We start from the raw sequence: 57671 nt of genomic DNA, 5'->3' as shown, positions 1-57671 counted from the left end.
GGAACAGTGGGCTACGGCTTTGTGCTGAAAATGATGAATGGCACACTTCCTTTTGTTGATGCCATGAGTACAGTATTCTCTGTATTTGCTCAGATCATGTGCGTAAAGAGATATATGGAGCAGTGGGTTCTGTGGGTTGTAGTTGATGTTGTTACAGTAATCATGTGGGTTTACGCCTTTGCAACCGGAACAGGAGACATGGCTACAGTTTTCATGTGGAGTATTTATCTGATAAATGCCATAATTATGCTTGTTAAGTGGATTATGGATACCAGGGAAAAAGAGATTTCCGGAAAGGCCTGATATGTACAAAGTTGGAATGTATGGTGGAACCTTTAATCCTATGCACAATGGGCATTTGGAGTGCATTATAAGGGCTGCTTGTATGTGTGAGAAGCTTTATATTGTGCTGAGTATAGGAAATAACAGGGATGAGATTGACTATAGAGTTCGCTACAGATGGCTCTATCAGGCTACCAAACATATCGGAAATGTAGAGATTTTTACAATAACAGATGATTGCGATACCAAAGCGGAATACACTCTGGAAGCCGCTAAAGCGGATTCTGAATATGTCAAAAAGAGAATCGGAGAGCCCATTGATGTGGTGTTCTGCGGATCTGACTATGACGCAGAGAGCTTCTGGAATGTGAATTATCCTGAGAGCGAGTTCTATGTTTTTGACAGAAATGAGATCAGCTCCACAGAGATTCGAAGGGACCTCTATGGCCACTGGGACTGGCTTCCAACCTTTGTAAGACCATATTTTGTCAAAAAAGTTCTGCTCATAGGAGTTGAGAGTTCCGGCAAGTCAGTAATGACGGTGAATCTTGCAAACTTTTTTAACACCAACTATATAGAAGAGGCGGGAAGAGACTTATCCGAGAAATCCGGTACAGACGCTCTTATGCTGGATGAGGATTTTACTGAGATTCTTCTCACCCAGAAGCTTAATGAGCTTAAGGCAGTGGAGCAGAGCAATAAAGTGCTATTTTGCGATACAGACTGCCTTATAACACAGTTTTATCTTAGATTCCTTGAGGGAAACAAGGAGAATATCGAGCTTTCTGATGCTATAGATGCTGTAAACAGTTACGATCTGGTTCTTTTCCTGGCTCCTGATGTTAAATGGGTTCAGGACGGAGACAGAAGCGCAGAGATTAGAGATAATCGTGAGAAATACAGAGATATGATGGCGGATATCTATAGGTCTCACGGCAAGAATTTTGAGTACATTGAGGGTGATTATATCACCAAGTTTAATAAGTGCGTGGAGCTTGTAAACAAGTTGCTGGCTCCGACAGAGCAGTAATTATATGAGTCAGACCATGAAAACAGCCCCAACCCTGAGCCAGGATTGAGGCTGTCTTTTTACTTATTTAGTTAATTCCGTCGATTGTACCGTCTTTGTGTACAACCTCAAGCTTGCATCCCATTCCGAATGCTGCAACTGATCCGGCGATCAGTGCCCAAGGAGCTGCTGCAAGTCCGATGATTCCGCCTACGATGCCGATGTTAACAGGAACACTGAAAACAACTTCATCGCCTTTCTTGATCTGGATTCTGTCAACGTTGCCTTCTTCAACCTTTCTTTTAAGCTTATCGATGAGCTGCTTGATGTCATCGCTAATTTCCTTTGTATCCGGCTGAATAAGCTTTATTGCTGCATCAACGTCGCCGTCTGTTTTAACCAGCGCCTCTTTTGCAGTCTTGAAATCCACACCTGTCTCCTCCATAACTCTTTCTACTGCCTGTAATGTAATTTCCATTGTATTTGTCTCCTTTCTATAGACGTTATTCCTTTATCATTAGATATATGTTCACAACCACCAACGAAAGATATAAGTTGTAGTTGATGATATTATTCTATGATAGTCGATATAACGAATATATACTTATTGTAGAAAAAATAAGCAGACTATTCCGCAAATTTTGCAAAATAGTCTGCCTTTTTAGCGAATCAGGTCGCTTAACTTTTTGTTATAAAAGAAGTCGTGCTCAAGCTGGTAGAATTCTTCCCACATGGACAGGGTCCTGCAGGCGTCTTTTCTAGGGCATTCCTCAGCGTCGGGAGCCAGGCAGGCAACCGGAACAATGGGGCCTTCCATATGCTCAATTATCTCGCCCACGGAGTATTCTTCAGGAGACCTGGTGAGCTTATAGCCGCCGTGTTTGCCGCTGGCGCCGGTAATGAGCTTGGATTTAACCAGTTCTTTGGCTATTATCTCAAGGTATTTCTTGGATATTTCCTGTCTTTCTGCAATATCTTTAAGCGGAATGAATTCATCGGTATGCCTTTCGGCAAGATCTATCATTACTCTGAGTGCATATCTTCCTTTGGTAGAAAACATAGTATTTTAGGTCCTTTCATAGATAATTATAACGGTATAAGCAGAAGTTATCTACAGTGATAAGTATATCATATTATAAAACCTATTGACATAGTATGTAATAGGAAATATTATTATTTTCAACAACAACGAATAAAAAACGGGATGGTTAATACAAAATATACAGGAGGATGATGAAATGAGTAATTACAGATTTGAGACATTACAGTTACATGTGGGACAGGAACAGCCGGATCCGGCTACAGATGCTAGGGCAGTGCCGATTTACCAGACAACATCTTATGTATTCAGAAACAGCCAGCATGCGGCTGACAGATTTGGACTTGCCGATGCAGGTAACATATATGGAAGACTTACAAACTCAACACAGGACGTTTTCGAAAAGAGAATTGCAGCTCTTGAGGGCGGAAGCGCAGCCCTGGCAGTTGCATCAGGCGCAGCAGCAATTACTTATACAATTCAGGCTTTGGCAGCAAACGGTGGACATATCGTTGCTCAGAAGACTATCTATGGCGGAAGCTATAACCTCCTTGCACATACACTTCCACAGTATGGCATTACAACTACTTTTGTAGATGCACATAACCTTGCAGAGGTTGAGGGAGCAATCAAGGAGAACACAAGAGCCATCTATCTTGAGACTCTTGGAAATCCTAACAGTGATATTCCTGATATCGATGCTATTGCAGAGATTGCTCACAAGCACAGACTCCCACTGGTAATCGATAATACCTTTGGTACACCATATCTTATCAGACCAATCGAGCATGGTGCAGACATCGTTGTTCATTCAGCAACCAAGTTTATTGGTGGACACGGAACAACACTTGGCGGAATTATCGTAGAGGCTGGCAAGTTCAACTGGAAAGAGAGTGGCAAGTATCCTAACATTGCTGATCCTAATCCAAGCTATCACGGAGTATCTTTCTACGATGTCGTAGGACCTGCAGCATTTGTAACATATATAAGAGCAATCCTTCTTAGAGATACTGGAGCTACAATTTCTCCATTCAACGCATTCCTTTTGTTACAGGGTGTTGAGACCTTGTCACTTCGTCTCGACAGACATGCAGAGAACACCAAGAAGGTTGTAGAATTCCTCAAGAACCATCCTAAGGTTGAGAAGGTTAATCATCCATCGCTTGCAGATCATCCTGATCATGCATTATATGAGAAGTATTTCCCTAACGGAGGAGCTTCAATCTTTACCTTCGAGATTAAGGGAGGCAAAGAGGCAGCTTGGAAGTTTATTGATAATCTGGAGATATTTTCACTTCTTGCCAATGTTGCGGATGTTAAGAGCCTTGTAATCCATCCTGCTACAACAACTCATTCTCAGCTTAATGACAGTGAGCTTGCAGACCAGGGAATTACTCAGAGCACAATCAGACTTTCAATCGGAACAGAGCATATAGATGATATTATTGCAGACCTTGAAAAGGGATTTGCAGCAATCTGATAGGTTTAATGGTTATTAGATTTATCATAGGCGATCTGCTTGAAGAGATTGAAAAGACCGCTCTTAATGGCGTTATTGTCGTGATCTGCGCCGGTAATCTCATACCAGATGTGATCTGCGCCGTTTTGTTCTAACAGTTCATGGTACTGCTTGGGATAGGTTCCAACTACGGAATCCCTGGTTCCACAGCATATAATGAAGACGTTTGGAGTAACAGCGTCATCTGCGAATTTCATCTCGCTCTCCTGGAGCTGTCCGTCATGGGACATGAACTTGTCCTTGGTAGGAACTACGCCGGGAGCAGAAGAGATGGCACATACATATCCGAAAAGCTCAGGCCTCTTTAGAGTGATATAGATTGTTTCTCTGCCACCCATAGAAAAGCCTGCAAGGTAGGTGTTATCTCTTCCTGTGAGAACGCTGTAGGTGCTCTCGATATGAGGCATCAGGTCATTCACCAGGTCATTTATAAAGTTGTCGTAGGGCAGAACGCTTTCGCTATCAAAGCCCGGCTTCTGGTCTGGGTCTGATGTGGCGTACATATTTGGACATACCACGATGGTTTCCTCTATAAGGCCGTCAGCTGCCATATTTCCCACAATTTCTTTTATCTTATTACTAGAATCCTGTGAAAATGAGTATTCATCTCCGAATATGCCATGAAGAAGATAGAGAACAGGGTACTTTTTATCCTGACTATAATCTGCCGGAAGGAGGATACTGTAGCCTCTTTCCAGCTGGCAGGTTTCGGAGTAGTAGGTTCCGTGGGTGAATTCCCCGTAGGATACGTTATTTCTGGTGGCGTCGTAGGTTATAGGACAACGCTCGTCGATTTCGTTTGTTTCTGTGTTTTGAGCTGTCATTGCTTCTTCCCCCTGTGTATTGGATCCGCAGGCGCATACTGCTGCGGTCATTAAAGCTAGAATTATAGAAATTTTACTCTTTTTCATTATTTATCCTGCATCCTTAGTCTTGTAATGCTTGCAATTGCCGCATTTACGCGGTCAGATTCCATTATAATCAATGTGAGAGGGGCTTACAATCTCTCTTTTCTATTTATCTGATTGCAATCTATTACGGCGCTGCTGACAGCTATGTTGCTATGGCATTTACAAGGCTTGATGACATTATCGATTATGTCAAAGAGCATTCAGTTGTTCGCGACAGCGACACAGAGCTTGGCATTAGATAACTGAGCCCTTGCAAAAGTGGTTAGTGTATGCTAACATTTCATTCAGAAGAAAATAGTTAGCAAATGCTAACCCCTGGGGGCAAAATGAGCAGCGAACAGATAATTGAGACATTAAAAGAAAAGGGCATGCGAATTACCAAGCAGAGAGCACTGGTTGCGAGAGTTATCGCTGAAAATGACGGTGCTTCCTGCAAGGATATTTGCTGCATGGTAAGAACCAAGGATAGGACTATCGGAACTGCCACAGTGTACCGAATGATCAAATCCTTGGAGGATATTGGTGTCGTTGAGCGCATTGATATGATTAAAATCCAGGAATAAATGGGCCACGGGAGAGATTCCCAGGCCCTTTTTTCGATATAAAAATTTGAGGAGGGATGTTATGAAGGATTGTTTTCTGGAAATTAGGGAGCTTAAAAAGAGCTTTGGTGAAGGAGAGGCAAGGCAGGATGTCCTTAGGGGCATGAATTTTACGGTTAAGAAGGGCGAGTTCTGTGTACTGCTTGGACCATCAGGATCAGGTAAGTCTACGCTTCTGAATATCATCGGAGGAATTGACACACCGGATTCAGGGTACGTTAGCATTGACGGGGACAAGCTGGAGGAGATGAATGAGAGGGAGCTGACGCTTTATAGACGCAAGCATCTGGGCTATGTGTTCCAGATGTACAATCTCATCCCGAATCTCAATGTAAAAGAAAACATAGAGGTCGGGGCATATCTTTCCGACAAACCCCTGGATGTGGAAGAAGTTATAACAACCTTGGGGCTTCAGGACCACAAATACAAATATCCGAATCAGTTATCAGGAGGACAGCAGCAGAGAGTTTCTATTGGACGAGCTGTGGTCAAGAATCCTGATATTCTTATGTGCGACGAGCCTACAGGCGCGTTGGACTATAAGACGTCAAAAGAAATTCTGGCTCTTATAGAGGAGTGCAACAGTAAGTATGGAAGCACAGTCATAATGGTTACCCATAACGAAGCTATTAAATATATGGCGGATCACGTGATCAAGCTAAGGGATGGCGTAGTTCGTCACAATGATATGAATGAAAAGAAAATCTCAGCTGCAGAGCTCGAATGGTAAGGAGGAACGGTGATGAAAAATCCACTTATCAGGCGAATTCCAAGAGAGCTCAAGGCTGACTGGCACAAATATATTGTAATAATCATCTTCATGGTTATGATGATCGGCGTAATCTCCGGCATGTATGTAGGACATGACAGCATGTTATCCGCTGTTTACACGGGGAGAAAAGAGCTGAATCTTGAAGATGGTTCTTTTGAACTGTCCAAAAGAGCTTCCCAGAGCTTTATTGATGATATCAGCACAGGTGAGATGGCTGATGTAAGGCAATATTATATAGATAAAGGGAATAAGGAAGCTGACAAGGAAGTTGCGGAGGCTATCGAGGAAGCTTTTGCCGGCTTTCCAGATGAGGTAAGAGAAACAGAAGAGTACAAAAAAGCCGTAGAAGAGGCTTATGAAGAGGCACATAACACGGTTGTAGAAAAGGTCGACGAAGAATGGGGAGAAATTGTAGACAGATACAACCTAGACGAGGATTTTAAGCCTGTTGCTATCAGCGTTTATGAGAATTTCTACAGAGATGCGGCAGAAGACTATAATAACGACGGCACAGAAGATGCCACTGTAAGAGTCTTCAAAAGCGATTCCACGATCAACATGGCCTCTTTTAACAAGGGACGAGCACCGGAGAATGATACTGAGATTGCCATAGACAGGATGCATGCGGACAACGTAGGCATTAAAATTGGCGATTCTATCACAGTAGGCGGCAAGAAGTTTGAAGTGGTAGGTCTTTTATCATATGTTGATTACCTTACGCTTCACGAATCCAACACGGATCTAATGTTTGATGCCTTTGGATTTGATGTTGCCATGGTTACGCCGGAAGCATTCAATAAGCTCACAGCAAGGGTGCACTACAACTATGCTTACAAGTACGTGAATGAGCCCGAGGATAAGATACAGAAGGCGGATTATGCAAATGCGCTGTTAAAGGCATTGATTACTCAGACACTGGTTCATGACACGGAAATAGAGGATTTTCTTCCTGAGTACCTGAGGCAGGCCAGTAATTTTGCGCCTTCCGACATTGAACATGACTCGGCAGGAACAAGTATATTGTGCTACATCCTTATAGGAGTAATTGCTTTTATTTTTGCGATTACAATAAGCAACACTATTGATAAAGAATCAGCTGTTATTGGTACACTTAGGGCATCGGGATATAGTAAGAGAGAATTGGTTAATCATTATATGTCTATGCCTCTTATAGTGACGATTATAGGGGCAGTACTGGGAAATGTGCTGGGATATACAGCATTCAGAACAGTGGCTGTTAATTTGTATTACGAAAGCTATAGTCTGCCCACCTGTCATCTGGTGTGGAGCAATACTGCGCTGATCAAGACCACAATTATTCCGCTTGTTCTTATGTTTTGCATAAACTTGATCGTTATAGTCAGAAAGATGCAGCTGAGTCCTTTACGATTCCTTAGGCATGACCTTGTAAGGACCAGAAGGACCAAGGCCAGAAGGCTTCCAAGTTGGTCGTTTCTTAGAAGATTCAGACTTAGAATTCTTTTCCAGAATATGCCAAACTACGTAGTTCTTGCTGTTGGAGTGGTACTTATAGAGCTGATGCTTTGCTTTGCCTTTGGACTTCCTGATTCTCTATCACACTATTCAAAGTCTGCTCCGGATATGATGTTTGCAGAATACCAGTACATGCTAATGGATAGTAAGGATGAGGATGGAAATGTAATTAAGACCAGGGAAGAGACTGCAGAAACGTTCAGTTCCAAGAACTTATTGTATTTAAAAAATGCTGCTACATTGTTTTCAGGAATGGGAAGTGGTAAGGATGAGAGCGTAACAGTATATGGAATAGCCGATAATAGCGAATATGTCAAACTTGAAAGCGAAACCTCACCGGGAGAAGGTTATGTATCCAGCGCTTTTATGGCAAAATTTGGACTTAAAGTCGGGGATACTATAACTCTTCATGAAGAGTACGAGAATAAGTCCTATGATTTTACGGTTTTGGGAAGTGTAGATTACGATGGCGGAATAGCTCTATTTATGGGTAAAAAGAGCTTTGATGCTATGTTTGATAAAGAGGACGGTGACTTTTCGGGCTTCTTTTCCTGCAATGAAATTTCGGATGTTGATGAGCAGAGCATTGCAACAGTTATAACTGCGGAGGACATAACAAAGGTTACGGTCCAGCTTGATCATTCCATGGGCGGCTTTATGGATGTTTTTAAATATGCACTTGTAGTGTTGGCGGCAGCGCTAATTTACCTTTTAGCCAAAATTATTATCGAGAAAAATGAACAATCCATTTCTATGGTGAAGATTCTAGGCTTTATGAACACAGAGATTGGGTCTCTATATATTGTTCCTACGGCTATTATGGTGATAATCTTTGCTATAGCCGGCTTTGCGGCGGGGTACTATCTTATGATATGGATTTTCCAGTTATTTATGCTGCAGATGGATGGCTACTTTGTCTACTATATGAAGCCTATATCTATGGTACTGTCAGTTGTATATCTTTTAGTTGGATATGCCGTAGTTTCTGCCATTGACTACTTCAGGATAAAGAGAATTCCTATGGATGTGGCACTTAAAAATGTAGAATGAACACAAACCCTCGTTTCCTTGGAGAATAATCAAGGGACGAGGGTGATTTTATGCAGTTTATCGTAGAGTTAGGAAACAATTTAGAGTATAGTAGAATATATAGTGTTGGTGGGGATTTATTTATTGGGGGACTTCATGGAACAGACTAATCAGAAAATAATAGACCTGACGCAGAACATGAAAAAGAGGCTCATCGGGAAGGATGATGTAATACAAAAGGTGATTACATGCCTTCTGGCAGGGGGACATGTCCTTTTGGAGGATGTTCCCGGAGTTGGAAAAACTTCTTTGGCAAAAGCTCTTGCCGATTCCATTTCAGTATCATTTGCAAGAATACAGTGTACACCGGATACGACGCCGGCTGATATTACGGGACTTTCCATATATAGCCCTGCTAAGGAGAGCTTTCAGGTAATGCCTGGGCCGGCTCTCAACAACATAGTTTTGGCAGATGAGCTTAACAGAACATCTCCCAAGACTCAGTCTGCGCTTTTGGAGGTTATGGAGGAGCACAGGGTCACTATCGACGGGCAGGAATTTGCTGTTCCCGAGCCCTTTATGGTAATTGGAACCCAGAATCCCTCTGAGATGGCAGGAACTTATCCCCTTCCTGAGTCGCAGCTGGACAGATTTATGGTTAAGCTTTCTATTGGATATCCGGACACTTCGGCAGCACAGGACATGGCTAAGCGTTTTCTTGAGGGAGACCTTCATGATAAGACAACTCCTGTTCTGACAGGAGAAGACGTTATTTTCATGCAAAAAGAGGTTCAAAACGTTACGATTCATGAGAACTTGCGCTCTTATGCAGTGAATATAGTGGAAGCAACCAGGGCAAAAGCAGAGATTTCCTGCGGCGCTTCACCGAGAGCTCTTTTATCCATGCTAAGGTGCGCTCAGGCAATTGCCTACATAAATGGCCGAAACTACTGCGTTCCTGAGGATATTGCAGGTGCTGCAGCCATGACAATTCCCCACAGGCTGGTTCTTACCACTGAGGCGAGACTTAGCAGAGTTACCAAGGAAGATATGGTTAAAAAGATACTTGAACAAGTGAAGGTGCCATGAAAATAACGGTCTGCAAGCTACGACTAATCATATATCTGATAGTCCTGATCGCGAGCCTTGTGTTTGCCAGCTTTTACGGCGGACCGGTGGCGTTTGCCTGGCTTTACGCCGTGCTGCTATTGATTCCGGTATCAATTCTCTATATTTTTATCAACAACAGCTTCCTTAGAATTTATCAGGAAATAGAGGTACACAGGCTCACCAAGGGCGAAGAGCACAGGTACAGGGTTTCTATCGATAATGAGGGAATTCTGCCCATCCACAGGATGAAGCTATATCTGTACGCTGACAGGTGCGAGCTATATGAGATAGAAAATGGACAGGAGCTTTCCCTTGATATTCACGAGAAAAAAGAACTGTCTTCCGGCATTAACTGTAAGTACGCAGGGACTTACAATGTCGGAATTGAGAGTGTCTCTTTTACCGATCCCTTCGGGATTTATACAATAACAATAGATATTCAATATTCCTTTAGAGCCATTGTCAGTCCCAGAATTACTGACATGGCGGACAGGGTTTTGGACATAGAAAATCTGTTCAATAATACCGGGCTTAAGAGCCCAAGAATCTACGAGAATACTCCGGGAAGTGATAACAGGCCCTATCAGAGAGGAGATAGTCTAAGTTCCATCAACTGGAAAGTGTCTGCAAGGCTATCCGAGCTGGTTTCAAGGATTCCCGATCGCATGGAGAAACGGACAGTGACGATTCTTTTACAGGCGGTAAATGTCCCTGAGAGGGATCAGGATACTGAGTTTCTCAAAAAGAGGGATTTTTTCCTGGAATTCGCCGTGTCTGCGGCCTGGCACTTCGGTCAGCAGGGGATGCCGCTTAGGATCATATATCCCTCCGGGAAGATTACGGAGTCTACTGTGGATTCCTATGAAAGCTTTTTGGAGTTCTACAATGTAGTTGCTGACAGTATTTTTTATAGCTCTGATGAGAATTACAGGGAACTTCAGAGCATGGCTTTAAAAGCGGGAGAGAGCGTGTATGGACAGGACACTTGGATCATCATCAGAGAAGATCCAAAGCCGGGAGAGGATTACTACCTTATTTGCGGCTGAAATTCGCGTGCATCTTTTTGCGTTTGCTCTGACTGTTTTGGGACTTGAGATATTTCTTTTGATTAACGAGAATGCTATTGACCTTAAGAGAGAGTTTTTTTCTCTGATGGTTATGGCATTCTTTTTGTTTTTCTGCATTCTGGAGTATGTATTTGGACTATTTGCAAGTGGAAGAGCATCAGTATTGGTGACTCTGATTCCGGCAGTCATTTTGTTTTTCCTGTTAAAAGAGATAGAGACTTTGCCATATATTGAGATAGCTGTTTGTGTGGCGGTTCTAGGGAGGGTATTTTCATCGCTCCTTCCTGGAAGGGACAGCGTAATTACCTGGGGAAGCCTTATTTTGGACGCTGTAGCGATTATTCTGCGGATTCAATATCAAGTGTTATCTGGAGAAAACAGTACTGATAAGCTTTTATTTGTATGTCTTTCCGTCCTGACATTATCAACTATTCAAGAAATCTTGGATTGGAAAAAAAGCGGCCGCTTTCCGTTTTATTATTTTGTGATCGTCGGAATATTAGTAGCTGTCCTTCCGATGAAACAGGAGCCCATAGACTGGTCTTCAGCCATAGAAGCAGGCCACAGGCTTGTATCCGGGGTTAAGGGGGCCGCAGACAGCGCTTCTTACTATCTATCGTTTCTTATGGGTGATGATTTCTTTACTGCAGGCTATAGCTCTTTGAATGTAACCGGTGAAAAGGTTATGAGTTCTGACAGGGACCAGCTGATTTTAACAAGCTCTGAGAAACCTTACAGGATTTTCTATGACAAAGAGGTTGATTCCAACATGAAGATGCGAAGAAACATCTATCTTTCCGGAGGAAAGGGAGTTGATAAGGAAAGCCTTGCCAGACTTTTGAATTTCATGCATTCTCAGGAGGTTGATAGGGAGAAGGCAGCTCTTTTCTCTGAGATTTCCAAGGTGAATATTCAGTATGTGTACCTGGATACTCCGGATGAAATTGCACCAAATAACACAATTATCCTCACAAGCGGCGGTCAGAGAGTTGCAGAGGGTGTCAGTGATAAGAAGCATAAAAAGGGCTACAGTCTAAGTGCAAGCTATCTGGATATTGACTATGGAAGTCCATATTTGATCGAGCTCGTTGAGAGAGCTCAGGGAACCGGCGAAGAGGCGGTAATGCCATATGATGAAGCAAGTAGCTATATGCAGTCTTTGTATGGGATTGGGCTGGACAAAATTATGTCTAAGGAAGATTATGAGGAGTTTGCCAAATCCTTGTATGCGGCTCATGGGCCTTATGTTGATTATGATGGAGCCACGGACAGGATGACAGAGTTGGCTAAAGAGCTGACTCTTGGAGTTAACAGTGACTATGAAAAGTGCAGGATTATAGAAGAGTATTTAAGACAGTATTCCTATAACACCAAGGCCCTTGGTGGTCACGACCAGGATTCGGATATGAGTACGCCCAGGGGAATGGCGGATATTGCAGATAGATTTCTTTTTGAAACCCAGGAGGGGTACTGTGTTCATTTCACATCTTCCATGGTGATGCTTCTTAGACTATCAGGAATTCCGGCGAGAGCTTCTTATGGCTATAGGTATGCGTATCCATTTCAGCAGCAGGATTCCTACATTGTAAGCAGCAACTGTGCCCATGTATGGCCTGAAGCTTACCTTGAGGGAATAGGCTGGGTTCCATTCGAGCCAACAAGCGCCTTTATGACGGCGGCAGATTTTACCTGGCACAGGGCTATAAAGACTCCGGCAAAGGGGGATGGCATCGCAAATCCGGCGACTATGAGTACTCCTATTATTCCGGAAATACCTGAGCCGGAGGAGGTAGAAGTAGGATCTGAGGAAAATACAGAGGATAAGACAATTATTCAGGTGCTTAACGTAGTAGTTGCCGTTGTTCTTAGCGTTATTCTCCTTATTGGGCTTTTGGTCTTGGGTACTTTTGCCATCAGAGAGGTCAGATATAAGCATGCATCGCCTGCCAAAAAGCTTCAAATTGACGTGGAGATGATCAAGAAGATACTTCGTCAGCACTATGAAGGTGTATTTAATGATAGAGGTCTTTTGACGGATTATATTGATATTGCGCCAAACGAGTACAGAGCGGATGTTCAGAGGATTTTCGGTGCATATTACAGAAGCATATACGGTAACAGTGATGCTAAAGCCATAAGCCAAAGTGAAACTGAGATTGCCAGAGGTCTTCGGCAGACTCTAAAGAAATGCAAATAACAGTGCCTATTTTGCAACAGAATACATTTATTCCAATCGCGTTAAAACATACTATAATGATATAGTTGTAATAATTCATTATAGAAAGGCAGTTATTATGTTTGGATTAAGTGAAAGAAAAGAAGAAAGACTCTACAAGGAGGTATTGCAGAACGAAATTGTCTCTGACAGGACTTATAACATGTGTCTTGGAGGAGTGATAATTTACGGACTGATTGTAAATCTTATTATCTGTTCAAAGTTTACTAATCTGGCCCTTAGCATGAACCCCGGAGTCTTTTTAATTGGATATTTTATCTGTGTTTTTGCAGGTTCATACATTTCAGCAAAAAGCAATGATCCTATAGTGAGCTTTTTGGGATATAACCTGGTGGTTGTTCCAATCGGACTTGTGGTTTCAACAGCCGTTTATTATTATGGCGGACTTAGATCCAATGTAGTTCTTTTGGCAATGGTTTATACAGCCGGAATTACCATTGTAATGATCTGTTGCAGTATTCTGAAACCTGAGTTTTTCTCAAAGATTGGTGGAATGTTAGTATCTGGACTGACAGGGCTTCTTATTGTTGAAAGTGTTTTACTTATTTTGGGCATTGAACAGATGATCACATCCTTTATAGCAGCGCTGATCTTTTCTCTGTATATTGGCTATGATTATTGGAGAGCACAGCAGTATCCCAAGACAATTGATAATGCTGTAGACAGCGCACTGGATATTTATCTTGATATCATCAATCTTTTCCTCAGAATCCTTCGTATTCTCGGAAGCGGAAAGTCATCTTCCAAGAAGAATTCATTCTGAGTTAGTAGCATAAAGAAAGTAGTAGATCTGTAGTAATAACGAAAGGTAGGAACCTAAAATGCTGGAGATCAGGAACTATTCTAAATCATACAAAGAGGGCACCAAGGCTGCCGATAACGTTTCGCTGACAGTTGAGAGCGGAGATATTTTCGGATTTATCGGCCACAATGGTGCGGGCAAATCAACCACAATCCGCGCAGTTGTTGGTGTCTTGGATTTCACAGAGGGGGAAATCTTAATTGATGGGCATTCTGTCAAAGATGAACCCCTGGAATGCAAAAAAGTGACAGCTTATATTCCGGATAACCCGGATCTCTATGAGAATTTAACAGGTATTCAGTATCTGAATTTCATAGCAGATGTTTTTGATATAAGTGCCTCAGATCGTGAAGAACGGATCAAAAAGTATGCAGATTTATTTGAGATAACAGCTTCCCTTGGAGATCAGATCAGTTCCTATTCTCATGGAATGAAGCAGAAGGTGGCTATTATTTCAGCCCTTATTCACAACCCTAAGTTACTGGTTTTGGACGAGCCTTTTGTTGGTCTTGATCCTAAGGCTACTTTTACATTAAAAGAGATAATGCATGAAATGTGCGGCAATGGCACAGCAATCTTTTTCTCAACCCATGTCCTGGACGTTGCGGAAAAGCTTTGCAACAAGGTTGCCATTATCAAGCAGGGCAGAATTATTGCATCAGGAACCATGGAGGAACTCACAGAAGGTCATTCGTTAGAGGAGACATTCCTGGAGGCGGACAGCAATGAAGAATAATATACTTCTTCTCAAAACGCTCTTGTTATCTACGAGCCAGATCAATATTTATAAGCACTGCAATGACAAAAAGAAAAAACGCAAAGTCAGGGCTGCACTTATTGGTAAAGCATGTCTTTTTGCAATGCTGATCGGATACAGCTTCGCTGCCTGTGCAGGATATTGCGCAGCAGGACTTACAGATTCAATCCCTGTGTTATGTGCTCTTACCATAAGCATGCTTGCGCTTTTGTTTACATTCTTTAAGACAAACGGTTATCTCTTTAACTTCAAAGAGTACGACATGCTGATGGCACTGCCCTTTGAAGCAAAGACTGTGGCCGGATGCAAGTTTTTATACATGTACGTAAAGAGTTTGCCTTGGTATATGAGCATTTCTGTAGCTATGATGGCCGGATACGGCTTAAATGCTAAGCCTGCGGCTTATGTATATGTGATATGGCTTATATTGTCACTGTTTGTACCGATTATCCCAATGCTGATATCTGCTTTCTTTGGATTCCTTATAGCTAAGGTCAGCACAGGATTTAAAAAGACAAATCTTATTCAGACAGTTTTGACGTTTATCTTCGTGTTATTCTGCTTTTCTTTTAGATACATTGTGGAGATGATATTCAGGGAAGATAAGCTTCAGGATACTCTAGAGGCTGCTTCTGAGATGACAAACAGATTTGCAGATGTCTATTTTCTAGCAGGATGGTTTACTAAGGCAATAACAGAAAGTAGCTTAAGCTCGGCATTTCTTTTAATGGGAGTCAGCTTGGCTTTATTTGTGGCAATCTTTACTGTTGTTGGTAAATCCTATCGCAGCATCAATTCTGCGCTTAAATCTCATGCTGCCGCCAAGAATTACAAGATGACAGGCCAGAAGAAGCACAGCGTGGTATCTGCCATAGCTTACAAGGAGTTCAGGAGAATGGCAGGCTCAACAACATATATCACCAATGTGAGCATGGGAGAGCTTCTTGCAGTAATACTGGGAGTTTTCACTCTTATATTTGGCTTTGACAAAATTGTTGGTGTTGTCACTCAGAACGCGCCCTTTGATTACGCTATAGTTCATCCGGCAATTCCTTTTATTGTTTATTTCTGTATTGGAATGGTTGCTTCCACAGCCTGTTCACCATCTCTTGAGGGCAAGCAGTACTGGATCATGCAGAGTCTTCCAATTGAGAAAAAGACAATTTATCAGGGCAAAATGCTCTTTAACATGTATCTGACAGTGCCATTTATGGCTTTTGGAGTTCTGTGCCTTTGCATTTCAGCCCATGTACCGGTTGTTAATACTATTTTGTATTTGATCCTTGGCGTTGCCTTATGTGCATTTTCTACTACCTGGGGATGTGTATGTGGAATCAAACATATGAGACTGGACTGGGAGAACGAAGTAGAAGTAATCAAGCAGGGCTCAGCGGTTGCAATCTACATGCTTCCAAATATGTTCGTAGTTATGGCCCTGGTTGTTGGCGTAGTATTTCTTGGAATCGTTGTAGATCATAGGCTTTTGGCGATTATATTTATCGTGATTGTGGCAGCTCTTTCTTATATATGTTATATAAGAGCACTCGCCCTTGCTAAAAGGACATAAAACATAAAAGACTAGAGTCGGGGATAAAACATTATGACTACAAATGATGTATATACTGCTAAGGCGTGTTTTTGAGAAAAGTTATCAACTGTGCATATTTTAGAGCATATCAGATTGTGATAAGCTAAAGAAGCAAACAAATGTGGGAGGATTCTGCATTTGTTTGTTTTGCATTAAGACAAAAAAATATATAACAGGAGATGATTTTTATGAAAAACTGGAAACATTGTGTTTGGTTTTTGGGCGGAGTTCTTTTTGGAACAGCTGGTGTAAAAGTTCTTTCTAGTAAAGATGCAAAGAAGTGCTATACGCATACTACAGCTGCTGTACTCAGGGCAAAAGACTGTGTAATGGATACGGCAAATAAGGTACAGGAGAACTGCGATGATATTCTCGCAGAGGCAAAAGAAATTAATTCCGAGCGCAAGGCAAAGGAAGAGGCCGCAGTAGTTGGAGAATAACCAAATATGAAAATTGTCATTAAACATGAGATAAGTGGACGTATTCGCTTTTCCATGCCAAAAAGACGTTTTTCCTATGAAGAAGCAGATAGATTACAGTACTATCTGCTTTCTCTTGGTGGTGTGGAAAAGGCTACAGTCTATGAGAGAAGCGCTGATGCGGTAGTTGTTTATAAAGGCAATAGGGAAGAACTATTAGCCAAAATCTGCAGCTTTGATGCAGAGGCGGAAGATGTTAAGGCGCTTGTGCCTGAAAATACCGGAAGAGAACTTATGGCTTCTTACAAGGAGAAGCTTATAGGTAAGGTAATCCTTCATTATGGATGCAGGCTCTTTTTACCTTCACCCATTAGAAGGATAAAAGCCTGGATTATGGCTACGAAGTTTATTTACAGGGGACTTGTCAGTCTGTTTGAGCATAAAAAGCTTGAGGTATCAGTTCTCGATGCCACAGCTATAACAGTATCTCTTTTGACCGGGGATTATCAGACAGCTTCGTCGGTTATGTTCCTCCTGGGGGTTGGAGATCTTCTGGAGGAATGGACTCACAAAAAGTCTGTGGATGATCTGGCTAGAAGTATGGCTCTTAAATCAGATAAGGTCTGGCTTAAGAAAGACGGTGTTGAGGTACAGGTGCCGATAAGTCAGATTGTTCCCGGAGATAAGATTTCTGTGCGGGTTGGAAGTGTTATACCTCTTGATGGAACGGTTGTTTCAGGAGAGGCACTGGTCAATCAGGCGACGCTCACCGGAGAGGGCATACCTGTGGAAAAGAAAGAGGGGGCCTATGTCTATGCCGGAACAGTCATAGAGGAGGGCGATATTGTTCTTAAGGTTGAGAAGGCATCCGGAGCTACCAGATATGAGAAGATAATCAGAATGATTGAGGAGTCTGAGCAGCTTAAGTCAGGAGTTGAGTCAAGAGCGGAGCATCTGGCAGACAGACTGGTTCCATACACATTGGGCGGAACTATTCTTGCGTATCTGCTAACCAAGAATGTTACTAAGGCATTGTCTGTTCTTATGGTTGATTTTTCATGTGCGTTAAAGCTCTCCATGCCTGTGACTGTACTGTCAGCAATGCGTGAGTGCCAGGACAATCATCTTACAGTAAAGGGTGGAAAGTTCCTGGAAGCTATTGCTGATGCTGATACCATAGTTTTTGATAAGACTGGCACACTTACTATGGCTACGCCGAAGGTTGTGGATGTGATTACATTTTCAGGGAATGACAAGGATGAGATGCTACGAATTGCAGCCTGTCTTGAGGAGCACTATCCACACTCCATTGCTAATGCAGTTGTTGCCGAGGCGGCGGATAGAGGGCTTGAACACAATGAAATGCACAGTAAGGTGGAGTACGTGGTTGCCCATGGAATTGCTTCTGATATAGATGGTCAAAAGGTTGTTATTGGAAGCTGGCACTTCGTAATGGAAGATGAGCATTGCGTGATACCTGAAGGAGAGCAGGATAAACTCGATGCTATATCCAAACAGTATTCAAGGCTGTTCCTGGCAATAGGCGGCAAATTGTCAGCTGTGATATGTCTGGTGGATCCGTTAAGGCCTGAAGCACTGGATGTTGTCAAAAGGCTTCATGAAGTCGGATTTAACAATATTGTTATGATGACAGGCGATTCCAAGCATATTGCCAAGAGAGTTGCGAAAATCGTTGGCGTTGACTCATACTATGCTGAAGTTCTCCCTGAAGAAAAGGCAGGATTTGTCCGTCAGGAGAAAGAGAAAGGGCATACAGTCGTAATGATAGGGGACGGTATAAACGATTCTCCTGCACTTTCGGAAGCAGACTGTGGTATAGCCATAAGTGAGGGAGCGCAGCTTGCTCGTCAGATTGCAGATGTTATGATATCAGAGGAAGACCTGTATAGATTAATTACTTTAAAAGAGTTGAGCGATCTGTTAATGAAGAGGATCCATTTTAATTATCGTTTTGTTGTTGGATTTAATCTGGGGCTTATCGGTCTTGGACTGTTGGGAACTATAGCACCTGCAACAAGTGCTACTTTACATAACGGTTCCACGATAGCGCTGGGGCTTCATAGCATGACAAATCTGAAGAATGATACGGAATAATAATATAAAGAAGTCGGAAAATGTTTCACTTAGGGAACATCTTCCGACTTCTTTTATGAATTGTATTACAGGGATTGTGCTAGGTTTATGCCTGAGCAAGCTGCCTGCCTAAATCCTCACATTGTGAAATAGCATCATCATCCGGAGCATTGTTGGCAATCACGCCTTCACCGCCAATGATGGATGCGCCTGCGGCGGTGAGCCTGTCCTGCCAGTCCCTCATCCACTGACCGTCTCCCCAACCGTATGAGCCAAAGAGTGCTACTTTTTTACCACTGCACTTTGTCTCATAATCAGCTATGAAGGGCTCAACCGTGCCTTCTTCAAGGACTTCTGCGCCCATCGCCGGACAGCCAAAAGCAATCACTGATTCATTAGCAGCATCTGATGGGCTGAGGGAATCAAATGTAGTAACCTCGGCTTCAGCACCGGCACTTCTGATGCCACTTGCAACAGCATCTGCCATTGCCTGTGTATTTCCACTTCCACTCCAAAAAACAACCTTAACTTTATTCATACTGTTCTCATCCTTTCTGAGCATTTTTGTTTTTATGTACACAAAGCTCTTGAAAAAGAAGTTAGCATATGCTAACATTAATTTCAAGATGTGTATTTGATAATGTTTTTCATGATATTGAATATCTATCAAAGCCCGATTTATGCGGGCTTTGATTTTGGAATATAGTTAGCTATTGCTAACACAAAAGGAAAGGACAAAAAGCGATGGGGGACCAGATGCTGATCAGATTATGTTCACCAACATTGGCTGGGCTAAAGACAGGAAATCTTTTTACAGTGGATATAGATGACCGCGAGAAGTTTAACACCGAAGTAAGAGAATTCAACTGCAGACTTTCGGGAAAGGGAATCCGCATGATTCCGGTCAAGTATTCCGAAAGCCATGTACTCATTTACCTGTATAGGCCGGCATTTCTGAAAAGAGATCTTGCAAATGAAGAAGCCTGCAGGATTCTCAAGGAAAAGGGGTATTCATACAGAAATGCTGATCTGTGTGTTGCTGAGCTTGCCAGACATCTGGCGAAGGATAATTCCTTCCCGCATGAGATAGGTCTTTTCCTGGGATACCCAGTGGCAGATGTACTTGGGTTCATGAAAAGCCCCGAGGAAGGGGTGAAGTATACAGGATTTTGGAAGGTATATGGTGATAAGGATTCGGCACTTAGGACGTTTGATAAGTATAAGAAGTGTACGGAAATATACAGCAGGGCACACAGAAACGGAACATCGCTGGAACAGCTTACAGTGGTAAGCTAAAGACCATATGATTCATTTGGGGAAGAAAACAGGCCGTTAGCTGAAAGCCGGCATGATATAAAAAGTATATTTTGCCCCGGATATGTGATATCATAAAGACATGAAAGCAAAGGCGCTTACAAAAAGTTGGCGTGCTTTGCTTTTTTTTGTAGGAGGAACCAACTATGGCGGCATTTGAACGTGTACTGTCCGGGATTCCGGAGATGGACAAGGCTCTTGATAATATAAGGCTTGGTGACAATGTTGTTTTCAGAGTGTCTGACCTGTCGGAGTTTAAGCTGTTCGTAGATCCATACGTGGAACAGGCCAAAAAGGACAAGCGAAACATAATCTATTTCAGATTTGCCAGTCACGATCCCCTGGTTGAAGACTGTCCGGAGGTAAAGACCTATCAGGTTCCGCTGACTCATCGTTTTGAGACTTTCACCGTTGATATACACAATATCATTGAAAAAGAGGGAAAGGATGCCTTCTACGTTTTTGACTGCCTGTCTGAGCTGCAGATACGCTGGGCTACCGACCTTATGATGGGTAATTTCTTCAGGGTGACATGCCCGTTTCTATTTATTCTCGATACAGTTGCTTTCTTTCCGATAATACGAGGAAAGCACTCTTTTCACGCGGTTAACAAGATTCTAAATACAACACAGCTATTTCTTGATGTGTATTCCGATACAAAAAATGTATATGTTCGTCCGGAAAAGGTGTGGAACAGAGATTCCGAGACCATGTTCCTGCCCCATATTTACAAAAAGGAGGAAGGAACCTTCAGGCCAATCCTTGATGGAGTTCAGTCCAGCCGTTTTTACCAGCTTTTGGATAATTTCCAAAGACCCGGAGAGGATCAGTACATTGATTTCTGGGATAAATTTTATAACACGGCAAAAATGCAGTACAACAGCCGTATGGACATGACTGAGTCCTGCAATGTGATGTGCAATATCATGATGACCAGAGACGAGAAGATGAGGCTCATGGTAAAAAAGCATTTTAAACCGGAGGACTATTTTGCTGTAAGAAACCATATGATAGGCACAGGACTCATTGGAGGAAAGGCCTGCGGAATGCTTCTTGCAAGGGCTATCATCCGCAACATGAGCCCGGAGATAGATGAAGTACTGGAGCCTCACGATTCATTCTTTATGGGCTCTGATGTTTACTATACCTACATTGTAGATAATGAATTCTGGGATCTTCGAATTCGCCAGAGGACTGAGGAGGAGTATTTTTCCCTGGCGGATGAATTTGCATTAAAGCTCAAACAGGGCTCTTTTTCCGAAGAACTTAGGACGCAGTTTAAGCATATCCTTGAGTATTACGGACAGGATCCGTTTATTGTAAGGTCAAGTAGTATTCTGGAGGATGGCTTTGGAAATGCCTTTGCAGGTAAATATGAGTCAGTTTTCTGCGCAAACAGAGGCACTTTGGAAGAACGACTTGAGGAATTCGAAAACGCCATAAGAACAGTCTATGCCAGCACAATGAGTATGTCCGCTTTGGATTACAGAAAGAGACGCGGACTTGATAAAAGAGATGAACAGATGGCACTACTCATTCAGAGGGTTTCAGGTTCATATTACGGGCCATATTATATGCCTTGTGCTGCCGGGGTTGGCTATTCCTACAGCCCATATAAATTCCTGGCAGGCATTGACCCGAAAGCTGGAATGTTAAGGCTTGTAATGGGGCTTGGAACATCGGCGGTAGACAGGACTATGGGGTCTTATCCCAGGCTTGTAAGCCTTGATATGCCTGAGGCTACGTCAGCGGTTACAGTGGCAGAGAAACACCAATTTTCTCAAAGGGCGGTGGAAGCCATGGATGTCAGCGAACATGCGCTTAAACGCCTGGACCTTAGAGATATTGAGGGTAAGCTTCCCATGTATCTGATAAACACGCTTCTTGAGCACGATTATGAGGTTGAGGATTCGTTAAAAGAGCGTGGAATCTACCGGGATGTGAGATTTATATCCTGCAAGGGCCTGGTTAAAAAGAAAACCATTATGTCGCAGATGCAGCAGCTGATGCAGATTATTCAGGAGGAATATGAGCATCCGGTGGACATTGAGTTTACCCTGAACCTGTCGGAGAACGGGGAGTATTCCATAAACCTTTTGCAATGCAGGCCCCTTCAGGTCTTCAAGGATACAGCAGCTATAGAAGTTCCTGACAGCGTACCGGAAGATAGCATTCTTCTTGAAAGTGTAGACTCTTCCATGGGACTTTCAAGAAGTACACCGATTGATCTCATAGTCTATGTAGATCCAAAGGCCTATTACAATATGCCTTATGCGGATAAAACCAGGATTGCAAGGACAATAGGCAAGGTGAACTGGACCTATAGGGAACAGGGAAAGCACATGATGCTGATTGTCCCCGGACGTATCGGCACTTCATCCCCTGAACTTGGGGTACCCACTTCTTTTGCGGATATAAGCGAGTTTGAAGCTGTATGTGAGGTGGAAGAGAAGGAGGCCGGTTACAATCCTGAGCTTTCCTATGGAAGCCATATTTTCCAGGACCTTGTTGAGGCAGATATCCTCTATACAGCAGTCTTTGCCAATGAAAAGACTCTTCATTTTTCACCGGATAGGCTATCAGCCTTTAGAAACATCAGTGGGGATTTTGTAGATACAGACAGTGATGCAGACATTGTAAAAATCTATGATATGAAGGAGGCCGAGTGTACTCTTTTCTATGATCTTGAAAAGAATCACCTGTTATTGAAAAAATAAATGCCATCGTTAAAGGCTCATGTCCCGTGCTCAAATAATTTATACATTACATTCCGGAAAAAAGTTGGTATAATCAGCAAGGAGAATTTGTTTTTCGAGTAATATAAGGAGATTGACGTAAGTCTCATAACATATTATGCATTTTTCTACATTTAAAGAAATAAAACTTTCCCCGGTGCAGATCATTCCGGGGAGTTTTCTTTTGACTATAATTATTGGAACGTTTCTTTTGATGCTGCCTGTATGCTCGGCAACCGGCGAGGCAACGCCGTTTCTTACAGCCTTATTTACGGCGACAACCTCAGTTTGTGTTACAGGTCTTGTAGTGGTGGATACCTACATGCACTGGAGCTTTGTGGGACAGCTTATAATTCTGATTCTTGTGCAGATTGGCGGTCTGGGAATGATTGCTGTGGCATCTATGCTGATGATGCTGACTGGAAGGAAATTCTCACTTACCGACAGAATGCTTCTAAGAGATGCTTTCAATCTGAATTCTGAGTCAAGGCTTTTATCCTTTCTGGCAGCGGTTCTTAAGGGAACTTTTTTGGTGGAAGGAATCGGAGCGCTCCTGTATTCTATAGCATTTATTCCAGAATTTGGTGTCAAAAAAGGTCTGTGGAGTGCGATATTTAACGCGGTTTCTGCTTTTTGTAATGCGGGAATGGATGTTATCGGACCAAACAGTATGGCCAATTATAGGAATAATCCCCTTGTAATGGCAGTTACAATGCTTCTTATAGTTATGGGTGGTATTGGATTTGTAGTCTGGTTTGATGTAATCGACAAATCCAGAGAAGGTGTTAAAAAAGGTTTTTCTCCTCTGAAAGTTATAGGAAGGCTTTCTGAGCATGCCAAGCTAGTTCTGAGCTTTAGTTTGGCGCTGATATTGGGTGGAATGGTTCTGTTTATGATAACGGAGTACAACAATCCCGGCACTATCGGAGAAATGAGTATTGGCGGCAAACTGACAAACAGTTTGTTCCAGTCAATTACACTCAGAACAGCCGGATTTACTACATTCCCTCAGGAAAACTTAACTGTGGCATCCTGCCTTGTTTCCTATATTCTGATGTTTATCGGTGGATCCCCAATAGGAACCGCAGGCGGCGTCAAGACAGTGACTATGTTCCTTCTTATCATGAATCTTCGCACTTATGTAAGCCATCAGGACGAGAAGGTTATCTTTAAACGCAGAGTTTCGGAAGAATCCATGCGAAAAGCCTCCGCAGTAGTATTTGTGGGAGTAGTGGCTGTGTTTATTCTGACAATTATTTTATCTATTGTTAATCCGGTTCCCATGGAGGACGCACTATTCGAGATAGTAAGTGCCTGTGGAACAGTAGGTCTTTCAAGAGGACTGACTTCCTCACTTGGAACGGCGGGACAGATAGTAGTTATTATTTCAATGTATTTGGGAAGAATCGGCCCCATCTCGCTGGTGGCACTTTTCTCACGTAGCAAAGAACACAATAATTTGATCAATTATTCAGAAGGCATTTTTTATGTCGGATAAGAGGGTAAAAAGATATGACTAAGAAATCAATTGCTGTTTTAGGTCTTGGAAAATATGGACGAAGCCTGGCAGAAACTATGTATAGCCTCGGAGATGACGTTCTGGTTGTAGATAAGGATGAGCAGATCATAAAAGATATGTCATCAAAGGTAACTTCTGCAATTTGCGCAAATCTGGACAATGAGGACGAGGTTAATGCCCTGGGACTTCAGAACATGGACATTGTAATTACAAGTATGGGTGGAAACCTTGCAGCCAGCATTTTGTCAGTAGCTATTGCCAAGGAGAAGGGTGTTCCTGTAGTAATTGCCAAGGCTTCCTCCAACAGAATGAAGATGCTTCTTGAAAGAGTGGGAGCAGACAAGATCATCTGCCCTGAAGAAGAGGGCGGCGTGAGATCAGCCAGAATCCTTACTTCCCAGTATATTCATGACTATTTTGAAATTGATGATAACCTTTGCATGATTGAGCTTCAGCCTAGAAAAGCCTGGATCGGCAAGGATCTTATCGAACTTAATCTCAGAAAGAAATACAATATGAACGTTGCAGCAATTAAGACTGCAGGCGGTAACTGGGCCTACGTGGATCCTACAAGAAAACTTACAGAGGATAATTTCCTTATGATAATCATCGAAAAAGATGATTTGAACAAATGGAGATAAAAGACTCAACATATATTCCGTTGATATTGTATTAAGGATAGATGTGATTAAGTATTGAAAAGGGGTTTTTTTTACAAATGAAAAAGCATACGCTTATTGAGCTTGCGATTACAGCAGCTCTTTTGACAGGAAGTATTGTGGGATGCGGAAACGCTGCAGATTTCTTTTTTTGTCTTATGAACTGAGCTCTTGTTCGTGCAAATCCTGAATTTCTTCTATAGAGGAGAGCATCGGTTTTACATTTTTTCCTCTTACTTTTCTGTCTATATAGTTCTGAGTAATTTTCATTACGGTTCCGGAAAGAGCAATTACACCGATAAGGTTGGGAATTGCCATCATTCCGTTGAAGGTATCTGAAAGATCCCAAGCCAGGGAAAGATCCATGGTTGCTCCAATAAGGATAAATACAACAAATATTATCTGATATAGCTTCGTAGCTTTTGTACCAAAGAGATATTCGAAACCTTTTTTGCCGTACTGGCTCCAGCCAAGTACAGTGGAAAATGCGAAGAACAAAATGGCAATAGCGATAAACGCAGAACCGGCGCTTCCGTAAACTGTGGAGAAAGCTTCAGCAACAAGGGCTGTAGAAACGGCATCAGATATAACTTCACCGGTTTCAAGGTTTACAAGGCCGCTTGAAAGAACAGCAAAAGCAGTAAGTGTACATACAACGATGGTATCTGCGAATACTTCAAATATTCCCCACATTCCCTGAACTACAGGTTCTCTTACGTTAGATGCGGAGTGAACCATAACTGAAGAACCAAGACCTGCTTCGTTGGAGAAAACACCTCTTTTCATACCCCACTGAAGAGCATAAGCAACGCCGCTTCCCACGATACCGCCGCCAACAGCTCTCATACCGAAGGCACCCTTAAAGATTGAGACAAATACAGCGCCAACCTTATCAAAATTGATGATTACGATGACAATTGAGCAAATAAGATAAATGATAGCCATAAAAGGAACAAGTCTCTCTGTTACAGATGCAATTCTCTTAAGACCGCCGACAATTACAAGTCCCGCCAGCACCATAAGGATAACACCAGTTATTATATAAGGAACACCGAAAGCGGAATTCATATTAACAGCGATGGAATTGATCTGGCTCATGTTGCCGATACCAAAGGATGCAAGTACGCAGAAGATACTGAACATAACTGCCAAAAAAGCTCCGAGCTCAGCGCAGCCTTTTTTGGAACCAAGGCCGTCCTTGAGGTAGTACATAGCACCGCCGGACCATTCATTTTTCTCATTTCGTCTGCGGTAGTAAATACCAAGTACATTCTCTGAGAAGTTGGTCATCATTCCGAAAAATGCTACAACCCACATCCAGAAGATGGCTCCAGGACCGCCGGAGAGGATAGCCGCAGCCACACCTGCGATATTACCTGTTCCGATGGTGGCAGCAAGGGCTGTACAAAGGCTCTGGAACTGAGAAATCTGCATGTCATCCTTTTCTGTGTGAGCGGTTACGTGCTTATCTTTGAAAATACCGCCGATGGTGCTTTTAACCCAAAGCTTAAAGTGGGAAACCTGATAAAACTTGGTCAGCATAGTCATTAAAATTCCGGTTCCGACTAAAAGAATCAGCATGGGAAGGCCCCATACAAAACTGTTTACAGCGCCATTGACTTTTTCAACCGTTGCTAAAAAATTCCCCATAATCGTTCTCCTAAATACATGATATTAAAAGAAAAAGACGCACGAAATTACATTCGAAACGTCTTTGTTTTGGCTAGTATAACATATAACTTTGCTGCTGTAAAGTTATAAAGAGTTAATGAGACATAATATTTTTTATTTATCTAATACTTTCTCAAATTCTTTTTCCGGCATAGGCTTGTAGAAATAGTAGCCCTGAATGTAGTCACAGTCGTAATCTCTAAGGAATTTATACTGTTTCTCAGTCTCTACGCCTTCAGCTGTAACTTTGGCACCAATCATGTGGGCAAGTCCGATAGTGGTGATTATTATGGACTCTGCTTTCTCGTTAATGCCAATTTTACGTATAAAGCCCAGATCCAGCTTGATTATGTCGAAGTTGAAGTTTTCCAGCATGGAAAGAGAGCTCATTCCACTGCCGTAGTCATCAAGAAGGATCTTAATTCCCTGCTCCTGCATTTTATTAAGATAATCAAGGGCCTTGGACTCAAGGTCTGCGTAGGCAGACTCCGTAACCTCGAAACGGAACATGGATGGGTCAATATCAAGATCTTTTATCCTTTCAAAAATACTTTCTATAAAAGAAGAGTCGTAGAAATCAATTCTGGAGAGATTTATAGCGCAAGGAATTATCTTTTTTCCCAGGTAAGCACGTCTGGTAATAAGCTGCATTCCTCTGTCCACAACAAAATTATCCAGGATGGAAATCTTACCCTCTGATTCGATAATAGGCACGAAATCACTTGGAGGAACCATACCAAAGTCCTTGTGGCACCATCTGATGAGCATTTCTGCGCTGACTATTTCGCCGGTTTTGACATCAACAATCGGCTGATAATAAGGCTCAAACTCGTTGTCATCGATTCCTCTTTCAAAATCCGACAATAAAAACCTCTGACGTACATAAGTTTCCTTCATGGTGTCATCGTAATAGGCGTAAAGGACATTACCTTTTCCGTTCTTGAGGTTGTTCTCAGCCAGCTTGGCACCGGCTAGCAATTGGGTTATTTCTATTCTTGAGTGCGGGATGGAATAAATGCCGCACCTTATTTCGTAGTTAAACTCTTTGGATTCAACCTGAAATACCTGACTGCACAATGCCTTAAGATTTGATTTCTTAAGGTTATCGTCAGAAGTAATAAGGACGAAGTGGTCACTATCAAGTCGTCCCATAAGTACAGGTTTTAAATGCTTTCTGATGGCATCTCTTGTCTGGAAGATTACCATATCGCCGTTTCTGTCACCAAATAACTCGTTTACAACCTTGAAGCCTTTTACATTTGTATAAACGAGAGAGTAGTGGCCCTGCTCGGAAAACTCTGAAATGAAGAGAGTAGCTCTTTTCATAAAGCCAATTCTGGTGTATTCATCAGTCATCCAGTCATGATCCAGGGCTGTTGTTATATCAAAGAAAACAAAGAGCAGCCAGTCCGGATAGCCCGGGATCTTTCTTACTCTGACGTTCTTGGCTCTTTCGCCGTAGGGGGTGTCCACATGGACGGTTCTTACATAATTTCCCTTATTGTTAAGCTCATCAATAATAACAGGAATTGAAGAATTTTCGACGAAGGCATCCCGCTCATCAATACTGATTTTCTGCGAAAGCGTTAGACAAATGTCCTCATATCGTAGCCTGCTTCCCTCGAAAAGCTTGGAGAGTTCTTCGCTTAAGTGGTAAACTTCGCACACTTTATTTGTTATATTCACGGAAACAACCAGCTCGTAGCCATCTTCCATGAGAGTTTTGATGACGGGCTGCTCGTAAACACCCATGAAGGGGATAATATTTCCCTGTTTAAGGGGTGTGATGATGCCATCCTCTATTTTTTCCCCGACTCCTTTGAAGGTAGTCTTTCCGTTTTTTACCTTAAAGTAGCTGCTGTCCGAGATAAGGTAGAATTTGCTTCCGAAACTGTCTGGAATCACTATATCATTGATGAAATTCTGACCGGCGATTTCCACAGTCTTAAGAAAGTCGGCATGGGGGATAATTTCGATATTGGTAAGATCAAGACCATCTGAAAAGCGGACAAAGTTAGGGTCATTAACTTCGTCTTCGTTTTCCGGAGCAAGATAAACATTATAGGCGGCGTTCATAGAACCTGCGCTTAGACCTATGATTATTCCCTGGTAGGGTAAAAGAGCTTCCTTAAGCCCGATACGTTTCATGAAAGCCAGCTGAGTTGGGGCATGTCCCCCCGCGAGATAAATGACACTTGCCCAGGAGATAAGCGAAGACAGAGATTTCTTGCTTTTTTCATCCAGAAGGCGCACTTCATCTACTTTGAGCCCAGTGAACTCGAAGGCATCAAGAAGGCATTTCTTTTGATGATCGTTTTCAACTTTATTATCAGGATCACAGGGTACATACAGCAAATGTACAGTTTCAGGCCATTCCTGCTTGAGATCCTCAAAAAAACCATAGCACTCCCCGGGCGCTTTTTTCTCATAGCTTCCGATTTCCTGGTAAGGGATAAAACTACTGGTTAAATATAGAATCATATGCGCTTTCTCCTATGAAAAACCTGAGTGGAAAAGCTTTGCGACAAGAATATTATATCAATATACCGATAATTAAGTATAGGAATTTAAAGCCAAGTTTATGAAAAATTAAGAGGGCTGATAAATTGGCTTTTTATTTCGGCTGGGAGAAGGTATTATATAACGAGAAATGGAAAAAGTATTAAGGGGATAAAAATGATAACAGTAAAAGAATACACTGATCGAATTGTCAAAAATGTTGGTCAGGTGATCATTGGCAAAGATGACGCTATCAGGCAGATTGTGATCTGTTTTTTGGCAGGAGGACACGTACTTTTGGAGGATCTTCCCGGAACCGGTAAGACCATGCTCCTTCGTGCGTTTGCCAGAAGTATAGGCGGTGACTTTAAGCGAATTCAGTTCACACCGGATCTAATGCCATCAGACCTCACCGGCATTCATTTCTATAATCAAAAAGAAGGGGATTTCGTTTTCCGCAAGGGACCTGTTTTTTCTAATGTAGTTCTTGCAGATGAGATTAACAGAGCTACACCTCGTACTCAGTCAGCCTTGCTGGAGGCAATGGAGGAGCGCCAGATTTCTGTAGATGGCGAAACCTTCCCTCTTGAAGAACCCTTCATCGTAATGGGAACCCAGAATCCAATTGAATCTTACGGAACATTTCCACTTCCTGAAGCGCAGCTTGACCGCTTCTTTATGAAGCTTAGTTTGGGCTATATGGAAAGAGAGCAGGAAATCTCCATAATGGGCCGAAAAGACTCCAAGGATATCATAAGCGAACTTGAGAATGTAATCTCAGATGAGGATATTGCAGCAGTGCGCAGTGAAATAGAAGCTGTTTCCGTTTCTGAGGATGTTAAAGCCTACATTATGGATCTGGTTGAGGGAACACGTAAGTCAGCTCAGCTTGCCAGCGGTGTTTCTGCCAGAGGAACTCTTGCGCTCTATAAAGCAGCAAAAATCAGTGCTGCTATGGCAGGAAGAGACTATGTAATTCCGGAAGATGTCAAGAAAGAGGCTGTTTTTGTTTTGGCACATCGAGTTCTTGTTGCGCCGGGTAGTCACGTAGACCCTGTCAGAATCATTGAAAGGATCCTAGGAGAAACTAAGGTACCTCTGGAAAACGTATGAGATATCTGTTATTAGTAGGGCTGGTTGTGATAGTAGTATTGCTACAGTTTGTGATCTCGCCCAGGGCTTCAGCGCATTTGCTATATAGATATACGTACGATTCCAAGCTTGCCGAACCCGGAGAAAAGATTGCTTTTAGTGATAAGCTGATCAACAGCTGGTTTTTTCCAATTGTATATATACGTTTGCTTGAATGCATGCCTGAAGGGGCTGTGATCTTGGGGAAAAACAAAAATAAAGAGAGCCACAGTCTTTTTTTGCCTGCCCATAAGAGCTATCAGCATACTGTTTATTTTACTCTGCCAAAACGAGGTATTTATCGCGGGGGCAAGTATTATCTTGAGACAGGTGATTTTCTAGGCTTCAAATCCTGGATTGAATCGGGAGAGACAACAACTGACATTACTGTCATGCCAAGTACATGTAAGGACGAGTACGTGCTCAAGGTCCTTGGAGGGTATATTGGTGACATATCTGTCAGACGTTTTATAATGGAGGATCCGGTACTCACAATCGGATATCTTGACTATACCGGTCGTGAGCCCATGAAGAAGATTTCCTGGAAACATAGCGCCAAAGTAGGCAAGCTGATGGTAAAAAACAGCGATTACACAGTTGATGCCAATGCGGCAATTGTCCTGAACATGGCCTCCGGTAGTTCCAAAGAAAAGGAAAAGTGTCTGGAAATCGTAAGAACGGTGTGCGAGAAGCTTGAAGAGGAGAAAATATCCTATCAGTTCCTGTCAAATGGGGATGCCGGCAATTTGGATGAAGGCTATGGTAAGAAGCATTTTGATCAGATTATGACCAATTTGGGAAGATCTTCACTGGTCAGCTTCTTTTCTTTTGACGATCTTATTGACTGCTGTATTCGTGAAAGAAAGAGAAGTCGTAGTTACTTCATAATTAGCGCGCCGCTGACACCGGATAACAGGAAGGCCCTGATTAGACTTCAAAGGTTCAGTGAATATGAGCTATGCGTGCTGGAAGCGGAGGTGAATCAGAATGAAACTGATTAATTCGCTGAAAACAGTATGTGACTTTTTGTTATTATTTACCTTTGCTGCGCTTATTCCGTCTTTTGGTAAGTCGTGGGTGTTTATAGCAGCAGTACTGGCACTTTCGTTTGTATCGACCTATTTACTGCAGAGTATACCGTATGTAATGCCACTTAGAGTATTATGTGCTTTATTGCCGGCTTTGGGACTTCTGATCGCAAGGAATCTTGTGGAAATTATAATAACATCGGTTATTATATTGTTCTATTTACTGATAGTGGTTGAAGAAAAGATCGAGATGCACTATGACGACTACAAGTTTTGGTATGCAATTCCGGCTGTGCCGGTTATTGTCACAATTGTAGTCAGAGCGTTTTATTGGCCGGTAATATCTACATCTTCGGTGTGCGGACTTCTTTATCTTATATTGGGAGTACTGGTTCTACGCAGAAAGAGGATTGGAAGTAGAGCAACTGCCGAGATTAAAATGGTGAATCTGGCTGAAATGGCAGGAGTTCTTACTCTGGACGTGGTTGTATGCTTTATAATTCATACAGTGGTAATGGCTGCAAAAGACTACATCGTTTTGCTGTTTACGCCAATTGCTATGATTTTCCACTTTCCAGCCTATATTATCAGCGTTCTGAGTGATGAGCTTTATTTGTGGATGAGGCCTGATTATAAACATGAAGGCAATACAAAAGAGACGGCAGTGGAATTCGGGACAGGTGCGCATGATTCCGGCATTGTTCCGACTTTTAATGGCAAGACCGGAGATGAGTTGGCAGCCATGATAATTGGGGCGATTCTGGTCATTTCCGTAGTGATACTGCTTGTGTGGCTGCTCTATGGTTTTTGGAAAATGCTTCGTGATATGGGCACAGAAACTGCAGGAAAAGACGAGATAGAGGGAGGCCAAAAGGAGCAATTCCGCTTCAAACTAAGCAAGCGCAGGAAAAGAAAGCGCGGCTTTGCAGCGACAAATAACGAGAAGATCAGGTTGATATATACTGATTATCTGTTCTTTATGAAGGCCTGCGGAATCGATATCAAGCGTCAGTCAACTTCTGAGGAAGTCCTGGCCGATTCTCTTGAAATTGTGGATCGGGAAAAGGCTGAGCAGCTAAGAGACCTGTATCTTCGTGCCAGATACAATGATGCCGCCGAGCTCAGCGACGAAGAAGTACAAAAGGCGCAGAAACTCTATAACTACATTACAGAAAATGTTTCTAAAGCATAAGAAACAGCAAAAAAAGCTCCTATCCGGAATAGACCGAATGGGAGCTTTGATTTTTGCAAAGTTACTTTTTCTTTTTAAGAAGAGCAACGATTCCGCAGATTATTGCTGCGATACCTGCCAGACCTCCAACAATCGGAAGAACAGGAAGCTTATTATTTGAGTTTGAAACAGCGGCTCCCTTAACAAGTACCATTGATGAAATCGGATCAACTGTTATTGAACCGGAAACTGTTTCTATTGCCTCTGTGCCTGCCTGAGTCCCTTTGATACATACATTCCAGGTTCCTTCAGGGAGAGTAATAGTTGTAGCTGTGTTATTAGGGTTGAAAGCAAGGAAAATAGCTTCTGCAGGCTCGCCTTCAACGGCCTTGTCTGTGTTATCCATGCTAAAAGCAATGACATTTTTATCAAGGTTATCTACAGGAGTAACACGTGAAGCTACTTCATCAGCTGTAGTGAGCCTTAGCAGAGCATGCTCTTTTCTAAAGGAAATAAGTCCTTTGTAAAATTCGTAGTTTTCCTGGTATTTGACGTCATCAAGGGTTTCCCACTTAAGACAGTTAACTTCATCTCCGGAGCTATAGCTATTGGAATCGAAGGTTCCATCCTCTTTAACTTTGGTACGGAGAATTTCTTCGCCGGCTTGCATGAAAGGAACACCTTCAGCTGTCAGGTAGTAGGACGCAGCAAGATTACTCATTTTAATCCAGGATTCTTCATTCAGATCCTTTCTGGAAGTGGCGATTCTGTCATAGAGAGTGTTGTTGTCATGGCAGGACGCATACTGAATGATCTGGGATGGATTTTTGGACCAGGTTTCTGTAGCGAGGAAAGAAGCTGTCATAGCGCGCTCAGCATTGAGAGAACCTGATGCCCAACCGGTTTCTGCGGTATTAAATACGCTGCCCTTGAGTCCATCGCGGATATTGTCATTGAAATAGGCAAATCCCGGAGTCTTTTCGGAGGACTGCTGTGTTGCCAAAGTTACATTTTCTTTGGTGACGTCAGTGCTCATGCTCCAGCCCTCACCGTAGAAAATTACATCGGGGTGAGTTTTGTGAACCTCAGTGACAATCTCATTTATAGTGTCTATATCAATAAGCCCCACAAGGTCGAATCTAAAGCCATCAATGTGGTATTCGTCAGCCCAGTAACAAACGGAGTCAACGATATATTTTCTTACCATAGAACGCTCAGAAGCTGTGTCGTTGCCACAACCTGAACCATTTGAGTAAGTTCCGTCGGCATTAATTCTGGAAAAATAGCCGGGAACAAGGCGATTTACGCAAAAATCCTTTCCACTGTAGACATGGTTATAAACAACATCCATTACAACAGACAGGCCGTTATCGTGAAGGGCCTTAACCATTTCCTTGGCCTCTTTTACGCGAGCATTTCCGTCATGGGCATCTGTTGAATAGGAGCCCTCAGGAACGTTGTAGTTAACGGGATCGTAGCCCCAGTTAAAGCTATCTGAGCTTGAATTTTCATCAACAGAGCCGAAATCGTAGAAGGGAAGAAGATGAATGTGAGTAACACCAAGGTCCTTGAGATAGTCGATTCCTGTTGATCTGCCGCCTGAAGTCTTTGTACCTGTTTCAGTAAAAGCGATGTATTTGCCGGCATTTTGCATGTTTCCGTTTTCGTTAACGGAGAAATCACGGATATGAAGTTCGTAAATCACAGCATCATTGATTTTTTCGCCGCTGTGCGGGTTCTTGTCATCAGCCCAACCTTCGGGATTGGTTGATTCAAGGTCTATTACCATAGCTCTTTTGCCGTTTACGCCTGTTGTTCTGGCATATGGATCGCAGGCTTCTACGCTTAAACCATCGAGGATAGCAGTGTAGGTGTAATAGGTGCCTGCAAGATCTCCGGAAACCTCAGCTACCCAGGTTCCCTTCTCGTCAGTAGTCATTTCAACGGATTCCTTCAGATCTTTTTCCCAGGAATCACCTGATTCGTAGAGATTTACAGAAACTGCTTCTGCAGTAGGTGCCCACACGCGAAATACAGTTTTGTCCTTGGAATAGTTGGCTCCAAGGTCGTCCCCTTCATAGGTATATTTGTCTTCAAATTCCTGAGTAGAGTAGATGATAGGCATGTTTACGGTATATTCCTGACCATCGAAGCCTACGCGATAATTTCTGTTATATTCAAGCTCGGAAGCAATTGTAAGATCATAGAAATACTGGCTGTCTGAAGCTTTTTCTTTTAACGAAGCCTCAGTAACTTCCACATCCCCAAGTCTTCCTCTTACATAAAAAGAATCCATCAGTGATTCTGCGATTTCCCCAGTCAATTCAAGGGTTATGGTATTGTTGCCATCGTATGTTGCGTTCTTTAGTTTTGTTCCTGTCATAACATCATCCCCATATTCCTTTGTTGCGCCTTCTACGCCGGATTCTACGTAGGCATGGACTGTTCCTGAGACTACTTCGGATATATCTATGAACTGATCCTTATCAATATCCTTGTCCCAATCAGGGGTTCTGACTATGAAGCCGATCTTAGTGGCGCCGCTTGGTACAGCCATAGTTGCTACCATTTCCCCATTTTCTTCTTCAAGAGGGTAGCCGGCTCCTTCGCCGTTATCTGGCCAAAGCCACACATCCCAATTGGCGTAATCCGCATCCTCCCTGTGATAGTGAAGTTTAAGTGTAACTCCCTCGTCTGCCCTTGCGGTAAAAGACATCCATGGTCCGCATAATACGGATGTGACCAGTAGCATGGCTGTCATCACCAGCGCCAGGGCGCTTTTAATGCTTACTTTTTTCACTTTTAGTAACCTCCAATTATTTCGGAAAACGTTTTCCTATTATTTTACTCCTTTTTTGGGGAGTAGTAAACTGCTATCTTATATATAGAACTAATTTTAAAGAGGCAGATGGCGTTTGACGAAGATAAGATCATTGGAACCAGCAGTATGTCTTTTGTGGAGAAGCCATCATACTTTGGATGTTGGCTTAACTGGGGAGGAGAGAATACAATGAATCCATTAAAGACAAAAGGCTTAAATTCAAATCAAATAAAGCTTATAGCTATTGTTGCAATGACAATAGATCATGTAACATGGCTATTGTATCCGGGATGTCAGAAAATATGGTGGGTAATGCTGCTGCATGTTATAGGAAGGCTGACTGCTCCTATAATGTGGTTCTTCATTGCAGAAGGATTTCACTTTACACGAGATGTCAAAAAATATATTGGCAGGTTATTTGTTTTTGCGGTTATATCTCATTTTGCATATAACTTCGCAGGTGGGATACCGTTTATCCCCAATGGCTTTTTTAACATGACAAGTGTGATGTGGTCCCTTGCATGGTCTGTGGTCTTGATGGTTATTTTCACAACTGATCGCTTGCCACAATGGGCAAAAATCCTGCTTATAATTGTGATATGCTTTATAACATTTCCGTCAGACTGGTCAACCGTGGCTGCAATGTGCCCGGTATATCTGTATTTGAACCGTGGTGATTTCAAGAAACAATCCATTACTATGCTAATCTGGGTAGTCATTTACTCTGCAGTATACTTCATATTTATGGACAAGGTGTATGGAATTATCCAAATGGGAACTTTACTATCACTACTGGTTCTGAAGAACTATAATGGCAAAAGAGGCAGTTGGAAAGGAATGAAGTGGTTCTTCTACATTTACTATCCGGCCCATCTGTTCGTTATAGGATTATTAAGAGTAATGATGGGGAATGGAAGTATATTCCCTTAAAAGAAAAAAGCATTGGTGCTTTGTATACCAATGCTTTTTTGTCTTCCTTTCCGAGCATAGCGTCTGAAATGTACAAATGCTCTTGAAAAAGAAGTTAGCAAATGCTAACATTATTTTCAAGATAAGCATTTGATAATGTTTTTCATGATATTAAATATCTATAAAAAGAAAACGGAATCTTTAAACGTATGGCCTATGTATTGGTAATTGCAGGCAAGGATGAGAGGAAAATAGTGTAATGGCGGATAAGATTCAGGAAGCATATAAGACATCGAAAAGCATATATGATGACGTGCTGACTCAAGGAAGTTTCTTTAGCAAAATGTATATAAAGATTTTTTGGAGTGGAACTGATGATAATGAGGTGGCGCGGAAGGTTCTTTCATATATACCGAATGATTTCAAAGGAACAATTCTTGATGTACCGGTAGGAACAGCGGTGTTTACAGAAGAGAAATGGAAGTCCCTGACGAATGCTCAAATAACTTGCCTGGACTATAGCGTAGATATGATAGAGCAGGCCAGAAAGAGGCTTGAGGGCTGTTCAAATATAACCTGCATCCAGGGCGATGTAGGGAATCTGCCCATGGAAGGCAGCTCTTTTGACATTGTACTGTCTATGAATGGATTTCATGCATTCCCCGATAAGAAAAAAGCGTTCAGAGAAACATATAGAGTACTAAAGCCGGGTGGGAAATTTATTGCATGTTTTTATATTAAGGGGAAATCTAGGATTACAGATTGGCTTGTAAAGAACATACTTGCCAAGAAAGGCTGGTTTTCTCCGCCGTTTCCCACGGAAGATCAGCTTTTGAAAATCCTTAAGCATTTGTACAAGGACATTGACCTTCATGTTGATGGGGCAATGGTGTATTTCTGCTGTAAGAAATAGCATGGAGTGTGGATACAGAGCGAAATCGTGTTGTGATTATAGGTTAGCCATGGCTAACGATATAAAGGAGGATGTTATGAAAGCAGATTACAAGAATTGGGTACCAAAGGGAATGGTGATGGGGACACTGGCTGTGACATGTGTTTTGCTGGTGATAACTCTTATCTTGGGGATTTCATCAGTCCCGGGAAAAATATTTTTGGTACTGACAGTGTTGGCAGCGTTAGGAACATTGTGGACTTATATGATGTACAGGGCATTTTCCTATAACGGAACACGTCAGATGTCTAAGCAGATAATAGAAGGTGTTTCATCCTATGTAAAAATCCCGGATGGCGGTAAATGCCTCGATGTTGGATGTGGAAGCGGGGCTCTAAGTATTGCCTGTGCAAAGAAAAATCCAGGCGCTCAGATAATTGGTATAGACAGATGGGGTAAAGAGTATGCTTCATTCAGCAAGAGTCTCTGCGAAAGTAATTCTGTTGCTGAAGGTGTAAATAACACATCTTTTCAGCAGGGCGATGCCTGTAAGCTTGATTTTGCAGATGAGACTTTTGATGCAGTAACAAGCAACTATGTATATCACAACATACCAAGTAAGGACAGACAGGCGATTCTTCTTGAAACACTAAGGACCCTTAAGAAGGGCGGAACATTTGCTATTCACGATATTATGTCCAAGGCAAAATATGGAGATATGGAAAGCTTTGTAGAAAAGCTTAAAAATATGGGATACGAAGAAGTAAAACTTGTTGATACTACTAACGGTATGTTCATGAGCAAGTGGGAGTCCACCTGGATGGCTCTTACAGGTTCTGCGCTTCTTATGGGGAGGAAATGATTTATGGGACTTTTTAAAAACTTTGTAAGTCAGACAAGAAAGCCGGAAGGTTTCCTGGGACAGATGATGGTCAATGGCATGAACAGTGGGCACGCGAAGATGGCCGACTGGGGAATGGCACATTTAAAAACTATTGCACCGAAAGAAATTCTTGAAGTTGGATGCGGTGGTGGAAGAAATGCACATGAGCTGTTACAGAAGTATCCATCTTCTAAGGTTACGGCGATTGATTATTCAGATGTTTCGGTTGCAAAAGCAGCAGCTTACAACACAGACATGATACAGAAGGGACGCTGCAAGGTTCAGCAGGGCGACGTCTCTAATCTGAACATGAATGAGCAGTATGATCTTGCAACAGCTTTTGAAACCATTTATTTCTGGCCGGGACTTGAGAAATGCTTTTCAGAGGTAAACAAGGCACTTAAGCCTGGTGGAATCTTCATGATTGTAAATGAGTCTGATGGAACTGATAAGGCGAGTTTCCAGTTTGAGAGCATCATTGATGGCATGAAGTGTCATACAGTAGAAGAAATCGAAGGGGCTCTGAAAGAAGCGGGTTTTTCAAAGGTTAAGTCAGATCATCATGAGAGTAAACCGTGGATTACAGTCATTGCAAAGAAATAAGGAGTATATGGCGCGGCTATGATGAAGTATAAAGGAACTTATCTGAAGCTCTTTTCGATAATGCTTAAGAAGTACCTGAAGGAACAATATGGATCTGAAGTAACAAAGAAAGCTCTTAAAGAATCAAAGGCAATATATAAAGAAATGCTTGAAAAGGTGGATGATATTGGGGCAGATAATCCCATGGCGAATAATATCTATTCCTGCTTTGTGTTTCTGGCCATATGGAAAGCTGCTGAGGGAGCAATCGATGTCGAAAGCCTCAGGACTGTGATAAAGAGATTCATGAAGAGCCCGATGGTCAGCAAAATCATGGGCAGAGCAGATTTGAACAGGCCGGAAGATCTTCAGAAAGCAAAAGACAAATTTCATGCCATGCAGGACTGGGCAGATGCGCATCCACAGTATAAAGATAAGACCTGGGATTTTAATTTTGATGATACTAAGCATAAAGACGGTAGCTATTATCATTTCACCCGGTGTCCTTTAGAGAAATTTGCCAGGGAAAATGGATATCTGGAAGTACTGCCTGTGTGCTGTGAAATAGATTATCTTTCTACAGAAGCTTCTCACGGGGTGTTGCATAGAGATTATACTTTGGCCACCGGAGGCCATATCTGTGATTACTGGATCGTACCTGATAAGATAGCGAATCCTCAGTAAAGTTGGAGGATAAGGGATGGACAGAAAGATAAAAGCCTATAAAAAGATATATCGAAAGGCCATTGAAAAAACTGGACTTAATAATGTCGATGACAGAGTTGAAGCATACGCTGTCCGACTTTCTAAGATGTATGCCTCTGATGATTTCAGGAAACACAATGTTTATCCATCAACAAGTACGCTTCATGTATATGCGGTAATTGCAATGTGTCTGGAACTAAAGCAATTTGGCTTTTCTGACACAGATATCATGGATTATATAAACGCTGGTTTTGAAGCAAGAAGGACATTTTTCAATGTGATAATTGCAATAATCAACGCACTTCCGAACAGTTTTGATATTGCCAGAAAGTGGAATATCGGCGACCATGAAAAACGAATGACTGATGGCAGCATAACCTATGATTATTTCAATGTCACCAGAGACAAGGTAGAATATAGAATTTCAAAGTGTATGTATGTCGAAATGTTTGAAACCTATGGGATAAGACCGCTTTGTAAAATATTCTGCAATACAGATACAAGAGCCTATTCGGGACTTACACGGCATGTAGAGTTTATCAGACATTCGGATTTATCAGATGGGCCTGCATGTCATGATGAGGTGATCAGAAAATGTTAAAGAACTACATGAAGGAAGGGCAGAAACTCCCTCTCTTTGGAGTCGGGCCATATATTGTTTATGGAATTGCTATGGTCAATGTAATAGGAATTATCTTGTTTGGCTATGTGCTTAAGATAGGAATTCTGTATGATTCATGGATACTTATTTTCCGAGTGGTTGGTACATTACTCATAATAATGGGAATCGGTGTATGGTATATAGGAGCTGTCCGGTCAGATATGGATGATTCTATAACAGAGAACAGGCTTCAGACCAATGGCATTTATTCATGGGTACGGAACCCGATGTACAGCGGATGGTGGTTTGCGCTATCTGGGATTACTCTTATGTGGCATAATGCATGGCTGCTTCTTTTTCCGATTGTTGACTGGATTATTATGACAGTTGCACTTATAAAAACGGAAGAGAAGTGGCTTTTGGATTTATATGGTGAGGAGTACGCTGAGTATAAGAAAAACGTAAACAGATGCATCCCGTGGAAACCTGGCATTGGGATATATAGAACGGAGATATCCACAGCTAAGTGGATGATATATGATTTGCCGGGGAATGCAGGCTGGATAATATGGATCGTTTGTACAGTAAAATGTTTGAGGCAAGAGGCGAATATGTATGCCGTACTTTCTGTCATAGTAGCAATTTTCATGATGATTGGCGTGTTGGAACTAATTAGTGAGAGGGCGGCAGGGCTTAACCGCATCCTTACAGCGACAAGGCTGCACAGGGGCTTTGGAGCATTGTCGCTGGGCGGACTAGTTGGAATCCCTATTTCAATATATGGAATCCTTTCAAATACCGATTATGGATTATCCCTATGGATGCTGACAGGAGCAGTATTATGTGCTCTGTTTGCAGGGCTCATCTTTGTGACCTTTAAAAGAGAGGAATGATATGAGAATACTTGTATATGGAGCAGGAGTACTAGGGGGTAATCTTGCAAACAGCCTGTACAGACAGGGAAAAGATGTCACACTCCTTGCCCGTGGAAAATGGTATGAAGAGATAAAACGAAATGGCCTCAGTATACATCACTATTTTGGCAGGAAGACCAATGTGAAGATACCTGTGATTAATGGGTTGAGATCGGATGATAGATACGACGTTATATTCGTGGTGGTCAGATATACCCAGATAGATAGTGTTGTTCAACCTCTTAAAGATAATGCTTCCAGAAACATTGTATTTGTTGGGAACAATCTTAAGACAGACGAACTCACAAAAGCACTATCGAAGAAGTCAGTTCTTTTTGCATTTGCAATGTCTGCAGGGCATAGGGAAAAAGACTATATCAGATCAGTGTCACTGAATAAGATAACAGTTGGAAATACTAAGGGGACTTCCTCGCAGGAGAATTTTATAAGAAATGTATTCTCCGGAACAAACTTCAAAGTAGTCTATGAATCAAATATGACAGACTGGCTTATATGCCATGCAGCATCAGTAATACCAATAGCTTTTGCCTGTTATTATACAAATGGTGATATAAAAAAGCTTAGGCGCGACAAAGTCTATGTCAACAGGATCATGGACGCAACTATTGCGGCTTATACAGTACTGGAAGACAATGGGCATGAAATTATGCCTGATTCCGACAAAGACTTTAGGAATCCAAAGTTCAAAAAGAAATACCTTCCGTTCTATCAATTCATTTTCGCAACGAAGCTTGGAAAACTCTGCACTTCAGACCATGCGATGAATGCAGTCGATGAGATGAGTGCGCTCAACAGGGATTTCAAGGCATACATCGGGCAATACGGCGATATTCCAAAGCAGTGGACAGACCTTGAGAGGGATACTAACGGATATCTGATATGTAGGAATGATAGGAAAAATGACAATACATGAATTTGGAAAAGATAATGATAAGGTCATAGTGTTGCTACATCCGTCCGTGGTTATGTGGGATTACTTCGAGTATGTGATTCCGCTTTTGGAAAAGAAATACCATCTGATAATTCCTGCACTTCCGGGGTATGACCCTGACAACAAGAGCGATTTCACAAGTGTTGAAGAGATCTCAGCAGAACTGGAAGAATGGCTGAACCTGAACGGACTGAGCAATGTGACGTGTCTTTACGGCTGCTCCATGGGTGGAAGCATTGTAGTCAGGATGCTTGCAGGCAACAAAGTGACAATACAGAGTGCAGTAATCGATGGCGGTATTACTCCATATCAGCTTCCTTGGATCGTTACAAGATTGATAGCAATAAAGGATTTTTTGTTGATATACACAGGAAAACTTGGTGGAACAAAGCTGTTGGAAAAAGCATTTTCTACTGATAATCTTTCAGAGGGAGATGTGCAGTACGCAGCAAAGGTCTTAAAAATGATCAGTGCAAGAACAATCTGGAGGACATTTGAATCATGTAACAATTATTCCATGCCCGAGAATGTCCATACTGACTGCAGGTATATAGAGTACTGGGGTGCTGAAAAAGAAGTTAAGGATCGTCGGTGGGATGTGACGTATATAAGGCAGCACTTTCCACAGACGGTTTTCAGAAAGATAAAGGATGTAGGGCACGGAGGTCTTGCTCCGTTTAATCCGGAAAAGTTTGTGAGGGGGATTGAAAAGGCTATATGGAAAAGTATGATATCACAAGACCGGTAATCCTTAAAAAGGGTGTATATAAGCTCAATGATGAAGCAAATTTCAATTATCAGCTGAACCGTGTTATCAACTGGGATGGTGGCAGACTGGAGGATGTCCAAAAAGTTTCCGGCAAGATCCACAACAGTGACGATTGGAAAAGAGAACTTATCTTGCTCGGCGACGAAGCCATGAAAGAGGGCAGGACAGATAATGCCATTGCCTATTATCGAATGAGCGAGTTCTTCATGTATGACGGTGATCCTGATAAGAGAAAGTACTATGAGAAGGCAACCAAGCTCTTTTACGAGTACTACGCAGTTTTCTTCGAGGGAGAGAACCCAAGGATTGAAAGATATGATGTTCCCTATGAGAATGTGAAGCTGCCGGTGATGCATGTGGTGCCTGATGGAGCAAGCAAGGGCACAATCCTCATCCATGGCGGCAATGACAGCTATTTTGAGGAATTTCTTTTTACAGTTCTTTATATGCAGGAGCAGGGCTTTGAAGTCTACATGTTTGAAGGACCGGGACAGGGCGGAGTAATGCGTATTCAGGGAAAGCATTTCACCCATGAATGGGAGAAACCTGTTAAGGTAATCCTGGATTATTTCAAGCTTTCTGATGTGACTATCATAGGCATATCTCTCGGAGGTTATCTTGCCCCAAGAGCAGCGGCTTTTGACAAACGCATAACTAAAGTGGTTGCCTGGTCCATATTCCCATGCTTTCAGGATATTCTTGTGAGTATGCAACCACAGGGTACGCAGAGAGCATTCCATATCCTCATGAAGCTACATGCCCGTCCACTTCTTAATCTGGTATTTGGCAAAAAAGCTAAGAAATCTCCCATAATCGACTGGGGAATCAAGCATGGATGCTATGCCTATGAGGCAAAGGATGCATATAGTTATGCCAAGAAGCTGAAGCTATATGACATTGCACCCGTCGCAGATCAGATTACGCAGGATATGCTGATTCTTGGGGCCAGTGGAGACCATTTCATTGATTACCACCTTATCGGAAAAGAGATCAACATGCTAAGGAATGTCAGAAGCCTTACATTTCGCCTGTTTACTGACAAGGAAGAAGCGGAAAATCATTGTAATGTGGGTAATGGGAAATTGGCTATAGATGAAATACTTAGTTGGATTACACGTATTGGGAGTAAGGAATGATTGTTACAGCTGTCGCAGTGGGAACCAGGGGAGATGTAAATCCTCTGGCAGAGCTTGGCGAGGAAATGACAAAAAGGGGACATGAGTTCCGGATACTGACATCGGAGGCTTTCCGACCGCTCATAGAAAGTAAAGGCGTGACCTTCTTAAGGCTTGATACGGATGCAGATCATGTCATGAAATATATGGTTACAGACTATAAGACTAGCCTTGATTTTGTTAATGGGCTATTTAAGCTTAAGAAGGAAAATCCGAGATTTATGGAGCAGACCATTGATGCTATAAAAGGCTCTGACCTTGTAATGTATGGTACGTGCTCAGCTTTTGCAAGACATGCGGCTGAGTATCTTGGAATCAAATGTGCAAGATATTTTTACAGTCCGATGGATCCGACCAGACAATACTCGCTTTATACTGATGATTTTAATTCGGACAAAGTGCTTAAAAGCTATGATGGACTATCGGATGGGATGAGCCTCATGACAATTGTCGCCCTAAATAAATGGAGAAAAAGTGTAGGTCTTCCAAAGTGGAAGAAAAGCAGCAGATATACGGAGCTGGGAGGAAGAAAAGTACTTACTTTTTACCCCACAAGTCCTCTCCTTATGCCAATGGATCCTACATGGGGAGACTATATACATGTGACAGGGTATTGGTATCATCCGGGAGAGAGTATAAAAGAATTTGAAGAATCCGAGGAATTGACGGACTTTTTGACAGCGGGTGAGAAACCGATATTTGTAGCTTTTGGAAAGGCAGAGTCACCTGAACTTGCGAGACTACAGCTGCTGACATTAGATGCTTTAAAAAAGACCGGAATTCGTGCTGTCGTGCAGGCATACCAGATACCGAAAAAAGACAAGATAAATACTGACAAGCTGTTTTTTATAGATAATGTCCCATATGCTTATATCTTCGGAAAGGTGAGAGCAGTAGTGCATCATGGTGGAAACACTACGAATGGTCTGGGGCTTAGGGCAGGGCTTCCAACACTGGTGATAGCACTGGCTCTTGATCAGCATTTCTATGGCAGGGTGGATCACAAGCTTGGATGTGGACCAAAACCTTTATACATCAGAAAGAAGTTATGTACAGCCACAGAAATCGCAGATTCTCTTAGAGACCTGGTCAGTGGAAATTACGATGTTACGGTGCAGACAATTTCTGAGCTGATAATGAAAGAAAATGGCATAGAAGAGGCTGTTAAAGCAATAGAGGACTATGTTTCAGAGGGGTAAATGAGTATGCTTTTAACTGTTTTTCTTACAATTGTTTTCTGTGCTGCGATAACGCTGATGATGTTTTCTGTGGTGGCATTTATACAGAATGAAAAGTTCTTTTCTTCAGCGCCAAAGGAAGCACAGGCGGTGCTTCGTCATAGAGACAAGGAACTTTTCTATGGGGCGAGGATAATTGGATGGACACTTATGATATTCAGCCTTCTGATGATACTTGGTGTTGGAGTGATTTCAATCTGGGATGGCTTCAGGAGTGGGTTCACGTTTGGGCAGTTCTTCTTCAGATTTGTTTTCATATTCACCGTATACAAGATTTACGATATGGTCTGTTTTGATTACTTCCTTCTCATGAAATTCCGTTTCTTTCAGTTTTATTATCCAGAGGTGGAAAATGTATATAGAAATAGGAAGTATGGATATAACATCAAGAGCCAGCTGCTGAAACTTCTTGTGATTTTCCCGGCAGCGTCAGCTCTTGCGGCCTGGATATGTTCATTGGTTTGAGAAAAATGGGAGAGTTTGAACAATGCAATTTGAGGAATTGGGAAATATGGCCGGGAAGAAACTAATGTTGTTGCCTGGAACATGCTGTGACTGGCAGACGAATTTTAGAACGGTTATCGACAGCTTATCTGAAAAGTATCATCTTATATGTGTGAACTACGATGGATTCGATGATGTTTTTCCGGACATGATAACTGTTACTGAGAAAATTGAGAAGTATATAAAACCATAAAAGATGCAGATCAGATACTTGTCATATCTGATGGAAAGATAGTAGAGCGAGGGGATCACAAAGCCCTGATGGATATGAATGGGGAGTATGCACATATGGTTGAATTGCAGGCTTCATGAGAAGATTTATCAATATATCATTTTTTTAATTAGCGTTGATTTTTTATATGTATAATAGTTAGCGGTAACTAACTAAAATGCTTAGCCATATGGCGGAAGGAGAGAAAAAGTATGGATGGAGTAATGACTCAGAGAAAAACGAATGAAAAACTTGGAGGAAAGGACCTGATAAATATAGGTATTTATGCAGCTATTTTCCTTGTGATAATGACTGCTATCTCAATGCTTGGATTTATTCCAATCATGATGCCGATGTTATCTGTCCTGTGCCCTCTTATTGGAGGTATTACCATGATGCTCTTTTATACAAAGGTTAAGAAGTTCGGAATGATAACCATTATGACGATTATTATCGGAGCATTTTTGTGGGTTACGGGAATGGGATATTACCCGTTTTTCTTTGGAATTGTATGTGGACTAGTTGCAGATCTTGTTGCGAAGAGCGGACAATACTCTAGCAAAAAGAAGACGGTCTTAAGTTATGGAATTATGTGCATAACTATATTTGGATGTTTCCTGCCCTTATACCTTGATATTAATGGATATTTTTCCACAAGGACATCTTTTGGAAGTGACTATGTTGAGGCTATGACAAGAATATTCAGACCCTGGACAGCTCCTATAATCTTAGCTTGTTCTTTTGTTTTCGGAGTACTTGGAGCACTCCTTGGAATGCATTTCCTTAAGAAACATTTTGAGAAAGCCGGTATTGTTTAATGGAAGGTGCGGCATATAATCCCGGAAAACTTGATCGCGGACTTATCATGGATCCAAGGACAAAACTGGCGCTTCTTGTTACAGTAACGACATTCGCACTGGGAGGCGCCGGAGGAAGAAGATGTGAGATGCTTGTGCCAATACTTTGTATGGTGCCGTTTCTTCTGCTTCTTACTGCAAAGAGATTTAAGACATCGATAATCGGAATGATACTGCTCTGGGGATCCAGTATGCTTCTGACCTTTGCAAATACGCGAGGTATGGGAGGCTTTCTATACTATATTATCCTTGGGTCCTGCGGTGTGCTTGGTAGGTTCCTGCCATGCATAATGATGGGACGTTATCTGATGGAGTCAACAACAGTGAGCGAATTTACAGCTGCAATGAAAAAACTCCACGTAAGCGATAATATCATCATCCCATTGTCCGTTATGTTCCGCTTTTTTCCTACAGTTTTAGATGAAGCGGATTCGATAAGCTCTGCTATGAAAATGCGCGGAATACGCATTGGTGGAAAACATGCTTCCAAGATTATAGAGTACAGAATGGTTCCGCTTATGACATGCTGTGTAAACATTGGAGAGGAACTGTCAGCAGCAGCTCTTACAAGAGGTCTCGGAGGAGAAGTGAAAAGAACCAATATATGCAGGATAGGATTTCGGCTGCAGGATTACGCAGCATTGGCATTATGCCTTATTCCCTGGATATTACTGATTATGGATGTGGTGAAATGATTGAGTTTAAAAATGTAAGTTTCAGTTATGCAAGGACTGATGAAGCGTCGGTAAAAGATATCTCCCTGAAGATTAACAAGGGCGAGACAGTTCTTTTATGCGGAGAATCCGGCTGTGGCAAGACAACGCTGATCAGGATGATCAATGGTCTTATTCCACATTTCTACGAAGGACAAATGAGAGGGAACATATACGTGGATGGAACTGATATCACACAGACGCAGCTTTATGAAACAGCCAAAATTGTGGGATCTGTGTTCCAGAACCCCAGGAGTCAGTTTTTTTGTGTGGATAGTACAAGTGAGCTGGCTTTTGGACCTGAAAACATGGGACTTCCAGAAGATGAGATCCGTGCGCGTATTGACAGTACCGTAGATTCCATGAAGATAAGGGCGTTGATGGACAGAAGCATATTTGAAATGTCAGGTGGTGAAAAACAGAAGATAGCCTGTGCTTCTGTAGATACGCTAAATCCTCAGGTTTGTGTGTTGGATGAGCCTTCGTCAAACTTAAGTCTTGAGGCTATTGAAGACCTTAAGAATACTCTCCTTGGCTGGAAAGAAGAAGGAAGGACTATTGTGGTTGCTGAACACAGACTGTACTGGCTTAAGGATATTTGTGACAGGGTTATCTGCCTTAAAGAGGGGCGGATTATTTTTGATATTCCAATGAGAGAATTTAAGAATCTGTCGGAAGAAGATTTAAGGTGTCATGGTCTTAGGGCTGTAAATGAGAACCTTACGATGATTCCGGTCAAAACAGAGAGTATAAATACCGAGACAATAACCTTCGAGAAGCTTATCTACAATTACAGGAACTGTGATGCACTTAACATAAAAAACCTTGAAATACCCCGGAATGAAATAATTGCGGTAGTTGGACCTAATGGTGCTGGTAAATCAACTTTTTCAAAATGTATATGCGGACTGATGAGGGGGTTCAAAGGTAATGCTGTTATCGGCGGAAAGAAGTTAAAGGGCAGAAATCTCCTAAAGAGCGCATACATGGTCATGCAGGATGTGAATCATCAACTGTTCTGTGAGACAGTTATGGATGAAGTTACTCTTGGGATGAATGAAGAAAACGAAGATAGGGTTCTTGAAATTCTTGATAAGCTCGGACTTAAGGAGTTGTCGAACAGACATCCCATGAGCCTGTCAGGCGGACAAAAACAGAGGGTTGCAGTTGCAAGTGCACTGCTTTCTGATAAGGATATCATCCTGTTTGATGAGCCTACAAGTGGGCTTGATTTCTATAATATGGAGCGGGTGGCTGAGCTGATATGGTCACTGCGTGGTCAGAAGACAGTGTTTGTTGTTACCCATGACCCGGATCTTGTCAGGAGATGTGCTACGGTGGTTCTACGGTTAGAGAACGGTCATGTTGTAAATACTAATTCAGGCGGAGAGATGAAAGACTATGAAAGAGAAAAAGAAAAGTGTTATTGCACAGCTGTTTGAATACGCAGGCAATCATAAGTATTTTACTATATGCTCATGGATACTGGCTGCCATAAGCGCTCTTGTGGCGCTTGTGCCATTCTATTACATATGGTGCATTATTAAGGAAGTTGTGGAAGTAAGACCGGATTTTAGTAAGGCTACCCACATAGTATCTCATGGTTGGAGTGCTGTGGGTATGAGCCTTTTGGCCATGTTTATATATATTGCAGCTCTTATGTGTTCGCATATCGCAGCATTCAGGGTTCAGGCCAACATGAGAACTGCTATGATGGAGCATGTAATGAAGCTTCCTATGGGGTATATAGAATCTGAGGGAAGCGGAAAGATAAGAAAGATAGTTGCAGAGTCCAGTGCAGCTACGGAGACATTTCTGGCCCACAGTCTTCCGGATAAGGCGGTGAGCTATGCAACTCCAGTGGGACTAATCGCCATGCTCCTTATCTTTGACTGGAAGATAGGTCTTATCTGCCTCATTCCAGCTGTCATCGCATTTCTTGCCATGGGCGGTATGATGGGTGAAAAGATGCAGAATGACATGAAAGAGTATCAGAATGCCCTTGATGAGATGTCAGCTGAGGCTGTTGAATATGTCAGGGGAATACCTGTCGTAAAAACTTTTGGGCAGTCCGTCTTCTCTTTTAAGAGATTCAAGGAAGCTATAGATAAATACGAAAAATGGACTATAACTTACACCATAGGAATGAGAATACCTATGATAGGTTTCACTACAGCTGCTAACGGTGTATTTGCTGCACTTGTAGCCTGTGGACTCATTTTTACCAGAGGAGGCGTTTCAGATACATTCCTTTATAACATCCTTTTTTACATCATCATAACTCCGATACTGACGGTCACACTCATGAAGGTCGCTTATGCTGGTGAGAGCCAGATGGTGGTAAAGGATGCTCTTGAGAGAATGTATACCCTTTTGGAGGTGAAGCCTCTTAAGGAGACCGTAAGTCCACAGATTCCCAAGGATAGCGGTATCAGCATAGAGGACATTACCTTCACCTATGATGAGAAAAAGGCTAATGCCATCGATGGCATTACGCTGGATATAAAGCCGGGTGAACATGTGGCATTTGTGGGACCTTCCGGAGGCGGAAAGACAACACTCGCATCACTTGTTGCGAGGTTCTGGGATGTTAAAGAGGGCAGTATCAGGATTGGCGGCGTTAACGTAAAAGATATCGCTTCATCTGAGCTTATGAAGCAGGTGTCCTACGTTTTCCAGGATAGCAGACTCCTTAAGATGTCTATACTTGATAATGTCAGAATGGGGAGACCTGATGCTACGGAGGCGGAAGTAATACAGGCACTTAAGGATGCAATGTGCTGGGATATAATCGAAAAGCTTCCAGAGGGTATAAATACTATGATCGGAAGTAAGGGCACATATGTATCTGGTGGCGAAGCACAGCGTATTTCCATAGCAAGGGCGTTCCTTAAAAATGCGCCGATACTTATACTTGATGAGGCCACAGCTTTTGCGGATCCGGACAATGAGATAATGGTTCAGCAGGCCTTTGCTAACCTGTCAAAAGATAAAACAGTGATCATGATCGCCCATCGCCTGTCAACAGTAGTAAATGCAGATAAGATATGTGTTCTTACAGATGGAAAGGTGGCAGAATCCGGAAAGCATGAAGAACTTCTTGCAAAGAACGGAATTTACGGTCATATGTGGAACGAGTATCAGAAATCAGTAAACTGGAAGGTGGGTAAAGGCGCATGAGTATAGTAGAAAGGTTACAGCATAAATACGCCCTTTCAGAGCAGGGCGCTAAGGATATGATAAAAGCGTTTGCAGCATGTACATTTGCAAACCTGGCACAGATGATGCCTGTGGGAATTCTTTTTATGATGACAGGAGATCTGCTAAATGGGCAGCTGCCGAAGAGCCATGTGGTTATATTTATTGGTGGAAGTATTATTTGTCTTGCGCTTATAGCAATCACTGAGTATTTCCAGTATAATGCTACGTTTTTCTCAACCTATGTTGAAAGCGGTGTAAGAAGGCGTTCTCTTGCAGAAAAATTAAGAAGGATACCTCTTTCATTTTTTGGGAAAAAAGACCTGGCAGATCTGACCAATACCATCATGGCGGACTGCGCAATGCTGGAGACAGCATCATCACACTGGCTCCCGGAGCTTGTTGGAGCTTTTATTTCTACAACGCTTGTAGTAATAAGTCTGTTTTTCTTTGATGCAAGAATGGCAATAGCTGCAGTCTGGGTGCTTCCTGTAGCATTTATAATCGTGTTTTTCTCAAGAAATGTGATGCATGCTGTAAACAGGAGAGGTAGCAGATATAAGGTGGCATGTCTTGACGGCATCCAGGAAGCACTGGAAACAGTACGAGACCTTAAGGCATATAATGCACAGGATACCTACATGGAAGGACTCAATAAGAAGATCAAAGCTGTCGAGTCCCACAATATTTTCTCAGAGTTTTTAAATGCAGCATTTGTCTGCAGTGCCCAGATGATCCTTAAATTTGGGATAGGAACTGTTGCAATTGCTGGCTCAGCCCTCCTTATAAAGAATGAAATAAGTATTGTCACATTTTTTATGTACCTTCTTGTTGTTTCAAGAATGTATGAGCCTTTGCAGATAGCACTTCAGAATTTCTCTGCGCTTATAGCAACAGATACTCAGTGTGAGAGAATGGATGAAATCCTTTCACATGGCGAACAGACGGGAGCAGATATCCTTTCAAACAAAAACTATGACATTGAGTTTAAGAACGTGCGGTTTTCATATGAGGATGGGGAAACAGTATTAGACGATGTGAGCTTTGTGGCAAAACAGGGGGAGGTCACAGCGATTATCGGACCTTCCGGCGGGGGAAAGACTACGGTATCAAGGTTGTCTGCAAGGTTCTGGGATATTAATAGCGGACTAATAACTGTTGGTGGAATGGATATATCAAAAATAGATCCTGAGACGCTTTTGTCCATGTATTCAATTGTGTTCCAGGATGTAACTCTTTTTAACAATACTGTTCTTGAGAATATCAGAATTGGCAGAAAAGAGGCTACAGACGAGGAAGTCCGGGCTGCGGCCAAACTTGCCCACTGCGATGAGTTTATCGATAAGCTGCCTGATGGTTACAATACACTCATAGGCGAAAACGGTTCGGAGCTGTCAGGCGGTGAACGGCAGAGAATATCCATCGCCAGAGCATTCCTAAAGGATGCACCGATTATTCTTATGGATGAGGCTACAGCATCCCTGGATGTAAATAATGAATCCCTGATCCAGGAGGCAATCAGTGACCTGATAAAGGATAAAACGGTTCTGATAATTGCGCATCGCATGCGCACTGTCGATGGTGCTGACAAGATAGTTGTTCTTAAGAATGGTACTGTTGCTGAGTCAGGAAATCCTTCTGAGCTAAAGGTAAAAGATGGAATCTATAATCACATGATATCAGTTCAGATGCAGTCAGAGAATTGGAAGATGGCATAACAGCTGGAGGGAAGCAGGCAACATTCATTACGCGGAAAACTCTTTGCTATCTTGAGAAATGTGGAGGAGCTATGAGCATTAAATATGAGATCCTTAAGCGGGTAGTAAAAGCCGCAGGTCTAAAGAAGATGTGGGATGGAAAAACTGCTGAGGAGATTGTTGCAGCAAAGAAAAAGGAAAATGCTAAGAACCATATTCCTGAGCTTAAAGATTCTGAGTTTGATATAGACCGGATCAAGGTTATGGGTTTTACAGTAATCAGGATGAAGCATAAGATCAAAGAACCTCACGCTAATCTCTTTATCATCGGTGGCGGAATGGTAATGGCACCAAGACCTGACGCTGTCAAGAAAGCACTCCGTTTTGCCAAGGAAACAGGAGTGGATGTGTACGTGCCTTACTATCCCCTTTGCACGGATTATCCCCTTACCAAAGCATATGCAATGATCCATGAGACATATAAAGAGATGCTAAAGGACTATGACGCTGGGAACATCTCGGTTCTAGGTACATCATCAGGCGGTAATCTTGCGCTGGGAATGGTTCCATACATCAATGACGGGCATGATGATACACCGATGCCTGGCTATATTCTTGCCATTTCACCCGGAACCTGCGTTGAAACAGATGAAGAGTGGGAGCGGATGCTGAAGCTTAATAAAAAAGATGTGGCAATTCCGGCAAGCTATATGAGAACCGCTGTGGATATCATGAGACATGGCGATTTGTCAGTTCCTGAATACATGATATGGCTTCAAAAGGCCGATTTTACCAATTGTCCGCAAGTGACTTTTGTTTATGGCTCCGAAGAAACGTTGTATGCCTGCGCTCCATCTTTCGAAAAAGTCATGCAAAAATATGGAGTGGATTATGAGATGATCGTAGGCGAAGGCATGTTCCACTGCTATCCGGCATTCCCAATAGTGAAAGAGGCCAAGGAAGGCTGGGATAAGATGGTGGATTTAATCAGAAATACTACAAAACAGGGAAGTATAAAAAATGCAATTTGAAGAAATTGGGAATATGTCAGGAAAGACGCTTATGCTGCTTCCCGGGACATGCTGTGACTGGCAGACAAACTTTGGAACAGTAATCGATAGGTTATCAGAGAAATATCATCTTATATGCGTGAACTATGATGGGTTTGATGGAAGTGATGGTATCTTTCCTGATATGATTACGGTAACAGAGAAAATCGAGAAATATATCTGTGAGAAGCATAATGGCAGGCTTGATGGAGCTATTGGATCTTCTCTTGGTTCAAGTTTTGTGGGTCAGCTTGTTATGAGAAAGAACGTGCATATAGATCATGCTATTTTTGGCAGTCCTGACCTTGATCAGAGCGGGCCGGTATCAGCAAAACTCCAGTCAATGCTTGTTGTGCCTCTTTTAACAAGCTTTACAGGCAGTGAAAAGAAACGGAATAAATCCAAAGAAAAGCTGAAAAAAATCTTTGAAATGGATGATGAAAATGCTGAGAAATTCATGAACTGTTTTTCCAAGTTTAATCCCCGGTCCATAAAGAATGAGTATTACACAGACCTCCTGACCCATCTTAGGGATGATATCAATGTTGAACATACAAGAGCTCATTTTATCTATGCCAACAAAATGGGTGAGAAGTATCTTGAACGCTATAAGAAGTATTTCCATGATCCTGACATCAGAGAGTTCAACATGCAGCATGAGCAGTGGCTGTTCGGCGGGAAAGAATACGCAGAACCTGTGCTGAAAGCTATAGATGAATTTATGGTAATGACAGTTTGAGGGTAATATGGGGGTGACTATGGTTCTAATATTAGAGTGCATTGTGGTTTGCTTTATACTATTTCTCCCCTGTGTAGTTGTTATAGCAAATGGAACAGAACAGGGAGCTTTTTTATATGAAAAAGATGTACAGGATCGCGTCGTAGAGATGGGACTTATAACAAAGGCACAGATCGATAAGAACTGTAAATTATTCAAGATAGGCACACTTACAGTGATGATTGCTTTTGTGCTGTGGTCAGTTTATGGCATCAATGGAGCAAGAGGATTTATAGTGCCATTTCTCCAAATATATGCTATGACAATGGCAGAAGGACTATTCGACAGATTCTTTATTGATTGGTATTGGGTGGAGCATACAAAAGCCTGGACGATTCCGGGAACCGAAGATCTATGGCCTTACATCCCCAAAAAGACGAAGATTGTGAAGTGGCTGATTACGATTGTAGGCAATCCTATTATTGCAGCTGTACTGGCAGGGATTATGATGGTCGTATTATGAGGGAGGGAAGCAGGTAACATGGTTTGGTATGTATTGGTAATTGAAGCGATAGTATTTGCAGTATTATTTACAACAATTCTTTTTGTGTCTTTTCATGGGGAAAAAATGTACAGTCCGGCATGTATCCATAATTACCCGCCTGATATTCAAGAAGAATACTTCAAAACACATGAAAGAGTGGATGTTTCATATAAATCAAAAAAGGTAGTACTGGCGAAGTCCTGTGGAATAATCATGTTTACAGTTATTCTTACCATATGCGCGAAGCTTGCCGGGGCAGTTACATTTTGGCAGGGATTCGCGATCGCTTTTGGACTCATGGTATGGATTGGAGCCTATGACACACTCTTTCTGGACTGGGTGCTATTTGCAAATATGAAAATGTTCAGGCTGGAAGGGACAGAGCACATGGACAAGGCTTACCATCAGAAGTGGTTTCATTTAAAAGGTGCTATATTCCCGGGGCTTGTGTTTGCACTAATTCCGGCAGCGCTTGTAGGACTGTTCATAAGTTTGATGAGGTGAGTATGTAAAGAGCTTTGAGTAAGTGGTAAGTCAGGAACAGAGCATGAAACATGTGGGTACAAGAACGCTTGGGGAAAAGAGCTTTATGATAAGGCGCGGGAACTTGGTACTCCGGAAGCTGTTCAGATGATCTGCTGCATGGATAAAGAATACATGAACGGCTTCAGGGGAGTTGATTATAAACGGACTAAATCGGTGGCTGAAGGTGATGACTGTTGTGACTACAGGCTCACAAAGTCATTGTAAGGGGGAGAAAATGAAGAATCTTACATCAAGACAGAAGATCATGTTCGGGGTATATTCGATGATATTGGCGATTATAGGAGATTATCTCCTTGGCTACGGTACATTTAGTACGTCCAGTTCACCGGATGCCTATATGGGAGTTGAATGGAGCGTAGCTCCTGACTGGAGATATGCAGTATCGTCCATTCTCGGATTTGCTTGCGCAACCCTGTTTGCTGTGGCTGCTGTTGAACTTCTTAGGGTTATGGAAAAGAAATATCACCTTAATGATTCTAAGCTGTTTGGCCTTTTCAAGATTGCAAACTGGAGCGGAATACTTTATTTTGCTTTCATCCACATAGGTATATGCATGCTCCCTGTTGTGTTTAATGCAGGAATGGCTGCTACAGGCGATGTGAAAACTTCTGCTGATATGGTGTTCAGAGTATTGAAAAGTATTGCAGTTCCCATGGGCATCGGATTTGTAGTATGCGATGTTTTCGTTACAATTGCCTGGATCGGAATGGTGTTTAAGCAAATGATTCCTGTGAAAAAGGCTGCATTTATTTGTTGCCCGGTGATTACCTCAATATTAGGGCAGCTCATGAATTACATTTCTGAAGGTCTAGATTCCGGTTTCGAGTCTTTTGGATGGCTGCTCATGTATCTGGTCTGTGCGTTAAGCCTGGTAGACAAGGATGAGAGGGAATGGATATAAGAAGTAATGGCAGAAACTAAAGGATATGCATCAACATGCTTTGTGACAGCTTCGAACATGGATATCTTCTTGCGGAGCTTCATTCTCCGTTCCTTGAAAAGAATGGTAGCCATCACGATGCTGTGAAACATACTAATGCTTCTTTCGGCTGGGGAACAAAGTCAGGCCGTGAATATCTGGATCTTGAACCAAGGATGAGCCTTGTGTCTGAGACGAATTATAACGAAGAAATGAAGAAGTACTCAATACGCGGAAAACTCTTTGCCATTGTGGGCAAGAATATCAACAACAGGCTTGCTGTATTTAAATGGTAAAGCATTAAGGGCGGAATGTATGGATAAGTTTAATGACATCGCAATGCTATTACTGCTGCTTGGATCAGTATAGGGAATTTGTGGATGTTCGTTGGACTTTTGGTTATGGCGAAGAAAGTTAAGGATGGCGGCAGGTTTTGAAGGGGGAAATGAGATGTATATCAACGAGTATGGAAATCCTAATAATCCAAAGAATATAAGGGGACTTATTTGTGGAATCATCGGATGCCTATGCTATGGAAGCGGAGATTGGCTTATGATGTATGGTGATCCTTCATACTCGGGGAAGCTTTTTTGGCTTACATCGGGAACGTCCCAGATTCCTCAGTGGAGATATATGCTGGCTATGGCTCTTGCATTTCCAGGAATAGTTTTCTACGGCATAGCGCTGTTTGCGGTACAGGAGTATATCAAGGATGAAAAGCATAAAAGGATTTATCATTACCTGAATGCCTTTGGGCTTACACCTTGGATTGCACTTCACCTGGTCTATGTGGTGATATTGAGTTTGTTTGCATGGCTTAATAATAATGGCTTTACGCAGGATGCAATCACGATATGCGAAGCACTTTTTGGAAGCTTCTCATGGATTATCCTGGTAAGTGAAGTATTGATGTTGCCAGTGTTTATGTTTTGGTTTTTTCTTCAGATTACAGGAAAGACAGTGTTTAAGAAGGGCATGGCATTTACAAATGTGCTCGTTATATTTGGTATTTTAAAGACTATAGCTTCACTTATGCCAATAAGCGCGTTTAGACTGGGATTTACGAACGGGCTTATGAGTGAGAGTATGATCATCTGGTTTGCGTTGGTGTTTTTGGGAATTGGCCTGTAAATGCGAATATTGCTCGGGTTATGGCTATCACTTTGATGATTAAATTTCCATAACTATCATTATTAGAATAGTTATGGAAATAATGTGGACAAGAAACTTTCAAAATCTGTGCATCCGCCACTTACTGGATTATGGAAAAAAAGTGAATGATAAAGGCGGATTTCACAATCGACTAACAGGTCAAATGCACCTGAAACCTTTTACACTAAAAGAATGTGAGGAATATCTCCAGGCAAAGAAAATACTGCTAAACAGGCATCAGATTATAAATATCGTGCGAGAAAACCCCTTCCGATGAAGTCGGTTGTGGGATGAATCGCACTAGCTTTTCTTTCTGTATTTAGTCACGAAAATTACATGGTATGTGAGTTTGTATACGGAATGTGAGCCTCTTCTGTACTCGCTCAGGATATCTGATTCCAGCATCGATTTCTGCATAAATTTACTCCTTATCCAAAAAGAACATATGTTTGTACTTTTCTGAAAAGTGTGCTATAATACTAACTATAGAATACTGCTAGAATACTGCTAAGGAATTTACACCGTGTACAGAACAAGGCAATACAGGATAAACCAAAACCACATACTCTATGACTATTGCAGGGATATCTGCAGATCATCAGCCGTTCTGTACAACAGGGCAAATTTCATCTTAAGGCAGTATTCGTCTGCAGTAGATTCAATGG

At 42.2% G+C, this 57671-nt stretch carries 53 protein-coding genes and 2 pseudogenes (1 of these 55 running past the window's edge); 48 read left to right on the top strand and 7 right to left on the bottom strand.

Going from position 1 to position 57671, the window contains the following annotated elements; genetic code table 11:
• On the top strand, positions 1-303 hold the 3' portion of the coding sequence (pnuC, locus tag G613_RS0113635) for a nicotinamide riboside transporter PnuC (protein ID WP_029233146.1). 408 nt of this gene lie to the left of the window's left edge; only the last 303 of its 711 coding nucleotides appear in the window; the start codon falls outside the window, past its left edge; it ends in the stop codon at positions 301-303.
• A gap of 1 nt (position 304) precedes the next feature.
• Positions 305-1312 (top strand): AAA family ATPase, encoded by a 1008-nt coding sequence (locus G613_RS0113630; RefSeq protein ID WP_029233145.1) that lies wholly within the window; start codon positions 305-307, stop codon positions 1310-1312.
• A 67-nt stretch (positions 1313-1379) separates the two neighbouring features.
• On the opposite strand, the gene G613_RS0113625 is transcribed toward G613_RS0113630, so the two are convergent.
• Positions 1380-1769 carry a DUF4342 domain-containing protein gene (locus tag G613_RS0113625; RefSeq protein ID WP_029233144.1) on the bottom strand — a complete coding sequence of 130 codons (390 nt, stop codon included), beginning with the start codon at positions 1767-1769 and terminating at the stop codon, positions 1380-1382.
• Between the two features lie 183 nt (positions 1770-1952).
• Positions 1953-2351: an RrF2 family transcriptional regulator gene (locus G613_RS0113620; RefSeq protein ID WP_029233143.1), complete on the bottom strand. Its 399-nt coding sequence runs from the start codon at positions 2349-2351 to the stop codon at positions 1953-1955.
• Positions 2352-2529: 178 nt separating this feature from the next.
• On the opposite strand from G613_RS0113620, the gene G613_RS0113615 reads away from it, so the two are divergent.
• Positions 2530-3810, top strand: a complete 1281-nt coding sequence (locus tag G613_RS0113615; RefSeq protein ID WP_029233142.1) for an O-acetylhomoserine aminocarboxypropyltransferase/cysteine synthase family protein — start codon at positions 2530-2532, stop codon at positions 3808-3810.
• Positions 3811-3815: 5 nt separating this feature from the next.
• Here G613_RS0113615 and G613_RS0113610 read toward each other — a convergent pair whose 3' ends face one another.
• Positions 3816-4760, bottom strand: a complete 945-nt coding sequence (locus G613_RS0113610; protein ID WP_029233141.1) for an alpha/beta hydrolase — start codon at positions 4758-4760, stop codon at positions 3816-3818.
• 113 nt (positions 4761-4873) lie between these two features.
• Between G613_RS0113610 and G613_RS20150 the strand changes: the two are divergent.
• From G613_RS20150 to G613_RS0113555, 12 genes and pseudogenes are all read left to right on the top strand, one after another.
• Positions 4874-5002: pseudogene (locus G613_RS20150) on the top strand (glycoside hydrolase family 130 protein); the annotation flags it as partial.
• Between the two features lie 84 nt (positions 5003-5086).
• Complete coding sequence (locus G613_RS0113605; RefSeq protein WP_029233140.1) at positions 5087-5323, top strand: Fur family transcriptional regulator; 237 nt, start codon at positions 5087-5089, stop codon at positions 5321-5323.
• A 61-nt stretch (positions 5324-5384) separates the two neighbouring features.
• Positions 5385-6092: an ABC transporter ATP-binding protein gene (locus tag G613_RS0113600; protein WP_029233139.1), complete on the top strand. Its 708-nt coding sequence runs from the start codon at positions 5385-5387 to the stop codon at positions 6090-6092.
• Between the two features lie 12 nt (positions 6093-6104).
• Positions 6105-8678 carry an ABC transporter permease gene (locus tag G613_RS0113595; RefSeq protein ID WP_029233138.1) on the top strand — a complete coding sequence of 858 codons (2574 nt, stop codon included), beginning with the start codon at positions 6105-6107 and terminating at the stop codon, positions 8676-8678.
• A gap of 135 nt (positions 8679-8813) precedes the next feature.
• The gene (locus G613_RS0113590; RefSeq protein ID WP_029233137.1) at positions 8814-9746 is read left to right on the top strand and encodes an AAA family ATPase; all 933 of its coding nucleotides are present in this window, start codon (positions 8814-8816) and stop codon (positions 9744-9746) included.
• Positions 9743-10813 carry a DUF58 domain-containing protein gene (locus G613_RS0113585; RefSeq protein WP_029233136.1) on the top strand — a complete coding sequence of 357 codons (1071 nt, stop codon included), beginning with the start codon at positions 9743-9745 and terminating at the stop codon, positions 10811-10813. The genes G613_RS0113590 and G613_RS0113585 overlap by 4 nt, the downstream gene beginning before the upstream one ends.
• Positions 10740-13031, top strand: a complete 2292-nt coding sequence (locus G613_RS0113580; RefSeq protein ID WP_029233135.1) for a transglutaminase-like domain-containing protein — start codon at positions 10740-10742, stop codon at positions 13029-13031. The genes G613_RS0113585 and G613_RS0113580 overlap by 74 nt, the downstream gene beginning before the upstream one ends.
• 97 nt (positions 13032-13128) lie before the next feature.
• A complete protein-coding gene (locus tag G613_RS0113575) occupies positions 13129-13833 on the top strand; it encodes a Bax inhibitor-1 family protein (protein WP_029233134.1) in 705 nt (234 codons plus the stop codon).
• A 58-nt stretch (positions 13834-13891) separates the two neighbouring features.
• Complete coding sequence (locus tag G613_RS0113570) at positions 13892-14608, top strand: ABC transporter ATP-binding protein (RefSeq protein ID WP_029233133.1); 717 nt, start codon at positions 13892-13894, stop codon at positions 14606-14608.
• Positions 14598-16196: a putative ABC transporter permease subunit gene (locus tag G613_RS0113565; RefSeq protein WP_029233132.1), complete on the top strand. Its 1599-nt coding sequence runs from the start codon at positions 14598-14600 to the stop codon at positions 16194-16196. The genes G613_RS0113570 and G613_RS0113565 overlap by 11 nt, the downstream gene beginning before the upstream one ends.
• Positions 16197-16396: 200 nt before the next feature.
• Positions 16397-16657: a DUF6110 family protein gene (locus G613_RS0113560; protein WP_029233131.1), complete on the top strand. Its 261-nt coding sequence runs from the start codon at positions 16397-16399 to the stop codon at positions 16655-16657.
• 6 nt (positions 16658-16663) lie between these two features.
• A complete protein-coding gene (locus G613_RS0113555) occupies positions 16664-18751 on the top strand; it encodes a heavy metal translocating P-type ATPase (RefSeq protein WP_029233130.1) in 2088 nt (695 codons plus the stop codon).
• An 85-nt stretch (positions 18752-18836) separates the two neighbouring features.
• On the opposite strand, the gene G613_RS0113550 is transcribed toward G613_RS0113555, so the two are convergent.
• On the bottom strand, positions 18837-19268 hold the full coding sequence (locus tag G613_RS0113550; protein ID WP_029233129.1) for a flavodoxin: 432 nt from the start codon (positions 19266-19268) through the stop codon (positions 18837-18839).
• Positions 19269-19486: 218 nt separating this feature from the next.
• Between G613_RS0113550 and G613_RS0113545 the strand changes: the two genes are divergently transcribed.
• The 4 genes from G613_RS0113545 (at position 19487) to G613_RS0113530 (ending at position 24939) form a co-directional block, all read left to right on the top strand.
• Positions 19487-20026: a DUF3793 family protein gene (locus tag G613_RS0113545; RefSeq protein ID WP_242826154.1), complete on the top strand. Its 540-nt coding sequence runs from the start codon at positions 19487-19489 to the stop codon at positions 20024-20026.
• Positions 20027-20190: 164 nt separating this feature from the next.
• A complete protein-coding gene (locus tag G613_RS0113540; protein ID WP_029233127.1) occupies positions 20191-22761 on the top strand; it encodes a PEP/pyruvate-binding domain-containing protein in 2571 nt (856 codons plus the stop codon).
• Positions 22762-22897: 136 nt separating this feature from the next.
• Positions 22898-24277, top strand: coding sequence for a TrkH family potassium uptake protein (locus G613_RS0113535; RefSeq protein WP_029233126.1), 1380 nt, complete (start codon positions 22898-22900; stop codon positions 24275-24277).
• A 14-nt stretch (positions 24278-24291) separates the two neighbouring features.
• Positions 24292-24939 carry a potassium channel family protein gene (locus tag G613_RS0113530; protein WP_029233125.1) on the top strand — a complete coding sequence of 216 codons (648 nt, stop codon included), beginning with the start codon at positions 24292-24294 and terminating at the stop codon, positions 24937-24939.
• 174 nt (positions 24940-25113) lie between these two features.
• Here G613_RS0113530 and G613_RS0113520 read toward each other — a convergent pair whose 3' ends face one another.
• Complete coding sequence (locus tag G613_RS0113520; RefSeq protein ID WP_029233124.1) at positions 25114-26607, bottom strand: alanine/glycine:cation symporter family protein; 1494 nt, start codon at positions 26605-26607, stop codon at positions 25114-25116.
• A 135-nt stretch (positions 26608-26742) separates the two neighbouring features.
• Positions 26743-29109 carry an EAL domain-containing protein gene (locus G613_RS0113515; RefSeq protein ID WP_029233123.1) on the bottom strand — a complete coding sequence of 789 codons (2367 nt, stop codon included), beginning with the start codon at positions 29107-29109 and terminating at the stop codon, positions 26743-26745.
• Between the two features lie 195 nt (positions 29110-29304).
• On the opposite strand from G613_RS0113515, the gene G613_RS0113510 reads away from it, so the two are divergent.
• Genes G613_RS0113510 through G613_RS0113500 form a run of 3 tightly spaced genes read left to right on the top strand, consistent with a single transcriptional unit; the run spans position 29305 to position 32478 of the window.
• A complete protein-coding gene (locus G613_RS0113510) occupies positions 29305-30240 on the top strand; it encodes an AAA family ATPase (RefSeq protein WP_029674953.1) in 936 nt (311 codons plus the stop codon).
• The gene (locus tag G613_RS18780) at positions 30237-31259 is read left to right on the top strand and encodes a DUF58 domain-containing protein (protein WP_029233121.1); all 1023 of its coding nucleotides are present in this window, start codon (positions 30237-30239) and stop codon (positions 31257-31259) included. Before G613_RS0113510 ends, G613_RS18780 begins: the two co-directional genes overlap by 4 nt.
• The gene (locus tag G613_RS0113500) at positions 31246-32478 is read left to right on the top strand and encodes a hypothetical protein (protein WP_029233120.1); all 1233 of its coding nucleotides are present in this window, start codon (positions 31246-31248) and stop codon (positions 32476-32478) included. The genes G613_RS18780 and G613_RS0113500 overlap by 14 nt, the downstream gene beginning before the upstream one ends.
• A 61-nt stretch (positions 32479-32539) precedes the next feature.
• Here G613_RS0113500 and pulA read toward each other — a convergent pair whose 3' ends face one another.
• Positions 32540-35257: a type I pullulanase gene (gene pulA / locus G613_RS0113495; RefSeq protein ID WP_029233119.1), complete on the bottom strand. Its 2718-nt coding sequence runs from the start codon at positions 35255-35257 to the stop codon at positions 32540-32542.
• Positions 35258-35365: 108 nt separating this feature from the next.
• On the opposite strand from pulA, the gene G613_RS0113490 reads away from it, so the two are divergent.
• From G613_RS0113490 to G613_RS0113370, 26 genes and pseudogenes are all read left to right on the top strand, one after another.
• The gene (locus tag G613_RS0113490; RefSeq protein WP_330361464.1) at positions 35366-36208 is read left to right on the top strand and encodes a TraX family protein; all 843 of its coding nucleotides are present in this window, start codon (positions 35366-35368) and stop codon (positions 36206-36208) included.
• A 238-nt stretch (positions 36209-36446) separates the two neighbouring features.
• Positions 36447-37100, top strand: coding sequence for a class I SAM-dependent methyltransferase (locus G613_RS0113485; RefSeq protein ID WP_029233117.1), 654 nt, complete (start codon positions 36447-36449; stop codon positions 37098-37100).
• A 76-nt stretch (positions 37101-37176) separates the two neighbouring features.
• A complete protein-coding gene (locus G613_RS0113480) occupies positions 37177-37941 on the top strand; it encodes a class I SAM-dependent methyltransferase (RefSeq protein WP_029233116.1) in 765 nt (254 codons plus the stop codon).
• A 3-nt stretch (positions 37942-37944) separates the two neighbouring features.
• Positions 37945-38565: a class I SAM-dependent methyltransferase gene (locus G613_RS0113475; protein ID WP_029233115.1), complete on the top strand. Its 621-nt coding sequence runs from the start codon at positions 37945-37947 to the stop codon at positions 38563-38565.
• An 18-nt stretch (positions 38566-38583) separates the two neighbouring features.
• Positions 38584-39228 carry an L-2-amino-thiazoline-4-carboxylic acid hydrolase gene (locus tag G613_RS0113470; protein WP_242826152.1) on the top strand — a complete coding sequence of 215 codons (645 nt, stop codon included), beginning with the start codon at positions 38584-38586 and terminating at the stop codon, positions 39226-39228.
• A 16-nt stretch (positions 39229-39244) separates the two neighbouring features.
• Positions 39245-39850, top strand: a complete 606-nt coding sequence (locus G613_RS0113465) for an L-2-amino-thiazoline-4-carboxylic acid hydrolase (protein WP_026497934.1) — start codon at positions 39245-39247, stop codon at positions 39848-39850.
• Positions 39844-40743 carry a methyltransferase family protein gene (locus G613_RS19270; RefSeq protein ID WP_081647900.1) on the top strand — a complete coding sequence of 300 codons (900 nt, stop codon included), beginning with the start codon at positions 39844-39846 and terminating at the stop codon, positions 40741-40743. The genes G613_RS0113465 and G613_RS19270 overlap by 7 nt, the downstream gene beginning before the upstream one ends.
• A 1-nt stretch (position 40744) precedes the next feature.
• Complete coding sequence (locus G613_RS0113455) at positions 40745-41698, top strand: ketopantoate reductase family protein (protein ID WP_029233112.1); 954 nt, start codon at positions 40745-40747, stop codon at positions 41696-41698.
• Complete coding sequence (locus G613_RS0113450) at positions 41685-42464, top strand: alpha/beta fold hydrolase (protein WP_029233111.1); 780 nt, start codon at positions 41685-41687, stop codon at positions 42462-42464. The genes G613_RS0113455 and G613_RS0113450 overlap by 14 nt, the downstream gene beginning before the upstream one ends.
• Positions 42434-43621 carry an alpha/beta hydrolase gene (locus G613_RS0113445; protein WP_029233110.1) on the top strand — a complete coding sequence of 396 codons (1188 nt, stop codon included), beginning with the start codon at positions 42434-42436 and terminating at the stop codon, positions 43619-43621. The genes G613_RS0113450 and G613_RS0113445 overlap by 31 nt, the downstream gene beginning before the upstream one ends.
• Positions 43618-44859, top strand: a complete 1242-nt coding sequence (locus tag G613_RS0113440; protein WP_029233109.1) for a glycosyltransferase — start codon at positions 43618-43620, stop codon at positions 44857-44859. The genes G613_RS0113445 and G613_RS0113440 overlap by 4 nt, the downstream gene beginning before the upstream one ends.
• Entirely contained in the window at positions 44860-45363 is a 504-nt protein-coding gene (locus G613_RS0113435; protein ID WP_242826151.1) for a hypothetical protein, read from the top strand.
• Positions 45364-45385: 22 nt separating this feature from the next.
• On the top strand, positions 45386-45595 hold the full coding sequence (locus G613_RS0113430) for a hypothetical protein (protein WP_029233107.1): 210 nt from the start codon (positions 45386-45388) through the stop codon (positions 45593-45595).
• 230 nt (positions 45596-45825) lie between these two features.
• Positions 45826-46431, top strand: coding sequence for an MptD family putative ECF transporter S component (locus G613_RS0113425; RefSeq protein WP_242826150.1), 606 nt, complete (start codon positions 45826-45828; stop codon positions 46429-46431).
• On the top strand, positions 46431-47165 hold the full coding sequence (locus G613_RS0113420) for an energy-coupling factor transporter transmembrane component T (protein WP_029233106.1): 735 nt from the start codon (positions 46431-46433) through the stop codon (positions 47163-47165). The genes G613_RS0113425 and G613_RS0113420 overlap by 1 nt, the downstream gene beginning before the upstream one ends.
• The gene (locus tag G613_RS0113415; RefSeq protein ID WP_029233105.1) at positions 47162-48625 is read left to right on the top strand and encodes an ABC transporter ATP-binding protein; all 1464 of its coding nucleotides are present in this window, start codon (positions 47162-47164) and stop codon (positions 48623-48625) included. The genes G613_RS0113420 and G613_RS0113415 overlap by 4 nt, the downstream gene beginning before the upstream one ends.
• Entirely contained in the window at positions 48585-50363 is a 1779-nt protein-coding gene (locus tag G613_RS0113410; protein ID WP_029233104.1) for an ABC transporter ATP-binding protein, read from the top strand. Before G613_RS0113415 ends, G613_RS0113410 begins: the two co-directional genes overlap by 41 nt.
• Positions 50364-50365: 2 nt before the next feature.
• Positions 50366-52099: an ABC transporter ATP-binding protein gene (locus G613_RS0113405; protein WP_029233103.1), complete on the top strand. Its 1734-nt coding sequence runs from the start codon at positions 50366-50368 to the stop codon at positions 52097-52099.
• A gap of 71 nt (positions 52100-52170) precedes the next feature.
• Positions 52171-53109 (top strand): alpha/beta hydrolase, encoded by a 939-nt coding sequence (locus G613_RS0113400; protein WP_029233102.1) that lies wholly within the window; start codon positions 52171-52173, stop codon positions 53107-53109.
• Complete coding sequence (locus G613_RS0113395; RefSeq protein ID WP_022766189.1) at positions 53099-53866, top strand: alpha/beta fold hydrolase; 768 nt, start codon at positions 53099-53101, stop codon at positions 53864-53866. Before G613_RS0113400 ends, G613_RS0113395 begins: the two co-directional genes overlap by 11 nt.
• Positions 53867-53885: 19 nt before the next feature.
• The gene (locus G613_RS0113390) at positions 53886-54368 is read left to right on the top strand and encodes a hypothetical protein (RefSeq protein WP_242826149.1); all 483 of its coding nucleotides are present in this window, start codon (positions 53886-53888) and stop codon (positions 54366-54368) included.
• 18 nt (positions 54369-54386) lie between these two features.
• A complete protein-coding gene (locus G613_RS0113385) occupies positions 54387-54893 on the top strand; it encodes a hypothetical protein (RefSeq protein WP_029233100.1) in 507 nt (168 codons plus the stop codon).
• 102 nt (positions 54894-54995) lie between these two features.
• A pseudogene (locus tag G613_RS19935) lies at positions 54996-55139 on the top strand (L-2-amino-thiazoline-4-carboxylic acid hydrolase); the annotation flags it as partial.
• Positions 55140-55149: 10 nt separating this feature from the next.
• Positions 55150-55836: a DUF6796 family protein gene (locus G613_RS0113380; RefSeq protein ID WP_029233099.1), complete on the top strand. Its 687-nt coding sequence runs from the start codon at positions 55150-55152 to the stop codon at positions 55834-55836.
• A 35-nt stretch (positions 55837-55871) separates the two neighbouring features.
• Complete coding sequence (locus G613_RS0113375; RefSeq protein ID WP_029233098.1) at positions 55872-56150, top strand: hypothetical protein; 279 nt, start codon at positions 55872-55874, stop codon at positions 56148-56150.
• Positions 56151-56304: 154 nt separating this feature from the next.
• Positions 56305-56985, top strand: a complete 681-nt coding sequence (locus G613_RS0113370) for a DUF6796 family protein (protein WP_051151082.1) — start codon at positions 56305-56307, stop codon at positions 56983-56985.
• The last annotated feature ends 686 nt before the right edge of the window (positions 56986-57671 follow it).

This window comes from Butyrivibrio sp. VCB2006, from assembly GCF_000420945.1.
GTDB lineage: Bacteria > Bacillota > Clostridia > Lachnospirales > Lachnospiraceae > Butyrivibrio.
Note: the sequence above shows the minus strand (reverse complement) of the source record. Positions and strands in the feature narration are given on the sequence as shown.

Excerpts from the sequence above, each read along its gene's own strand:
- G613_RS0113630 (WP_029233145.1), top strand. The coding sequence starts at position 305 with ATGTACAAAGTTGGAATGTATGGTGGAACCTTTAATCCTATGCACAAT.
- G613_RS0113625 (WP_029233144.1), bottom strand. The coding sequence starts at position 1,769 with ATGGAAATTACATTACAGGCAGTAGAAAGAGTTATGGAGGAGACAGGT.
- G613_RS0113620 (WP_029233143.1), bottom strand. The coding sequence starts at position 2,351 with ATGTTTTCTACCAAAGGAAGATATGCACTCAGAGTAATGATAGATCTT.
- G613_RS0113615 (WP_029233142.1), top strand. The coding sequence starts at position 2,530 with ATGAGTAATTACAGATTTGAGACATTACAGTTACATGTGGGACAGGAA.
- G613_RS0113610 (WP_029233141.1), bottom strand. The coding sequence starts at position 4,760 with ATGAAAAAGAGTAAAATTTCTATAATTCTAGCTTTAATGACCGCAGCA.
- G613_RS0113605 (WP_029233140.1), top strand. The coding sequence starts at position 5,087 with ATGAGCAGCGAACAGATAATTGAGACATTAAAAGAAAAGGGCATGCGA.
- G613_RS0113600 (WP_029233139.1), top strand. The coding sequence starts at position 5,385 with ATGAAGGATTGTTTTCTGGAAATTAGGGAGCTTAAAAAGAGCTTTGGT.
- G613_RS0113595 (WP_029233138.1), top strand. The coding sequence starts at position 6,105 with ATGAAAAATCCACTTATCAGGCGAATTCCAAGAGAGCTCAAGGCTGAC.
- G613_RS0113590 (WP_029233137.1), top strand. The coding sequence starts at position 8,814 with ATGGAACAGACTAATCAGAAAATAATAGACCTGACGCAGAACATGAAA.
- G613_RS0113585 (WP_029233136.1), top strand. The coding sequence starts at position 9,743 with ATGAAAATAACGGTCTGCAAGCTACGACTAATCATATATCTGATAGTC.
- G613_RS0113580 (WP_029233135.1), top strand. The coding sequence starts at position 10,740 with ATGGACAGGACACTTGGATCATCATCAGAGAAGATCCAAAGCCGGGAG.
- G613_RS0113575 (WP_029233134.1), top strand. The coding sequence starts at position 13,129 with ATGTTTGGATTAAGTGAAAGAAAAGAAGAAAGACTCTACAAGGAGGTA.
- G613_RS0113570 (WP_029233133.1), top strand. The coding sequence starts at position 13,892 with ATGCTGGAGATCAGGAACTATTCTAAATCATACAAAGAGGGCACCAAG.
- G613_RS0113565 (WP_029233132.1), top strand. The coding sequence starts at position 14,598 with ATGAAGAATAATATACTTCTTCTCAAAACGCTCTTGTTATCTACGAGC.
- G613_RS0113560 (WP_029233131.1), top strand. The coding sequence starts at position 16,397 with ATGATTTTTATGAAAAACTGGAAACATTGTGTTTGGTTTTTGGGCGGA.
- G613_RS0113555 (WP_029233130.1), top strand. The coding sequence starts at position 16,664 with ATGAAAATTGTCATTAAACATGAGATAAGTGGACGTATTCGCTTTTCC.
- G613_RS0113550 (WP_029233129.1), bottom strand. The coding sequence starts at position 19,268 with ATGAATAAAGTTAAGGTTGTTTTTTGGAGTGGAAGTGGAAATACACAG.
- G613_RS0113545 (WP_242826154.1), top strand. The coding sequence starts at position 19,487 with ATGCTGATCAGATTATGTTCACCAACATTGGCTGGGCTAAAGACAGGA.
- G613_RS0113540 (WP_029233127.1), top strand. The coding sequence starts at position 20,191 with ATGGCGGCATTTGAACGTGTACTGTCCGGGATTCCGGAGATGGACAAG.
- G613_RS0113535 (WP_029233126.1), top strand. The coding sequence starts at position 22,898 with ATGCATTTTTCTACATTTAAAGAAATAAAACTTTCCCCGGTGCAGATC.
- G613_RS0113530 (WP_029233125.1), top strand. The coding sequence starts at position 24,292 with ATGACTAAGAAATCAATTGCTGTTTTAGGTCTTGGAAAATATGGACGA.
- G613_RS0113520 (WP_029233124.1), bottom strand. The coding sequence starts at position 26,607 with ATGGGGAATTTTTTAGCAACGGTTGAAAAAGTCAATGGCGCTGTAAAC.
- G613_RS0113515 (WP_029233123.1), bottom strand. The coding sequence starts at position 29,109 with ATGATTCTATATTTAACCAGTAGTTTTATCCCTTACCAGGAAATCGGA.
- G613_RS0113510 (WP_029674953.1), top strand. The coding sequence starts at position 29,305 with ATGATAACAGTAAAAGAATACACTGATCGAATTGTCAAAAATGTTGGT.
- G613_RS18780 (WP_029233121.1), top strand. The coding sequence starts at position 30,237 with ATGAGATATCTGTTATTAGTAGGGCTGGTTGTGATAGTAGTATTGCTA.
- G613_RS0113500 (WP_029233120.1), top strand. The coding sequence starts at position 31,246 with ATGAAACTGATTAATTCGCTGAAAACAGTATGTGACTTTTTGTTATTA.
- G613_RS0113490 (WP_330361464.1), top strand. The coding sequence starts at position 35,366 with ATGGCGTTTGACGAAGATAAGATCATTGGAACCAGCAGTATGTCTTTT.
- G613_RS0113485 (WP_029233117.1), top strand. The coding sequence starts at position 36,447 with ATGGCGGATAAGATTCAGGAAGCATATAAGACATCGAAAAGCATATAT.
- G613_RS0113480 (WP_029233116.1), top strand. The coding sequence starts at position 37,177 with ATGAAAGCAGATTACAAGAATTGGGTACCAAAGGGAATGGTGATGGGG.
- G613_RS0113475 (WP_029233115.1), top strand. The coding sequence starts at position 37,945 with ATGGGACTTTTTAAAAACTTTGTAAGTCAGACAAGAAAGCCGGAAGGT.
- G613_RS0113470 (WP_242826152.1), top strand. The coding sequence starts at position 38,584 with ATGATGAAGTATAAAGGAACTTATCTGAAGCTCTTTTCGATAATGCTT.
- G613_RS0113465 (WP_026497934.1), top strand. The coding sequence starts at position 39,245 with ATGGACAGAAAGATAAAAGCCTATAAAAAGATATATCGAAAGGCCATT.
- G613_RS19270 (WP_081647900.1), top strand. The coding sequence starts at position 39,844 with ATGTTAAAGAACTACATGAAGGAAGGGCAGAAACTCCCTCTCTTTGGA.
- G613_RS0113455 (WP_029233112.1), top strand. The coding sequence starts at position 40,745 with ATGAGAATACTTGTATATGGAGCAGGAGTACTAGGGGGTAATCTTGCA.
- G613_RS0113450 (WP_029233111.1), top strand. The coding sequence starts at position 41,685 with ATGACAATACATGAATTTGGAAAAGATAATGATAAGGTCATAGTGTTG.
- G613_RS0113445 (WP_029233110.1), top strand. The coding sequence starts at position 42,434 with ATGGAAAAGTATGATATCACAAGACCGGTAATCCTTAAAAAGGGTGTA.
- G613_RS0113440 (WP_029233109.1), top strand. The coding sequence starts at position 43,618 with ATGATTGTTACAGCTGTCGCAGTGGGAACCAGGGGAGATGTAAATCCT.
- G613_RS0113435 (WP_242826151.1), top strand. The coding sequence starts at position 44,860 with ATGAGTATGCTTTTAACTGTTTTTCTTACAATTGTTTTCTGTGCTGCG.
- G613_RS0113430 (WP_029233107.1), top strand. The coding sequence starts at position 45,386 with ATGCAATTTGAGGAATTGGGAAATATGGCCGGGAAGAAACTAATGTTG.
- G613_RS0113425 (WP_242826150.1), top strand. The coding sequence starts at position 45,826 with ATGGATGGAGTAATGACTCAGAGAAAAACGAATGAAAAACTTGGAGGA.
- G613_RS0113420 (WP_029233106.1), top strand. The coding sequence starts at position 46,431 with ATGGAAGGTGCGGCATATAATCCCGGAAAACTTGATCGCGGACTTATC.
- G613_RS0113415 (WP_029233105.1), top strand. The coding sequence starts at position 47,162 with ATGATTGAGTTTAAAAATGTAAGTTTCAGTTATGCAAGGACTGATGAA.
- G613_RS0113410 (WP_029233104.1), top strand. The coding sequence starts at position 48,585 with ATGAAAGAGAAAAAGAAAAGTGTTATTGCACAGCTGTTTGAATACGCA.
- G613_RS0113400 (WP_029233102.1), top strand. The coding sequence starts at position 52,171 with ATGAGCATTAAATATGAGATCCTTAAGCGGGTAGTAAAAGCCGCAGGT.
- G613_RS0113395 (WP_022766189.1), top strand. The coding sequence starts at position 53,099 with ATGCAATTTGAAGAAATTGGGAATATGTCAGGAAAGACGCTTATGCTG.
- G613_RS0113390 (WP_242826149.1), top strand. The coding sequence starts at position 53,886 with ATGGTTCTAATATTAGAGTGCATTGTGGTTTGCTTTATACTATTTCTC.
- G613_RS0113385 (WP_029233100.1), top strand. The coding sequence starts at position 54,387 with ATGGTTTGGTATGTATTGGTAATTGAAGCGATAGTATTTGCAGTATTA.
- G613_RS0113380 (WP_029233099.1), top strand. The coding sequence starts at position 55,150 with ATGAAGAATCTTACATCAAGACAGAAGATCATGTTCGGGGTATATTCG.
- G613_RS0113375 (WP_029233098.1), top strand. The coding sequence starts at position 55,872 with ATGCTTTGTGACAGCTTCGAACATGGATATCTTCTTGCGGAGCTTCAT.
- G613_RS0113370 (WP_051151082.1), top strand. The coding sequence starts at position 56,305 with ATGTATATCAACGAGTATGGAAATCCTAATAATCCAAAGAATATAAGG.